We start from the raw sequence: 55778 nt of genomic DNA on the forward strand, positions 1-55778 counted from the left end.
CCTGGCCTCCGCCACGGACGAGGAAGTAGTCACCCTCCTCTCCCCCGTTCTCCGCCTCTACCTACTCCCCTAGAGCCCCAACCAGCCCGTCCGCGACAGACAGCACATCAGCAGCCCGATCAGTCCCAGCTCCCCCGCGTTCACCTCAAGCTCCAGCTCCCAGCACGCCGCCGGGCGAGCCAGTCCCCGCTTCCCGCACTCCCCCAACTCCCCGCGTTTCCCCTAGTGCCTAGCTCCCCGCCCGCCACCGAGCGAAGCGGTCCGCGATCTCGGTGGCCTGGTCGAGCATGGTCTTGGCGCTGATGCGGACCTCCTCCAACTCCAGGTCCCGGTCCACCATCGCCGCTGATCGGCCGTCCGGGCCCCGCCACCGGCTCTGCGTCTTCTTCTCCAGCGACACCGCCTTGCGCAGTTGGGCGACCGCTCGGTGGTCACCTCGGGCCAGGTCGCGCCGGATCGGGATGAGCAGGACGAGGAACCGGTGGGCGGTTGTGCTGACGTCGAGGCGGGCCATTTCCAGGGCGTCTCGGGTGGGGGCGGCGAAGGTGGTGTCCATGTCGAAGGCGCCGAGGACCCGCTGGAGCGCGTCGGCGGCGGTGCCACCTGCGTCGAGGTCGGCGATGGCCGATTCCCAGGTCTCGATGGCGGCTCGCAGGTGGTCGAGGAACTGTTCGGGTGCCGGGTGGCCGCGCAGGGCGGTGGGGGCCAGTTCCTCGATCGGGGCTAAGTCGGCGGGCATCGGGGACCTCCGGTGGTGGGGGTGATCACGCTAGGACCTGGCACGCACCGGGTGAAGACCTTGACGCGGGAAACTCATCGCGCGCAGAATTAAACACATGGCCAATTCTGTTGTCACCGTCTCCGGGCTGCGGGTCGTCCGCGGTGGCCGGGACGTGCTGCGCGGCGTGGGGTTCGAGATCCCGCGCGGCTCGGTCACCGGGCTCCTCGGCCCCAGTGGCTGCGGCAAGACCACCCTGATGCGCGCGATCGTGGGCGTGCAACTGATCGCCGAGGGCACCGTCGAGGTGCTGGGCAGGCCCGCGGGCCACCCGGACCTGCGCTCCCGCATCGGCTACGCCACCCAGAACCCCGCCGTCTACGCGGACCTGACCGTCGCCGAGTGCCTGCGCTACTTCGCCGCCGTCCTCGGCGCCCCCGCGGCCGACGTCGACCGGGTGCTCGCCGAGGTGGACCTCGCCGACCGGGGCGGCCAGCTGGTCGGCAGCCTCTCCGGTGGGCAGCGCGGGCGCGCGAGCCTGGCGGTGGCCCTGCTCGGCTCCCCCGAATTGCTGGTGCTCGACGAGCCGACGGTGGGTCTGGACCCGGTGCTGCGCGAGGACCTGTGGGACCTGTTCCACCGGCTCGCCGCCGCCGGGACGGCGTTGGTGGTCTCCAGCCACGTCATGGACGAGGCCGCGCGCTGCGACCGGCTGCTGTTCCTGCGCGAGGGCGTGGTCCTGGCCGACGACACCCCCGACGGTCTGCGGGCCGAGACCGGGCAGGCGGACCTGGAGCAGGCGTTCCTGCGGTTGGCGAGGGCGGCGGCATGAGGGCGACCGTGACGGCGCGGCGGGTGCTGACCCAACTGCGCCACGACCCGCGCACCATCGTGATGCTGCTGCTGGTGCCGACCCTGCTGATCACCCTGCTGCGGTTCGTCTTCAACGACGAGCACGCCTTCAGCCGCACGGCGCCCGCGCTGCTCGGCGTCTTCCCGTTCGTGATCATGTTCCTGGTCGCGTCGGTGACCACGCTGCGCGAGCGCACCACCGCCACCCTCGAGCGGCTGATGACCCTGCCGATGGGCAAGCTGGACCTGATCCTGGGCTACGCCATCGCGTTCGGCCTCATCGCCGCGGCACAGGTCGGGGTCGCGACGGCGGTCAGCGTGCTGTGGCTGGGGCTCGACGTGGTCGGTTCGGTGTGGACACTGCTGCTGATCGCCGTGCTCGACGCGCTGCTCGGCATGGCACTGGGCCTGTTCGTCAGCGCGTTCGCGACCAGCGAGTTCCAGGCGATCCAGTTCATGCCACTGTTCGTGCTGCCCCAGTTCCTGCTGTGCGGGTTGCTGCAGCCGCGCGAACGGATGGGCTGGTTGCTGAACTGGCTCTCGGACGTGATGCCGCTGTCCTACGCGGTCGACGCGCTCAGCCACGTCACCCGCTCCGCCGAGTTCACCGGGGCGCTGGCGGTGGACCTGGCCGTGGTGACCGGGTGCGTGCTCGCGGCGCTGGCGCTCGGCGCGGCGACGCTGCGCCACAGGAGCGCCTGAACGGCAGCCCTGAACGGCAATAAGGTAGGCCGATCAGCGGATTCCGGTGTGTCCGGTTCGCCGCCTACCGTCGGGTGTTGTCCTCTCGGGGAAGGCGGCTCCCATGCGGTTGCTGGCGGCGCTGTGCGCTGGGCTGTTCATCGTCCTCACCGCGCCGACGGCGTCGGCGGGGCAGGTCCTGGTCGGCGGCGACCGGGTGGTGATCGGCGGCAAGGTCTGCGTGATCGGGTTCAACGCCCGCACCACCGCGGGCGCCCGCAAGATCATCACCACCGGTGCGTGCGCGGGCACCACGAGCCCGGTCGGCGTGGTCGACGCGCCACCGGACTCGACGTCGACACCGTTGGTGCGCACCGGTCCCGCGTCGACGACCGTGGTGAAGGGCGCGACCGAGGCCGCGATCGGCGCGCAGGTGTGCCGCTACGGCCCGACCACCGGGTGGCGCTGCGGAACCGTGCAGGCCAAGAACCAGACGGTCAACTACCCCGGCGGGACGGTCACCGGTCTCACCAGGACGAGCATGTGCGTCGAGCCGGGTGACGCGGGTGCCCCGGTGCTGGCGGGCGGCCAGGCGCAGGGCGTGGTCGTCGGCGGCTCCGGCAACTGCTCTGCCGGTGGCACCAGCTACTTCATGCCGATCCGCCAGGTGCTGAGCGCCTATGGTCTGGTCCTCTACACCGGGTGATCGCCTACGATCCGGTCCCGAGTGGAGACACGAGATCATTCGGGGGCAGTCATGGGTCGTCCAGGTAGGTTAGCCGCGCTCGCGGTCGGGGTGCTGGCGTTGGTGTCCGGCTGCACCCAAGTGGTCGCACCACCGCCGCACCGCGCCAAACCGGTGCCGAACTACAAGCCAGCGCCGGTGGACGTGAAGAAGATCCTCGGTGACCTCCCGACGTTGGACCCGTGCTCGCTGATCGACCCGGCGGACTTCGGCGGCGGGAAGATCATCGGCTCCGGGTCGTGGGACGAGTGCCCGCTGACGCTGCCGACCGGGACCGGCCAGGTGACGGTGACCGTCGGCGCGATCGACAAGGTCGAGGCGTTCGCCGCGGTGTCCACGCCGGAGGAGAAGGACGGCTTCACCACGTCGGTCTACTCCAGCCCGATGGCCCCGTGCGGCAGGCTGCTGCACCTCGGCGACGGCACCGCGTTGTCGGTGCACGTGCTGCGGCCGGGCGAGGGCAGCGGAACCGTGGTGTGCCCGCAGATCGCCACCGGTTTCGACAAGATGTTGCAGCGCTTGCGGAAGAACCCGAAGGTGGTCAAGCACAGCACTTTCGCGCCCGGCTCGATGGCGGCGTTGGATCCGTGCGTGGTCATACCGCCCGCGGCGGTCGCCGCGTTCCCGACCCGGAAGTCCTGGCCCGCCAAGCACACCTGCGAGTGGTCGGACTCCGCGCAGAGCACGGCACGCGTGATCTTCGGGCTCACCTCGCCGTCGCTGCACACCCCGTTCCCGATGATCACGGTGGCGGGCAGGCAAACCGAGAAGTTCGACATCCCCAGCGGCAACGACTCGATCTGCATCCTGTCGACGAACGGGCGCCCGGCCGGGCGGACCGACGGCCAGGTGGAGAGCGCCTCGCTCGCGCTCACCCTGCGCGGCACCCGCGACACCGCCGCCACCTGCGCCCAGGCCGTCCAGATGGCCGAGCAGATGTGGCCGGTGGTGCCGCCCGCGTAACCCGGGCAGGCGGCACCACCGGTGATCAGGCGACCGGACCGGAGACCGACTTCACCTTCTGCGACCCGTCGGCGGTGGCCAACGACTTGGCGTACTTCACGGTGGAGGTCGGGCTGAGCCGATCGGCCACGTAGTACCAGTCGGTCTGCACGCGCTGCGGGTTGACGTCGACGACCGAGTAGCCGTGCGAGTCCAGTTCCACGTAGCGCACGTGCAGGTTGCCGACCTGCAGCGCGGCCTCCGCGGCGACCGACAGGGTGCGCGGGTCGACCTTGAGCAGGTCGTCGATGTTGTCGCTGGTGACCGAGGTGGTGACGAACTCGGTGGCCACGGAGTTGCCGTTCCACCAGTAGCTCGACCGGTCGATCGGCACGTCGGCGCCCCAGGAGGAGTGGATGTCGCCGGTGAGGAACACGGTGTTCTTGACCCGGTTGTCGCGCAGGTGCCCGAGCAACTCCTGGCGGTCGGCGGTGTAGCCGTCCCAGGCGTCGGCGTTGGCGGCGACGCTGCCGACCGGCAGGCCGAGCAGCGAACCGAGCGACTCCAGGAACTTCGACTCGACGGTGCCCAGCGAGATCGGGGTGATCATCACCGAGTTGCCGACCAGCTTCCACTTGGCGTCGGTGCCCGAGAGCCCGCTCTTGAGCCAGGCCATCTGCGGGTCGCCGGTGATGGTGCGGTTCGGGTCGCCGGGGTCGCCGTTGGACGGGGTGGTCTGCTTGGAGCGGTAGCTGCGCAGGTCCAAAAGGGACAGTTCGGCGAGGCGGCCCCAGCGGAAACGGCGGTAGATCTCGCCGCCCGCGCCTTGGCGGACCGGCATCCACTCGAAGTACGCCTGCCGGGCGGCGGCTTTGCGCGCGTTCCAGTCGCCCTCGTTGGGCTGGTGGTTCTCCGCGCCACCGGACCAGGTGTCGTTGGCGTACTCGTGGTCGTCCCAGGTGATGAACCAGGGCTGGGCCGCGTGCAGCGCCTGCAGGTCCGGGTCGGTCTTGTACTGGGCGTGCCTGCGGCGGTAGTCCGACAGGGTCAGCATCTCGTTGGCAGGCACGTGCGGGCGGATCGTCACGCCACGCGCACCGTAGCCGCCCGCTTGGTACTCGTAGAGGTAGTCGCCGACGTGCAGCACGCCGTCGAGGTCGGCGCGGGCGGCGAGGTGGCGGTAGGCGGAGAAGTAGCCCGCCTGCCAGTTGGAGCAGGACACCAGGCCCAGGCGCAGCTTGCTGACGTCGGCGTTGGCGGCGGGCGCGGTGCGGGTGCGGCCGGTGGCCGAGCGCACGCCGTCGAGGCTGAACCGGAAGTAGTAGGCGGTGCCAGGGGCCAGGCCCGCGGCGGCGACCTTGACGGTGTGGTCGCGGTCGGGGCCGGTGGTGGCCGCGCCGGACTGGACGACTCCGGTGAAGGCGGCGTCGGTGGCCACCTCCCAGCGGACCTCGACGGTCGGGCCGAGGCCCGAGCCGGGGGTGGCCTCGGGGGTGGGGGTGACGCGGGTCCAGAGCAGGACGCCGTCGGGCAGCGGGTCACCGGAGGCGACGCCGTGGGCGAACTGGGGGACGGCGGCGGCGGACGCGGTGCCTGCGAGGGCGGCGGGGATGAACAGGGCGCCTCCGGCGATCGCGGAGGACTTGAGGAAGACGCGGCGGTTCGGAGACGTGGTGGGCTCAGTGGGAGTCACGCCTGCCAGTGATACACCGGCAAGGCAAGTGTCACACCTACCGCCGGGGTGAACATCATCGGAACTCGCCCTTGACTCGCGCGGCCCCTGCCTGCATTCTTAACTCGTTGGTTTCAGAACGAGATGGTTATGGAGGCGGATCGGGGATGGTTGACCAGCTCAGCGCGGTCTTCGCCGCCCTCGCCGACCCGACGCGCCGGGCGATCCTGGCGCGGTTGCGCGACGGCGAGGCGACGGTGGCCGAACTGGCCGAGCCGTTCGCGATGTCGCAGCCCGCGGTGTCCAAGCACCTCAAGGTGCTCGAACAGGCCGGGCTGATCACCAGGACCCGGCGGGCGACCGCCCGGTTGAGCCACCTGCGGGCCGAGCCGCTGCGCGCGGCCCGCGAGTGGCTCGGCGACTACCGCGCGTACTGGCGCGAGAGCCACGACCGCCTCGACGACTTGCTCACCGAACTGCAGGAGAAGGACACATGAGCGACACCGTGATCACCGCCGAGCCCGGCAGCCCCTACGTCGAGATCACCCGCGAGTTCGACGCCCCCGCCGAGCTGGTCTTCCGCGCCTACACCGACCCGGACCTGGTCGCGCGGTGGCTCGGCCCGCGCAGGCTGACCATGAAGGTCGACCACTGGGACCTGCGCCACGGCGGCGGCTACCGCTACACCCACATCGACCCCGCGGGCGGCGAGTACCACTTCCGCGGCACCTTCCACGGCACCCCGTCGGTGGCCGACGGGTTCGTCCAGACCTTCGAGTTCGAGGGCGCGCCCGGGCAGGTGGCCCTGGAGCGGGTGACCTTCACCGAGGTCGACGGCAAGACCACCGTCCACGGCCTCAGCGTCGGCTTCTCGGTCGAGAGCCGCGACGAGTTCCTGGCCAGCGGCATGGAGCACGGGGTCCGCGACTCCTACGAGCGGCTCGCCGAACTGCTGGTCACGCTCGGCTAACCTTGGTCGGCATGGACGCGTGGACCGCCCTCGGCGAGGGCAAGTACCTGCTGGTGACCACGTTCAAGCGCGACGGAACCCCGGTCCCCACCCCGGTCTGGGTCGCCCCCGACGGCCCAGACCTGGTCTTCTGGACCGTCCGCGACTCCTGGAAGGTCAAACGCCTCCGCCACACCCCCCGAGTCGAGGTAGGCCCCTGCGACCTGCGCGGCACCCCACTCGGCGAGTCGAGGCCCGCCACAGCCCGCCTCCTCGACGACCCCGAGTCCGAGCGGGTCCGCCGCCTCATCCAACGCAAGTACGGCATCCTCGGCTGGCTCACCGTCGGCGGCAGCCGCCTCCGCCGAGGCACCAAAGGCACCGTCGGCGTAGCTCTCACCCCCGCCTCCTAACCGCCCGTCCGAGCGAACCTCCACCTCGACACCCGCACCTCCCCAGGTCGCGGTTGTCCACAACCCCCCTACCCATCCACAGCTTTCCGCCACCCCCTTCGCGCACCCCCACACCGACTAGACTGGCACCGGGGACGCCCCCCAAGAGGTGTGGTGGGGGCTGGGCCCACACGGGGAGGGTCTCCGGCGACTGGAGGCCAGCGCAGCGGAGCTCAACCTGGCCTGCGACTTCCGCTACGTGTGCGCAACGAAGACCGCGATCCTTCAACGTCACCCGGTTGGCCGCTCCCAGCAAGCTCGTTCGGATGGCACGCTCCGAGAAAGCAGCCCGTAGAACCCCTGGTTCTGCGGGCTGCTTGATTTATGGCCTCTTCCCACCCGTACCCGGCATCAGCCCACCGGCGATTCCCGTGACAACGGAGGTCGCCCCCGTGCCCACGAGCGTGCTCACCTGGATCCAGCAGAACGTCCTGCCCGCCTGGGTGGTCGTGATCGCCGCCCTGGCCGCCGTCCTGCTGTGGGCGCTGACCTCACTGTCGCGGCTGGTCCACACGCACCGCGCCCGCCACCAGGCGCTGCGCGGCAACCAGGAAGAACGCGCCGCGGCCCGCTGGCTCCTCGAACACGATGCCAGACAGGCGAAGCGCAGACCCAGAGGCGGCTAGCCGCCGAGTTGTCCACAGCCCGCCCGCCGCACACCCGATCCTGTCGGCCAGTCCCAGTAAGCTGTATATCGGGGGCTGCTCAGATCAATTCGATCTTGCCAACAACACCGCACCCCGCCCAAAACCCTTTCGGCACAAAAGAATCCGCCGCCGAGCGACCTGGCGGCCGCGCCAACCGACCCGATCCCCCGCCCGCTCCCCTCGACAACCCGACACCCGAGTTGTCCACAGCCCACCCGCAGCACGACCGTTCCCGTCGGCCATTCCCGGTAAGCTGTATATCGGGGGCTACTCAGGCCGACATGATCTTGCCGAGAGCCCTCACCGCACCGCAGCCAGAGCCTCCGGCAGCGTGAAGTTCCCGTTGTACAAGGCCTTGCCGATGATCGCACCCTCCACACCGGACACCCGCGATAGCGCGATCAGGTCGTCCACACTGGACACACCGCCCGACGCGACGACCGGGGCCGGGGTTTCGCCGCACACCGACCGAAGCAGGTCGACGTTCGGGCCCTGCAGCGTGCCGTCCTTGCTGACGTCGGTCACCACGTAGCGGGCGCAGCCGTCGCGGTCGAGTCGCGCGAGGACCTCCCACAGGTCGCCGCCGTCCTTGGTCCAGCCGCGGGTGGCGACGCGGTGTTGGCCGTCGACGATGCGGACGTCGAGGCCGACGGCGATGCGGTCGCCGTGGGCGGCGATCGCGCGGGCGCACCACTCGGGGTTCTCCAGGACCGCGGTGCCGAGGTTGACCCGCGCGCACCCGGTCGCCAGCGCGGCCTCGAGCCCGGCGTCGTCGCGGATGCCGCCGGACAGCTCGACCTTCACGTCCAGCGTGCCGACGACCTCGGCCACCAGCGCCCGGTTGTCACCCCGCCCGAACGCGGCGTCGAGGTCGACCAGGTGCACCCACTCGGCGCCGCCGTCCTGCCAGGCGAGGGCGGCTTGCAACGGGGAGCCGTACTCGGTCTCGGTCCCGGCCTCCCCCTGGGTCAGGCGGACGGCTTGTCCGTTGGAGACGTCGACGGCGGGCAGCAACTGGAAGCTCACCCGGGCAGCCTAACCGGTGACGTCGGCGAGCCAGTTCTCCAGCAGCTGCGCGCCCGCGTCACCGGACTTCTCGGGGTGGAACTGGGTCGCCGATAGCGGCCCGTTCTCCGCCGCGGCGACGAAATCGGTGCCGTGCGTGGCCCACGTCACCAGCGGCGCGGGCATCGGCGGCTCGGGGTTGAGCTCCCACGTGCGGGCGGCGTAGGAGTGCACGAAGTAGAACCGCGTGTCCGGCGCCATGCCGTTGAACAGCACGGACTTCTCCGGCGCCCGAACGGTGTTCCACCCCATGTGCGGCACGACATCGGCCTCGAGCCGGTCGATCACCCCGGGCCACTCCGCGCACCCCTCGGTCCGCACGCCGTGCTCGATGCCCTGCGCGAACAGGATCTGCATGCCGACGCAGATGCCCAGCACCGGGCGCCCACCCGCGAGCCTGCGGCCGATGATCCGCTCACCGCGCACCGCCAGCAGCCCCGCCATGCACGCCGCGTACGCCCCGACCCCGGGGACCACGAGCGCGTCGCACTCGAGCGCGGTCTGGAAGTCTCCGGTCACCTCGACCTCGGCGCCCACCCGGCGCAGCGCGCGCTCGGCCGATCGGAGGTTCCCGGACCCGTAATCCAACACGACGACTGATGCCACGCAGGTCAGCGTAGTCGCCGCCCGCCGTGACAAAACCGTGACATCCGACCGCGGTTGAGCGGCGCCGCCACCGGGTAACCCCTTGACGTCTGGTGGGTTCTGGGGATGGAGGCACCCATGGCGGGGTTGGACAGGAGGCCGGTTCGCTGGTCGTTAGCCGCGGTGCTCACCGTGGCCGCGGGCGTGAATGTCTACCTCTCGTTGGCTGAGGGTGTTTGGTGGCCCCTCGCCCTGGCGGCGATCTGGATCGGCTTCGCCGCAGCGCTCTTCCTCCCCGCACCGGAGCCGGTAGAGATCCCCGCCCCGCGCACCGCCCGCGAAGCCCTCGCCCTCGAAGGCTGGAACCTGCCCACCAGCCTCGCGACCCGCTAGGCCGCCCGCCCGACGGACGAGCGGCGCACCGGTCGCCTCAGTCGGCCACCCACACCACGTGCGGCGTGACCTCCGCACGCCCGCCGAACAACGGCAACGCGTGCTCCGCCGACCGAACGCTGAGCCGCGTCGACCCGTCCTCGCTAACCACCGCCGCGTGGTCGTCGAACTCCATGCCCCACGCGGCGATCCGCAGGTCCACCCGCTCGCCCAGTTCCTGCACGACCGCGAACAGCCGCGGCGCCTGGTCCCGCACGATCTCCCGGGTGATCTCCCCGAACTCCGCCTCGCCGACAACGCCACTACCAGCCACGACTACCATCAGTGCCTCCTCGAGTACCCACGCGGCACGATCGCCGCGGGTCGAGGTCTAGAGTGTATCTGGACGTCCAGTTTAGGAAGTGGACGTCCATTGATTCACTCGATCGTGCGACCCCGGAGGTTGATCGGTTTGAGTCAGGACAACGCCACCGTCCGGCGCTGGCACCTGTCGAACAGGCTGCGTGAGCTGCGCGAACACGCGGGCCTCACCCACGACCAGGTCATCGAGCGACTCAAGGGCACCGGCAAGTGGTCCCGCCCCAAGCTCTCCCGCATCGAGAACCGCGAACAAGGCGTGAAGACCCGCGAAGTCGAACAACTCCTCGACGTCTACCAGGTCACGGACCCGGCACTACGCGAGGAGTTGGTCGACCTGGCCAACACCGCCCACCAGCGCGGCTGGATGCTCGACATCCGCAAGAGCCTCCCGCAGGACTTCCACGCGGTCTTGAACTGGGAAGCCGCGCTGGTGGGGCGACGGCAGTTCGAAACGCTGCTGGTTCCCGGGCTGCTGCAGACAGCCGACTACGCCAGAAGCCTGATCACCGGGATCCACCCCTCATTGTCCGAAGAAGAGGTGGAGAACCGAGTCGCCGCTCGGATGGCCCGGCAACAGATCCTCAACCGGTCGAATCCCGCCCAACTCCACGCGATCCTGGACATGGGCGTGCTGGAACGCCCCGTCGGCTCGGCGCGGATCATGCGAAACCAACTCCGCCGGTTGGTCGAAGCCGCAGAGGCATCTCACATCACCGTTCAGGTGCTGCCAAAGTCAGCAGGCGCCAGCCCAGCGCTGGAAGGACCGTTCTCCATCCTCACCCTCCCAGACCCCGTGCCCGACACGGGATACGCAGAAGGTCCGCTGCGGGCTGTGTACATCGAGGACCGAGAGGAAGTCCGGGCCTACACCCTCCGCTTCGGTAGGCTCATGGCCGAGTCCCTCTCTGCGGCCGAGTCGGCAAGAGTCATAACCGATGCCGCCCAACACATCCAGGAGGCGTAGATGACCAACCAGCCCCGATGGCGCAAGAGCTCCTACTCCGGCGGCGGCGGCCAAGGCGGCGGCGACTGCGTCGAGCTAGCCCACTTCCCCACCACCGCCGCGATCCGCGACAGCAAAGCCCCCCACACCCCACCCCTCCACGTCTCCCCCACCACCCTCACCGCCTTCATCACCACCCTCAAGTAGCGTGGCAAGGAGCCAAACCATGCCAACCCACTGGCGCAAAAGCAGCTTCTCCGGCGGCGGTGGCGACATCGGCGGCGGCAACTGCGTCGAGGTGGCCAGCTTCGGCGCAACAACCGCTATCCGCGACAGCAAGGCCCCACACCAGCCGCCGCTGCGCTTCCCGACCCCCGACATGGCGGCTTGCCTTTCCTTCATCCAGGCGGACAATTTCAGCCGTGACTAGCATTCACTGGCGCAAGAGCTCCTACTCCGGCGGCGGCGGCCAAGGCGGCGGCAACTGTGTGGAACTAGCCCACTTCCCCACCACAGTCGCCATCCGCGACAGCAAAGCCCCCCACAACCACCTCCACATCTCCCCCACCACTCTCACCGCCCTGATCACCACCCCCAAGTAGCCCCAGACGGAGCCATACATGCCAACCCACTGGCGCAAAAGCAGCTTCTCCGGCGGCGGCGGCCAAGGCGGCGGCGAGTGCGTCGAACTGGCCCACTTCCCCGCAACAATCGCCATCCGCGACAGCAAGACCCCCAACACCCCACCCCTCCACTTCCCCACTCCCACCCTCACAGCCTGGCTTTCCACCCTCCCCACAACCACTTTCACCCGCCCCTAACCCCGCCGCCGCGCAGTCCCCACCGCGCGGCGGCCCACTTCAAGGCGAACCCGCTCCGCCGAACAGCCCATTCCCGCACACCCCGCCCATCTCCCTGATACGACCGCCGGTGTAGCACCCCTGCCTCGACGGGTGAACACGCGAAGATCACCTATGCGCACCCCACGGGGCCGCTGCTTTCCTTGTGCCGCAAGGAATCAGCCCCCGTGATCGGAGACTCCGTGCCCCGACGTGCCATGCGCCGCGCAGCACTCAGCCTGACGACGCTGCTGTCCCTGTTCGCCATCCTCACCCCACAAGCGGGCGCCACCACCCAGGACGTCGACCCCTGCGCCGGCCGTTCCAAGGGATATCCCCTGCTCACCATCCCCGCCTCGGACACCGACGGGCTCGCCATGGACGTGAGCCTCAAGTGCGGGGAGCAACTGGGCCCCGGCTACCGGTGGGGCCTGCGGCACATCGTCGCCAACCACGCGAGGCTGCTTGCCCCGACGGACTGGGCCGACCTCCAGCGATGCGTGGAACTATTGGCGACGAACTGGGACGGGGCATTGGACTCCGGCACCCAGATCCTGCTCCACCGCACCGCCCGCGACGGCATCGTCTGGCAGATGTGGGTCTGGGACACCTCGTCCCAACGCGGAGTCGCCACGATCTTCGCCACCGACGCCCAACACTCCGACCGCCCCTGGGACAGTTGCCTCTAACCCCCCTCACCTACGGCAACCGAGCCTCAACCCTCTCCGCCGCCCCCATCGCCACTCCACACAACCCCGCCGAATCCCCACCAATAGCCCGAACATCCACCCGCGACGACACCGTCACCTCTAGCGCGACGATGCACCCCGAGTCCGAGTCACCCAGGGCTTTGACGCCGTTGTGCTTGCCTATCCGCACGGGAGACTTCTCCTGGCTGGTGACCAGGTCGCCGACCGCGAGTTCCTTGAAGAAGGTCACGCTGATCGAGTAGCTGTCGGCGATGACGGGCTTCTCGACCCGCCACAGGCACGAACTCCTGCTCGCCGTATCAGTGGCCTTGCCCTCGTCTGTGATCCCCAGGGCCTGGGCATCCGAGCCCGACAGCAATGCACACGCCTTGATCACGTCCGGCTGCGGAGTGCTCGGGTCACCGGACACGGTAGGCCGGGAGGTGGAGGTCGACGCCTCGATTGCGGTCCCCGGCGTGTTAGCGGTACACCCGGCCGCCAGAATCACCGCGCCCGACACCCAACCAAGCCACAAACGCCTCAACCGATACCCCGTCACCCATCCCCCAGCCTGCGCGCGGACTGCTCGTCTGATGCCTCATAGCTTGCCATCGCCTGGAGAATGGCCTGCTCGGCGTCGAGCAACGACTCCCTCAGCTTCAGCACTTGGGTCAAGAAACCCTGGTCATCGCTGGCGACCTTCTGGAGGTAGGGCTTCATCACCTGGGCGTTGGCCGAGGTGCCCAGCTTCGCCTCCTGGCGCAGGAGCTCCAGGTTGACGCGCTCGCTGTCGATCCACGCCACCAGTTCACGGATAGGCTTCAGCAGGGCCTGGCCGCCGTGGTTGTTGACGGCGAAGGAGCCCTGGGCGGCAAGCGCCGCGAAGGCGGCCATGCTCGCCCCGATCACAGGGAGGGCTTCCGGCGGAGGCGACTCACTCACGGCAACGACCGTAACCAGGTTGCCCCAGTCACATCGCGCGAACGAGCCCGGATACTCCGAACGTGGAGACCGGCAACACAAATGGGGTGTCGGGAGGTGAGGGGGCGTGCTGTACTAGCGCCACATGGAAGACAAGATGATGATTCGCCTCTCGAAGAGGCTTTCGAAGGTTCTCCGGCACGATCCCGGCAGTATCGGTGTCACCCTCGACCCAGCCGGTTGGATCGCCGTTGATGAGCTGCTCAAGGCTCTGGCCGAGCACGGCACCAGGATGTCCCGGGCGACGCTGGAGCGAGTGGTGGCTGAGAACAACAAGTCCCGCTTCGCGTTCGACGACACCGGCTCCCGCATCCGCGCCAGTCAGGGGCACACCGTCGCGGTTGAGCTTGGGTTGCCTGAGGCGACTCCTCCCCCGGTGCTCTACCACGGCACCGTCGCCGCGGCTTTGGGCGGGATCCGGGCTGAGGGGTTGCGGCCGATGAAGCGGCACCACGTGCACCTGTCCGCCAATGTCGAGACGGCCATGAATGTGGGGGCGCGGCGGGGGAAGCCGGTGGTGCTCGGGGTTGACGCGGCGGGGATGGGTGCGGCGGGGTACGTGTTCCTCATCAGTGCCAACGGCGTGTGGTTGACCGAGCGGGTGCCGGTGGAGTACCTCGACCTACCTGGAGCTGCCGGGTAGTGTCGACGGGGTGTCCACACTGCCCGAGTCACTGACCATCGGCGAGGTCGCCGAGCGCAGCGGGGTCCCGCACACGGCGCTGCGGTTCTACGAGGAGCGGGGGCTGATCTTCGCCGAGCGGACCGCGGGCAACCAGCGGCGGTACCCGCGCGCCGTCCTGCGCAGGCTGGCGTTCATCCGCACCGCGCAGCGGGTCGGGCTGAGCCTGGAGGAGATCCACGACGCGCTGGACACGTTGCCGGAGCGGCGGACGCCGACGAAGGTGGACTGGGCGCGGCTGTCGAAGTCGTGGCGCAGCGAACTGGAGGCGCGGATCGACTCGCTGCAGCGGCTGCGCGACAACCTCACCTCGTGCGTGGGCTGCGGCTGCCTGTCGCTCAAGTCGTGCCACCTGGTCAACACCGACGACCGCTTGGCGGCCTTCGGACCCGGCGCGCCGAGGTTGAAGGCCGCCAGTGAAGGCGGAATAGACTAGTACCAGGCGATGGCCCCGCCGAGGGCCAATAGCGCCAGGACCGCCAGCACCGCGGCGGCCGCCCGGGAGTTGTTCTTCCAGGTCGTGTAGACGCCGCCGACGAGGATGCCCGCCAGGGCGATGAGGGCCACGACCACCACTTCGCGCGGCACTACAGCACACCCTTGGTGGACGGGACGCCGCCGATGCGCGGGTCTGGCTCCGCGGCGGCGCGCAGTGCCCTGGCGAACGCCTTGTACTCGGCTTCGGTGATGTGGTGCGGGTCCCGGCCGTGGATGACCCGCAGGTGCAGGGCGATCTGGGCGTGGAAGGCGATGGACTCGAACACGTGCCGGTTGAGCACGGTCGGGTAGTTGCCGCCGACGGTGAAGCCGACCATGACGTCCGGTTCGCCGGTGTGCACGCAGTAGGGGCGCCCGGAGACGTCCACCGCGGCGTGCGCGAGGGTCTCGTCCATCGGGATCCAGGCGTCGCCGAAGCGGCGGATGCCCTTCTTCTCGCCGAAGGCCGCGCGCAGCGCCTGGCCGAGCACGATGGCGACGTCCTCGACGGTGTGGTGCGCGTCGATGTGGGTGTCGCCGGTGGCGCGCACGACCAGGTCCAGCGCGCCGTGCGTGCCCAGCGCGGTGAGCATGTGGTCGTAGAACGGCACCCCGGTGTCGATCTCCACCTCGCCGGTGCCGTCGAGGTCGACCTCGACCAGGACCGAGGACTCCTTGGTGACCCGCTCGACGCGGCCGACGCGGTTGCTCATCGCACGATCTCCTTGCTGGCGGCCAAGAACGCGTCGTTCTCGGCCGGGGTTCCCACCGTCACCCGCAGGTGGCCGGGGATGCCGACGTCGCGGACCAGCACGCCCTGGTCCAAATAGGACTGCCAGGCCGCGCGCGGGTCGGCGAACGGTCCGAAGAGGATGAAGTTGGCATCGCTTGGCACGACGGCGAAACCGAGTCCCGCGAGCTCACCGGCCACCCGGTCCCGCTGGGCGGCAAGGGCGTGCACCGAGGCAAGCGTTCCCGAGGCGTGCCGCAGTGCCGCGCGCGCGGCGGCCTGGGTCAGCGACGACAGGTGGTACGGCAGGCGCACCAACAACAACGCGTCGACCACGGCGGGGGCGGCGGCCAGGTAGCCGAGTCGGCCGCCCGCGAACGCGAACGCCTTGCTCATGGTGCGGCTGACGATGACCCGGGTGGGGAACTCGTCGATCAGGTGCACCGCGCTCTCCTGCGGGGAGAACTCGGCGTACGCCTCGTCGACGACCACGATCCCGGACGTCGCCTCGACCAGCTTCCGCAGGTCCCCCAACGGGATCGACTGCCCGGTCGGGTTGTTGGGACTCGTCACGAACACCACGTCCGGTGCCCGCTCGGCCAGCACGGCGACAGCGGCGTCCACGTCAAGCGAGAAGTCCGCGCGACGCGGTGTCGGCGCCCATTCGGTCCGGGTGCCCGCGGCGATGATCGGGTGCATCGAGTACGACGGCTCGAACCCCAGCGCGGTGCGGCCGGGACCGCCGAAGGCCTGCAGGATCTGCTGCAGGATCTCGTTGGACCCGTTGGCGGCCCACAGGTTCGCGACCGTGAGCGGCGCGCCCGTCGCCCCGGTCAGGTACGTGGCCAGGTCGGTGCGCAGGTCCACCGCGTCGCGGTCCGGGTACCGGTGCAGCGTTCCCGCGATCTCGGCGACCGCGGCGGTGAGGTCGGCAATCAGCTCCGGCGGCGGCGGGTACGGGTTCTCGTTCGTGTTGAGCTGGACCGGAACATCCAACTGCGGTGCCCCATAAGGGGAACGTCCGCGCAAGTCCTCGCGCAGCGGCAGGTCTGACAGAGCCGCGCGCTCTCCGGGGGCGCTCATGCGTCGTCCCGGAAGCGTGCCGTGACGGCCTGGCCGTGCGCGGGGAGGTCTTCGGCGTTGGCCAGCGCGACGACGTGCCCGGCGACCTCGCGCAGCGCGTCCTCGCTGTAGTCGACGACGTGGATGCCGCGCAGGAACGTCTGCACCGACAGCCCCGAGGAGTGCCGCGCGCAGCCACCCGTTGGCAGCACGTGGTTCGAGCCCGCGCAGTAGTCCCCGAGCGAGACCGGGGCGTACGCGCCGACGAAGATCGCTCCGGCGTTGCGCACCCTGGCGGCGACCTCCCGCGCGTTCGCGGTCTGGATCTCGAGGTGCTCGGCGGCGTAGGCGTCCACGACCCGCAGCCCGTCGTCCACAGAGGACACCAGGACGGTGCCCGACTGGGGACCGGTGAGCGCGGTCGCGACCCGGTCGCTGTGCTTGGTCGCCTTGACCTGGCGGACGAGTTCGGCGTCAACCGCGTCGGCCAGCTCGACCGAGTCGGTGACCAGGACGCTGGCCGCGAGCGGGTCGTGCTCGGCCTGGCTGATCAGGTCGGCGGCCACGTGCACCGGGTCGGCACCGGCGTCGGCGAGGATGGCGATCTCGGTCGGCCCGGCCTCGGAGTCGATGCCGATGAGACCGCGCAGCAGGCGCTTGGCCGCGGTGACGTAGATGTTGCCGGGGCCGGTGATCGTGTCGACCGGGGCGAGCTCGGCGCCGTCGGTGTCGGTGCCGCCGTAGGCCAGCAGCGCCATCGCCTGCGCCCCGCCGACCGCCCACACCTCGTCGACGCCCAGCAGCGCGGCGGCGGCCAGGATCGTCGGGTGCGGTCTGCCGCCGAAGTCCGCCTGCGGCGGCGAGCACACGACCAGCGACTCGACCCCCGCGGCCTGGGCGGGCACCACGTTCATGACCACGCTCGACGGGTACACCGCCAGCCCGCCGGGGGCGTAGAGGCCGACCCTGGCGACTGGGACCCAGCGCTCGGTGACGGTGCCGCCGGGCACGACCTGGGTGGTGACATCGGCGCGCCGCTGGTCGCTGTGCACGACCCTGGCCCGCGCGATCGACTCCTCCAGCGCGGCGCGCACGGCCGGGTCGAGCTCGGCCAGCGCGGCGGTCAGCTCGCCGACCGGGACCCGCACCCCCGCGGGCCGGACGCCGTCGAACCGCTCGGTGTACTCGAGGACGGCCTCGACACCCCGGGCCCGCACGTCGTCGACGATCGGCCGCACCCGATGCAGCACCTGGTCCACGTCGACCTCGGCCCGGGGCAGCGCGGTGCGCAGCGCGGCGGGCGACGGGACGGCGGAACGCAGGTCGGTACGGGAGAGCATGGGGTCCTTCCATCGACGGGACCCATCAAGAATATGCGCTCCCGGTATCCGCGGGGACTTCGGTACCGCAGGTCACAGCCTCGCGACGGCGTCCACCGTGCGGTCGACCTGCCCGTCGGCGACGAAGTAGTGCGGTGAGGCGCGAACGACCTGCTCAAGGCCGCGCCGGGTCATGTCGTAGCGCGTGGAGGTCACCCGGCTGACGGTCACGGTGACGTCGCGCTCGGCGAGGGCGGCCTTGACCGCGTCAGGGGCCACGCCGTCGACGGTGAAGCTGACGATGCCCGCCGGGCTGGTGCCGAGGTCGTGCACGGTGACCCTGGGCAGGGCGGCCAGGCCGGTGCGGAGCCGGTCGGCGCGGGCGGTGACGGTCGCGGCGATGCGGTCGAGCCCCAGGTCGAGCGCGTAGCGGAGGGCGGCGAGCAGGCCGAGCCGCTCGGCGACCGAGTTCTCCCACAGCTCGAACACCCGGGCGTCGGCGCGGACGGTGATCTCGTCCGGGGCGGTCCAGGTGGCGCCTTGCAGGTCGATGAGCCGGGGCTCGAGCCGGTCGAGGACCGATCGGCGGACGGCGAGCAGGCCGGTGCCGCGGGGGCCGCGCAGCCACTTGCGGCCGGTGCCGGTGATCATGTCGGCGCCGGTGCCCGCGAAGGTGACCGGCATCTGCCCGATCGACTGGCAGGCGTCGAGCAGGACCAGGGCCCCGGCGTCCTTGGCGACGGCGGCGGCGTCCGCGACCGGGCTGACCAGGCCGCCGTTGGTGGGCACGTGCACCAGGGAGACGAGCTTGACCCGCTCGTCGAGGGTGTCGCGCAGGGCGTGGAGGTCGATGCGGCCGTCGGCTCCGGAGGGCACCAGCTCGACGGTCGCGCCCGCCCGCTTGGCCAGGTTGAGCAGGGCGATGGCGTTGCCGCCGTACTCGACCTCGGTGGTGAGGATCCGGTCGCCCGCGGCGAGCGGCACCGCGTCGAGCAGGGCCAGCCAGGACCGGCTGGCGCTGTCGGTGAAGGCGACCTCGTCGGGGGCGCACCCGAAGAGCTCGGCGGCGAGCCCGTAGCCCGCCTCGAACTCGTCCAGCCGCTCGGCGAAGGCGCGGTAGCCGCCGACCTCGGCCTCGCGGCGCAGGTGGGCGACCACCTCGTCCACCACCGGTCGCGGCGGGAGCGACGAGCCCGCGCTGTCGAGGAAGACCTGGTTGATGGCGGCGGGGGTGTCCGCCTGCGCCAGTTCGACCGGGATCAGTTCGGCGTCCACGCTTGCAGGTTCCACCACGGCCCCCAGGTGTAGTCAGCGCCGGTGGCGTCCACCACCGACGTGTAACCGGTCCAGTTGTCGCGCAGTACGTAGGTGTGGGTCGGTACTGCCAAGACAACCATGGTTGGCGTAGTGGCGTAAGCACGCTGAAGGGCGCGGAACGCGACCGCGCGCTGTGCCGGGTCCGTAGTGGCGCGCGCGGCATCCAACGCTGCTGCGGCTTCTCCGCCCGCGGGGTGCAGCAGCGGGAAGAGGGCGGCATCGGGGTCGAACGGGTCGCCGTAAGAGATCAGGCCGGGTGAGCCCTTGGCGGCAGGGTCCGCGGTGGCCTTGATGCCAAGAGCCGCGGCAGCCTTGGTCAACGCCGATGCCAGCTCACGGTCGATCACGTCGGACATCGAGTAGGCCAAGGTGAACTCGGCCCTCTCCCCCGCCTTGACTCTTATGCCGTCCGCACCAGGAACCCATCCAGCGGCGTCCAGGACGCTCTTAGCCCGAGCGAGGTCATGGTCGATGTGCGCGCCAGGCTCGATGAACTCGGCCAACACCGGCGGCACCGGTAGCGACAACGGTGTGCCCTTACCGACGAGAGCCTCGTCGACGATCTGCTGCCGATCGACCGCGAGGTTAAGAGCCAGCCGCACAGCCGGGTCGGCGGTCACACCCTTGTCGTCGAACGCGACCGCGCGAACATCCGCGCTGCGCTGCTCAACGACGGTAAGCCCATTGGCCTGACGGAACTCCTGAGTCAACCGCGCCGGTAGCTCCACCCCGTCAAGCTTGCCGTCACGCATGCGCTCGGCGCGGGACTCGTCTTCTTGGATGAACTCGATCGTCACGTTCGTAATGGCAGGCCTGCCGCCGTAGTAGGCCTTGTTCGCGGTCAGAGTCAGCCGTGCACCCGACTGCCAGTCGACGAGTTGGTAGGGGCCGGTGCCGATGGGCTTGGTTGCTGTGCTGGTCGGTGCTGGGATGCCCATGACGAGTAGGTCCAGGAAACCGGCGTAAGGCTGGGTGAGGTCGAACCGCACGGTGCGCGGGTCAACCACGTTGACCTTGTCGACCATCCAGAAGCGGCTCCGCAGATCGCTACCCGGGTCAATCACGCGCCTATAGACCGCAGCCACAGCCGCTGCGTCGAGCGCGGCACCATCGGTGAAGGAGACGTCATCGCGCAGCCGCACCGTCCACGACCTGCCGTCCGCGCTCGGCTCAGGCAGCACAGCCGCCAACGCGGGCCGCACCGTGCCACTAGGCGTGTGCTCCACAAGCCCGTCGAAGATCTTCGCCGCGCCATAGAGGGCGTAACCGGCCGCCGGATCCAGCGACTTCGGCTCGTGCGCCACCCCGATCACCAGCGAAGTCCCCGCCGGATCCCCTGATGCGGGCGGAGCGGGATCGGGGGTGCAGGCCACCACACCGGTGGCAAGTGCCCCGGCGACGATGACGAGACCCACTCGGCGAGGCAGGATCGACACAGGCACCGACACTAGTCCACCCCGAGGGAGCCCCCGTGCGCGTAGCGCTGTGCCAGATCAGCTCGACCCCCGACCCGGCGGCCAACCTCGACCAGGTCCGCACCCAGGTCGCCGCGGCGGCCGCCCGGGGCGCCCGCGTCGTCCTGTTCCCCGAGGCGACGATGGTCAACTTCGCGGTGCCGCTGGCCCCGGTCGCCGAACCCCTGGACGGCCCCTGGGCCACCGCCGTCCGCCAGATCGCCGACGAGGCGGGCGTGGTCGTCGTGGCGGGCATGTTCACCCCGTCCCCCGACGGCCGGGTGTTCAACACCCTGCTGGCCACCGGCCAGGGCCACCACCTCGGCTACGACAAGATCCACCTCTTCGACGCCTTCGGCTTCCAGGAATCCCGCACCGTCGCCCCCGGCACCGACGTCGTCACCTTCGACCTCGACGGCACCACCTTCGGCCTGGCCACCTGCTACGACATCCGCTTCCCCGAACTCTTCCGCGCCCTGGCCGACAAGGGCGCCACCGCGACGTTGCTGGGCGCCTCGTGGGGGGCCGGACCGGGCAAGCGGGAGCAGTGGGAGCTGCTGGTCCGCGCCCGCGCCCTGGACTCCACCTCCTGGCTCCTGGCAGCCGGACAGGCGGATCCGGGACAGGTGGAGGGAACCGCCCCCCTCGGCATCGGCTACAGCACCGTGGCCAACCCCCGAGGCGAGATCACCGACCAACTCACCGGCGACACCGGAGTGATCCTGGTCGACATAGACCCAGCCGAAGCCACCACCACCCGAGCCGCCATCCCCGTCCTGGCCAACCGCCGCCTCTGACCCGGCTAGGCCGGGAGTCCAACCCTCTCGGCCAGCATCGGGGTCCAGTGCCGGTAGACACCTCCGCCCAGCTCGATGGGCGGGGCTCCAGCGTCGGCGGGCTTGAGCACCGCCCTCCCATCGGCGAACGCGCGCAGAGTCGCCCCGGAGGGGAGAACCCTCGCGGCCCGGTCACTGTCAGCTGTGCGGACCTGCCAACTCTCGCCGCCGAGGGTGAGCACCCGCGGATCGCTCTCGCCCTCGCACCTGGCCGTCAGGACGAGAACCACCAGCTCGTCGCCGTTCCACCACACATCCGCGACTCCGGTGTGCCCGGGATCGATCTCCGGCAACCCCGGGATCGCCCGCGCGGACCCGGTGTCGATGTCGAGCACGGTCGGATGGCTGCTGCTGTCATCGCACCCCCATTGCGCCCCGTCGTTGAACGCGACCAAGTCCTTTGCCTCGTTGACACTGATGTCACTGAACGGCATGGTCCCCGCACTCTCGTAGCGCCACGCGGTTCTTCCGTCCTCGCCGAACCCAACAGCGACGTCGGGCCCGCCTTGGGACCCGGGCGCGGGCGAGTACTTGACGACCGTCGTGTGCTCGGTCGCCGCGATGACCTCGGGCGGGAACAAGCGCTCGATCTCCTCCGGCGTCCAGTGCGGCAAATCCGCCGGGTAGTCCAACGAGACCGGCATGGTGCCCCGCTCCACGAGGTCACGCACGCCGTACCTGTGCACGACCCGACTGCTGATGGTGCGCACCTCGTCCCCGGTGAGCGCGGCGCCCGCACAGCCCGGACAGGGAACACGGCGGAGGTCCCCGCTCTCCGGCTGCCACGAGACCAGCTCAGCGACAGCCGGAACCTCGGGATCAGGGGCAACGACACCCACGGCCACCCGCCCGTCCGTCGACCACGCGAACCCACCCATCGGCATACCCCCGAGTGGACGCTCGCCCCGCTCATCAAGCCCGAAGGCAACATCACCCCGCACCCACACGACCGGATGAACCCGCAACGGCCCTGGCTCGGGCTGCCGCACCACACCCGAACAGGAAGCGGTCATCAACGCCAAGGCGAACCCCACGCTCCTCAGCACAACGAATCCTCCGCCACAGCCTGCGGGTTCGGCAGCTCACAAAGGGAGTAGTCGTTGTCGAGCTGGTGCACGTGCTGGTAGCTCAGCAACCCCGACGCCGTCTTGCTGGGCCCGGCGACAGCAAACGGTTTGCCCCCATCGTCGATCGTCTGGTGACGGGTTTCCCCGCCGATCTGGTAGGTGACGGTGAGGTCGAACCGGAAGAGGTCCCGCTGCGACCGTGCACGGAGGACGATCACCTGCTGCTCGTTGTCCTTCAACGAGATGGTGTTCGCGTCGAAGTAGGGCGTGCCCCCCTTCTTGTCGAACGGGTTGTCCCCCACCACCAACCGGAGGACCGGACGCGGCTCGTCGAGGTCCACCAACATCCGCAGGGCCGCGTCACCTCCCTGGGCGGGCATGAGCAGGAGGGTGCCTGCGGGCGGTGGCTCTCGGCTCACAATGCGCGGAGCCACGTCCACCACGCGGATCAGCTGGTTGCGCCTGCCTTCGAGCGTGATCCGGAGTGTCAGGTTCCAGATCTGCACACCACCCAGGTCCCGTACGTCCGCCAAGAACCGGGTATCGGTCGGCACGTTGGGCTGGTCGAGGCGAGCGCGCATGCTCCCGTCGAGCTCGACCCCCGCCGGGGTCGCCATCGTCGCCCCCTCGTCATCCAGGTGGACTTGGTCGACGACCGCACGGATCTCGGTGCCTGTCCGGAACTCGTCGAGCTGCTCGGGAGCTCCGGCGACCTGGATGGCGTAGTGCACCACAACTGCCGTGGCCGCCGACACCACTATGGTGAGGACGATGTTCAGGGGCTTGGTGAACCACTTCCGCCAAGACTTGACCGGGCCTGCCTGCTCGACGCCGGGATCTGGCCGCGTCCTCCCCACGACTCGCACAGGTCGGCTCCGCATATCGATCCTTCCGCCAGTGACCGGGGATCGATACCGTAGACCGTACGGCCAGCGCCTACGGCTCCCTTGCCAAGCAGCCGCCGCATTCTCGCCACCACCACCAGACCCGCTAACAGGACACGACCTAGCCGGTGCGTAGGTCCATGCCCAGGTCGAGTGCGGGTGCGGAGTGGGTCAGGCCGCCGACTGCTAGGTAGTCGACGCCGGTGGCGGCGTAGGTGGGGGCTGTGGGGAGGGTTAGGCCGCCGGAGGCTTCTAGGTGGGTTTGGGTTCCGGTGGCTCTGCGAACGGCTTCCACGCAGTTGGGGATGGTGAAGTTGTCCAGGAGGACCAACTCGGCTTCGGCGGCCAGGGCTTCGTCGAGTTGGTCGAGGGTGTCGACTTCGACCTCCACGGACAGGTGGGGGGCGTGGGCTCGGGCTGCCGCGAGGGCGGCGGTGACCGAGCCTGCGGCGACGACGTGGTTGTCTTTGATGAGGATGGCGTCGCCGAGGCCTAGGCGGTGGTTGATGCCGCCGCCGCAGCGGACCGCGTATTTCTCCAGCAGGCGCAGGCCCGGGAGGGTTTTGCGGGAGTCTCGGATCTGGGCGCCGGTGTCGGCCACCGCCGAGACCCAGGCGGACGTGGTGGTGGCGATGCCGGAGAGGTGGCAGAGGAAGTTCAGGGCGGTGCGTTCCGCAGTGAGCAGTTGGCGGGTGTTGCCGCGCACCACCAGGACCGGCTTACCCGGCACGACCGCGGAGCCATCCTCCACACAGGACTCGACAACCAGGTCCAATACCACCCGCCGCAGGACCTCCAGGGCCACCGGCACGCCTGCGACCACGCCCGGACGGCGCGGGGTGAACTCGGCGACTGCGACCGCTGAGGCCGCGACGGTGGCTTCGGTCGTGGCGTCCGGGCCGTAGCGCAGGTCTTCTTCCAGCGCCGTCGTGACCGCGCGGGCCATGTCGTCCTTGTCGATCACGCGACACCCCGCAGGGCGGTCACGCCACCGAGCACCGGCTGGCCAGAGGGCGTCAGCCGGACCCACTGGCTGCGGCGCCACGCGTCGTCTCGCTGCGGGAAGTCGGTGCGCACGTGGCAGCCGCGCGATTCCCGGCGGGCCGCGGCCGAGGCGATCAGCGCCCGGCCGACCAGGGTCAGCGCCGCGTCCTCGACCGCGACCCTGGAGTCGAGCACTCGCTCCACAGTGGACACGTCGAGCACCGAACCGACCACCGCCAACCCCTCGGCCTCCCGACCGATGGCCGCGTACCGGCTCATCACCCGCTGCAGCGAATCCCGCTCCGCCACCGGCGCGACCGGCAACTCCCCCACCACAGCCGCCCGTGGATCGGCCAGTCGACCGACCGCCAGGTCCGCCGCGACAGCCTCCGCCGCCCGCGCCCCCACGACCAGTCCCTCCAGCAAGCTGTTGGACGCCAACCGGTTCGCCCCGTGCAAGCCCGTGCTGGCGACCTCACCGGCCGCGTACAGACCCACCACCGGGGTCCGACCATCCACATCGGACACAACGCCGCCACACGCGAAATGCGCCGCGGGCGCGACCGGGATCGGCTGGACCACCGGGTCCACCCCCGCCGCAACGCACGCCGCGTACACCGTGGGGAACCGGGTCCGGAACGTCGCCGCGTCCAAGTGGGTCGCGTCGAGGAACACGTGGTCGTCGACCCCGCCGCGCTCCAGCGCCATGTGCCGGGTGATCGCGGCGGCCACGACGTCGCGCGGCGCCAGGTCCGCCAGCGGGTGCACCCCCGCCATCACCCGCGCCCCGGTCGCGTCGACCAGCACGGCCCCCTCGCCGCGCACCGCCTCCGTCACCAGCGGGCACCGCCCCCGCGCGCCCTGTCCGGTGTAGAGCACCGTCGGGTGGAACTGCACGAACTCCACGTCCGCGACCGGCGCCCCCGCGCGCAGCGCCAACGCCAGCCCGTCCCCCGTCGCGACCTCCGGGTTCGACGTCGCCTGGTAGAGCTGCCCCAGCCCACCGGTCGCCAGCAGCACGGCGGAGGCCGTCAGCACGCCCGGCACCCCCGCGCCGTCGAGCACGTGCAGCCCCGCCACCGCCCCAGACGGTGTCTTCAGCGCCTGCACCGCGACGTGGTTCTCCAGTACCGGGACCCGGCCGTCGCGCGCGGCACCCAGCAGCGCCCGTTCCACCTCGGCGCCCGTCGCGTCGCCGCCCGCGTGCACCACGCGGAACGCGCTGTGCCCGCCCTCTCGGGTGCGCGCCAGCCGACCGTCGGCGCCGGAGTCGAAGACCGCGCCCAACTCCAGCAGCCGGGTCACCGCCGCGGGACCGCCGAACACGATCTCCCGGACCGCGTCCTCGTCGCACAGCCCGGCGCCCGCGACCAGCGTGTCCGCCACGTGCCGCTCGACCGAGTCGCCCTCGTCGTGCTCACCGGGCAGCACCACGGCGACGCCGCCCTGGGCCCACCTGGTGTTGCCGTCCTCGGCCGTCGCCTTGGTCACCACCAGCACCCGCAGCCCCAACGACTGCGCGCGCAACGCCGCCGTCAGCCCGGCGACCCCGGTGCCGACCACGACCAGGTCGGCGCGCGCCTCCCAGCAGGGGCTCATTCCCCACCGCCCGGCTGACCGATCTCGATCATCCGCTGCACCGCGCCGCGCGCCCTGGCCGCGGTGTCGGGGTCCACGTGCACCTCGTCGCGGTTCTCCCGCAGCGACCGCAGCAGCGCGGCCGGGGTGATCATCTTCATGTACCGGCACGAGGCCCGGTCGTTGACCGCGGCGAACTCGATGTCCGGTGCGGCCTTGCGCAGCTGGTGGATCATGCCGATCTCGGTCGCCACCAGCACCGAGGTGGCCTTGGTCGCGCGCGCCTGGGTCACCATGTCGCCGGTGGACAGGATCTTGACCCGCTCCGGGGCGACGATGCCCTCGCCCGCGAGGTAGAGCGCCGAGGTGGCGCACCCGCACTCGGGGTGGATGAACAGGTCGGCGTCCGGGTTGGCCGCCGCCCGCTCGGCCAGCTCCGGGCCGTTGATGCCCGCGTGCACGTGGCACTCCCCGGCCCAGATGTGCATGTTCTCCCGGCCGGTCTCGCGCTTGACGTGCGCGCCGAGGAACTGGTCCGGCAGGAACAGCACCTCCCGGTCGGCCGGGATGGAGGCCACCACGTCGACGGCGTTGGACGAGGTGCAGCAGATGTCGGTCTCGGCCTTCACCTCGGCGGTGGTGTTCACGTAGGACACCACCACGGCACCGGGGTGCTCGGCCTTCCAGGCGCGCAGCTCGGCGCCGGTGATCGAGTCGGCCAGCGAGCAGCCCGCGCGCTCGTCGGGGATGAGCACGGTCTTCTCGGGACTGAGGATCTTCGCGGTCTCGGCCATGAAGTGCACGCCGCAGAAGATGATGGTCGACGCCGAGCTGGAGGCGGCGATGCGGCTCAGCGCCAGGGAATCACCCGTGTGGTCGGCGATGTCCTGGATCTCCGGCAGCTGGTAGTTGTGCGCGAGCAGGACGGCGTCCCGCTGCCGCGCGAGCTCGCGCACCTCGTCCCGCCACGCGGCGTCCGCCTCCACCCCGTGGTAGGGGGTCAGGTCGATCGTGTCCGCGGTCATGGGGTCCTCCTGTCGTGTCCGATTTCCGATCCCGAGGTTTTCGCCTTAGGATCGAAAACATGACCGATGCTACCACCGCGGACCCACCGCTCGTCCACGAAGTACTGGCCGCGGTGCTGCAGGTGAGGCAGGGATCACTGCGCGTGCTGCTGTGGGAGCGGGCCATGGAACCGCACGCGCACCGCTGGTCGCTGCCCGGTGGCAGGCTGCGCGCCGACGAGGACGTGGAGGCCTCGATCCGCAGGCAGCTTGCCGAGAAGGTCGACGTCCGGCAGGTCTCGCACGTCGAGCAGCTCGCCGTCTTCAGCGCCCCGGACCGGGTCCCCGGGCCCAGGGTCGTCGCCACTGCGTTCCTGTGCCTTGTCCCCTCCCACATGGACCCCGAACTGCCGGAGGACACCGCGTGGCACCCGGTGTCCACCCTGCCGGAGACCGCATTCGACCACGGCGCCATCGTCCTGCGCGCCCGCAACCGGCTGCGCGCGAAGCTGTCCTACACCAACATCGGCTTCGCCCTCGCGCCCCCGGTGTTCACCATCTCGGCGCTGCGGGGGCTCTACTCGGCCGCGCTGGGCTACCGGGTGTCGGCGACGAACCTGCAGCGGGTGCTGTCCCGGCGGGGTCTGCTGGAGCCGACCGGGGAGACCGCCAAGCCCGGCCGGGCCGGCGGCAGGCCCGCGGCGCAATTCCGGTTCGCCGACAGCACAATGGCGGTGACCGACCCGTTCGCGGTGCTCAAACCCCCCGCGCCGGAGCGGGGGCGGTGACCGGGAGCGCACCCACCACCACGATCGGACAGCGGGCGGTTGCGCTTCGTCGTAGCGTTGTCGCGTGGCCGATTCGCTTCCGCTGTTCCCGCTTCGGGCGGTGCTGCTTCCCGGGGCGAACCTGCCTTTGCACATCTTCGAGCCGCGCTACCGGCAGCTGACCGTCGACCTGGTCACCGGAGCGCTGCCCGAGCGCACCTTCGGCGTCGTCGCACTGCGACCGTCGACCGACCACGAGGTCACCGACCTGTCCCAGCTGCGCGGCATCGGCTGCTCGGCGGCGCTGCGGCAGGCCAAGCGGCTGCCGGACGGGCGCTTCGACATCATCACCACCGGCGACCGCCGGTTCCGGCTGCTCGACATCGACGCCACCGCCGCGCCGTACCTGATGGGCACGGTGGAGTGGGTCCCCGACACCGAGCAGCCCACCGCCGCGGTCGAGTCGGTGTCCATGCTGGTCGACGCCGCCCGCGCCGCGCACCGCCGGTACTGCAACGCGGCCTGGCGCAGCGACGACTGGACCGAGCCGGACGCCGACACCGAGACCTACAAGCTGGCGCACGCGCTGGCCGCGGACTGCCTGCTGAGCCTGGAGGACCGCCAGCGGCTGCTGGAGGAAACCCGGCCGCTGCACCGGTTGCGGATGGTCGGTCAGCTGCTCAACCGGGAGGCGGGCATCCTCTCGGCACTGCACGCCGTCCCGGCGCCACCGTCGGAGTTCAACACCCCGCTCTGCCTCAACTGAGCGGGCGCGGGGCTAGCCCAAGCGCCTGCCCAGGTCGTCGCTGCCGTTCCACGCGGCGGCCAGGCCGTAGCTCAACGCCGTACCCAGCGGCCAGGCGAGGATGGCCCACGCCGACTCCAGGCGGGGCGCCAGGGTCAGCACGTCCCCGACCTTCGGCGCCCCGGGCAGCTCGAACCGGCCCTGCGCCCACGACAGCCCCACCTGGTAGGCCAACCACGCCGCCAGCACCGACCCGAGGACCCCGGCGACGAGCAGCACCGGCCCCCGGCGTTCCCGCACGAGCCACAGCGCGGCACCGGTCACGATCCCGGCCGCCAAGCCGAGCAACATGAACAGCACGAGGTCGTCGAAGCGGTGGTAGCTCTCCGTGCGCAGCGCGGCCGGGGTGCCGTCCTCCACGATCTGCACCAGCAGACCGGGCGCCAACCGCGACCACAGGAAGCCCACCGCGAGCCCGAGCAGCGAGATCGTCGACAGCACGCTGACCGCGGGCAACAGGTCGCGCTTGACGGCCACCGGCGCCCGCCGCTGGTCCGGCGGTACCGGGTACGGCGGTAGTGCGTCCCGCGCGTCCTCTGTCCGCACCGGCTGCTCCGCCACCCGTCGACCTCCACTCGCGACACCACCCGCGGACCGGGTCCGGTCCGCCCGCGAGACTAGCCCGTCGCCACCGCACTGGTCGTTTCGCCGTGCCTGGAGCAGCGGGCGGACCAGCCGACCGGGGTGATCTGCACGACCATCCGGCGGGCGCACTCCGGGCAGAACCGGGGCGGTTCGAGCGCGGCGCGCGCACCCCGGCAGCCGGGGTGCTCCCCCTCGGCCTCGGGGAGACCGCAGTGCACGCAGAACATGGGGCGTACTCCAAGGTCGGGAAGCCGCTGGCTGGTACCAGCAGCTCGATGGGGTGGAATCGTTTCGTGTGGGGGGACGACACCCGTAGCCTGACCGGCTGCTGGCTGGGCCGTCCCTTTGGCCCCCAGCTTTTCAGGCCCAGCACGGGTGTCGTAGGGGCCCCACACGAAACGAGTTCACCCCATCGAGCACCGGGCCCAGCGTCAGAGCGAGTCGCTGAGGGCCTTGATGGGCATCTTCAGGTCGGCCAGCATGTCGAGGTCGCGCTGGGCGGGCCTGCCGAGGTTGGTCAGGTAGTTGCCGACGATGATCGCGTTGATGCCGCCGAGCATGCCCTGCTCGGCGCCCAGGTCACCGAGGGTGAGCTCGCGGCCGCCCGCGAAGCGCAGCATGGTGCGCGGCAGCGCCAGCCGGAACGCCGCGACCAGCTTGAGCGCCTCGCGGCCCTCGATCGGCTCGTAGTCCTCGTAGGGGGTGCCCGGCTGCGGGATGAGGAAGTTCATCGGGACCTCGTGCGGGTCCAGCTCCGCCAGCTGCACCGCGAACTCGGCGCGCTGCTCCTCGGTCTCGCCCATGCCCAGGATGCCGCCGCTGCAGACCTCCATGCCCGCCTCGCGGACCATCCGCAGCGTGTCCCAGCGCTCCTCCCAGGAGTGCGTGGTGACCACGTTCGGGAAGTGCGAGCGGGCGGTCTCCAGGTTGTGGTTGTAGCGGTGCACGCCCATGCCGACCAGCTCGTCGACCTGCTCCTGGGTCAGCATGCCCAGCGAGCAGGCGATCTGGATGTCGTTGCCGGACTCGCGGATCGCCTTGATGCCGTCGCGCACCTGCGAGAGCAGCCTGGCGTCGGGGCCGCGCACGGCGGCGACGATGCAGAACTCGGTGGCGCCGGTGAGCGCGGTCTGCCTGGCCGCCTCGACCAGGCCGGGGATGTCGAGCCACGCGGAGCGGACCGGGGTGGGGAAGCGACCCGACTGCGAGCAGAAGTGGCAGTCCTCGGGGCAGCCGCCGGTCTTGAGGCTGATGATGCCCTCGACCTCGACCTCCGGGCCGCACCAGCGCATCCGCACCTCGTGCGCCAGCGCCAGCAGGTCCTCGAACCGGTCGTCGGCCAACCGCAGCACGTCGAGCACCTGCTCCTGCGACAGGCCGACGCCGCGCTCGAGCACCTGCTCGCGGGCGACAGCGAGCACGTCGACCTCGGCGGTGCTGTCGTGGGTGCGCTCAGCGGCGGCGGTCACGGATGTCCTCCTCGTGCGGGGGTTTGGCCTGGCCTGCGGGTGGTGTCCCGAGCGCACAGTCTGCCCCATGGGGTTGGTCGGGATGAGCGATGAATGTCACGCCGGGTGCGTGTCGGCGAAGTCCTTGGCGTCGAACGCGCCGCCCAGCACCGGACCCAGCGAGGCCCTGGCGACCTGCTCGAACGCCGCCGGGTCCAACTCCCCCGCGCGCTCGGGGAAGGCGCCGATCAGCGGGGCCTGGGCGACCACAGGCAGGTCCTCGATGTTGCAGCGGGCAGCGAGGTCGGGCGCGTCCGGCCAGTCCCCGATGACCACCCCGGTGCAGACGACCCCGCGGCGGCGCAACGCCTCGGCGGTCAGCGCGGTGGCGTTGAGGGTGCCGAGCCCGGCCTGGGCGACGATGACGACCGGCGCCCCCAGCGCCCAAGCGACATCGGCCAGCGTCCCGCCATCGGGGTCGAACCGGACCAGCAAACCGCCGGCACCCTCGACGAGCACCAGGTCGTGACCGTTGTCGAGCTCCACAGCGGCACCGGCGACCTCCGACGGCCGCACCGGCGGCATGCCGACCCGGCGGGCGGCGGTGTCGGGGGCCAGCGGGTCGGGGAAGCGGCGCAACTCGCGGGTGGTGATCCCGGCGACCCGGGCCCCGACCTCGTCGACATCACCCGGCTCGGCCGCACCGACCCCGGTCTGCGCCGGTTTGAGCACGGCCACCCGCTGGCCGTTGGCCGCGGCGAGCGCGGCGATCCCGGCGGTGACGACGGTCTTGCCGACGCCGGTGCCGGTCCCGGTGATCACGAGGACACTCACGGGCACACAGGCTAGCGGCCGGTGCCGCGCGCGGAACCCCGACCGGGCCCGTACTGGGGTTAGGGTCGGGAACGTGACCAACGAACCCGTGGTGATCTACAGCGCCGACTGGTGCGGTGACTGCAGGCGCGCCAAGTCCTGGCTCACCGCCAACGCCGTCCCCTACACCGAGATCAACGTCGAACACGACGACGCGGCCCGCGACCACGCCATCGACCTGGCGGGCGGTAGGCAGGAGATCCCGGTGCTGGTGCTCCCGGATGGCGCGGTCCTGGTGGAACCGACCAACGCGCAACTGGCCCAAGCACTGGCCTAACCCGCCACGGCGAACCAGTGGTGGTCGTGGCCGCGCCGACGAAGCCGCGTCGGGCAACGAGCTCGACGGACGCGCCCAACCTCCGGCACCCAGCACCCGCGCCCCGCCACGGCAGCCGTAGTCACAATTCGGCGGACGCCCACCACTGCGACGCCTTCCGGCAGCGGCCCAGCGAGCACGCCTGCGATGATCGCGGCGAGCCGGTGGTGGTCGCGCCGACGAAGCTGCGTCGGGCAACGAGATCGTGAAGGCTCGCAGGCGCCGCTAGGCACAGCCGCTGCGATCACGGCGATGTCCCCGGCGGCGCCGATGAACGATGGCATCGGGCGGACTAGACCGCCGAATCGCCGAGGTGGCGCGGCCCGACGAGCCGGCGGACGCCCAGCACGCTCGCAACCTCAGCCCGCAGCAGCAGCGTCGCACCGCATCCACGTCCCCCACAAGCCCGATAGGCGCCCCCTCGCTCAACCCGCTGCGGCGGCGGCGAGGACACCCGTAGTGATCGTGGCGATGTCCTCGGTGGTGCTGATGAACGGCGGCATCGTGTAGACGAGGTCGCGGAAAGGGCGTAGCCACACGCCTGCCTCGACCGCGGCGGCTGTCGCGGCGGTCATGTCGACGGGGTGGTCGAGTTGGACTACGCCGATGGCGCCGAGGACTCGGACGTCGTGGACGCCGGGGAGGGTGCGGGCGGGGGCCAGGCCTCGGGTGAGTTCGGCTTCGATCCGCTTGACCGTGGCCCGCCAGTCGCCCGCGAGGAGGAGGTCGATCGAGGCCAGGGCAACGGCGGAGGCCAGGGGGTTGCCCATGAAGGTGGGGCCGTGGGCCAGGACCGGGACCTCGCCGCGGGAGATGCCGTCGGCGACGCGGGGGGTGCACAGGGTGGCGGCCATGCTGAGGTAGCCGCCGGTGAGGGCCTTGCCGACGCAGAGGATGTCGGGGCTGATGCCCGCGTGGTCGGCGGCGAAGAGCTCTCCGGTGCGGCCGAAACCGGTGGCGATCTCGTCGAAGATCAGCAGGACGTCGTTGGCGAGGGTCAGCTCGCGCAGGACGTGCAGGTACCGCGGGTCGTGGAAGCGCATCCCACCCGCGCCCTGGACCACCGGCTCGACGATGACCGCGGCCAGCTCGTCGGCGTGGGTCTCGATGAGCTCGGCGAGCTGGGCGACGTAGTCGTGGTCGAACGCGGCGGGTGGTTCGTCGGCGAAGACCTGGACGGGCAGGACCCCGCGCCACAGGCTGTGCATGCCGCCGTCGGGGTCGCACACGCTCATCGGGTTGAAGGTGTCGCCGTGGTAGCCGCCGCGCCAGGTGAGCAGCTTGGTCTTGCGGGTGTCACCGAGCGAGCGCCAGTGCTGCAGCGCCATCTTGATCGCGACCTCGACGCCGACCGACCCGGAGTCGCACAGGAACACGTGCCGCAGCGGCTCCGGGGTGATCTCCACCAGCCGGGCGGCCAGCCGCACCGCCGGTTCGTGGGTGAGGCCGCCGAACATGACGTGGCTCATCCGGCCGAGCTGCTCGGTCACCGCCGCGTCGAGCACCGGGTGCCGGTACCCGTGGATCGCCGCCCACCACGACGACATCCCGTCCACCAGCTCCCGCCCGTCGGCCAGGGTCAGCCGGACCCCCGCCGCCGACTCGACCACCAGCGGCCGCTGGGTACCCGGCATCGGCCCGTACGGGTGCCACACGTGCGCGCGGTCGAGGTCGAGCAGCTCTTCGGCAGTCACGGCGGCGAGGCTAGTGGCTCGACCCAGAAGGTTGGTGGGGTATCGGCCTGTCCACGGCGTTCCTGGCAAGGCGCCGGAACGGCCTCGTACTGGGCGTACTCGGTCGTTTCGGCAACGCCGCCAGGGACGTCGTGGGCAGGTCGAGACCCTGTCAACCATCTGGGTCGCGCCACTAGCTCGCGCCCGCGAGCTCCTTGCGCCGGGCGACCAACCGCGCGATCTCGCGCCCGTGGTCGGTCGGCACGATCCACTCCCCCGGCGGCACCGTGATCCGCACCGCGGGACCGGGCGTGACCGTCACCCGCAGCTCGCCCACCCCGGGCACCGGCAGCGTCGCCCGCCGCGCCACCATCACCTGCTCGACGGCGCCGACCCCGCTCAACGCGACCATCGGCCGCACCAGGCGGAACCGGCCGCGGCCACCGGCCAACGTGATCCGGTCGTGCGCGACGAGCAGCTCGAGCCCCGGCGCTCCTCTGGCCCGCCACGGGATCTCGACCGGCGAGTCGGCCAGGTCCGGGGTGTAGGGCCGAAGCACGCTGTCACGGGCCCGGCGCGCGATCAACCACCCGCCGAGTCCGAAGAGGACAGCCGAAGGGGACAGCCACGGGCTCACCGCGCCGAGGTACGCGCCGCCGAGGGCGCCGAGCACCGCACCGGCGGTCGGCCACCGGCGCGGCCGGAAGCGGCGGGTGCGGAAGTAGGCGGCGCCGAGGACGAGCAGCAGAGCGGGGACCACGAGGCCGGGCAACCACCCGCCGAGGACCACCGTCACGGCGGCCCCGACCACCGGCGCACCGGCGGCCACCAGCGCCAAGTGCGGCCGAACCCGCCGAAGCCGGGCGGCCACCACCCCACCTGTCACCTGCTCATCACGCCCCCGCACCCGGCCACGGTACCCAACCGGCACCGGGAAACACGGTATTGACCACCGGTGTCAACCCCCGGGCGTCACTACTCCACCCGGGTGACACCCACGTCGATCGCGACACGCCGCGCCGCGGCCCGGTGATACGAGTGTCGACGAACAGCACCCGACCCCTGGATGGCGTTGATGGTCGAAGCACGCACCGGCTCGGACGAGCGCCGGTGAAGCAGCGCAAGGCGATCCCGTCGGGTCGGGCGTGGACGAGCGCGTCGTGGTGGCTGTCGATGAACGGCGTCGTGGCCGCGTTCAGCGCGCTCATCGCGGTGGCCGCCCTGGTGGTCGCGATCATCGCCATCCCGGGCTCGCCGGACGACCCCGAGCACTCCGACCTCATCCGCACCCCCGACCTGGGCCTGTCGTTCTGGCAGGACGACCGCGCGGCGACCATGAAGGACGTCAGCGTGGACGTCGAGGGCCTGGTGGGCCGGGTCCGGGTCACCATGAAGTCCGCGCCGTTCGAGATCCGCTTCCCCGAACTGGGCCCCGACGACGGGCTCTACATCGAGGTCAAGAAGGACGACTCCAGCTTCTCCATCAAGGACGGCACGAGCACCCAGGGCGAACCCTATGACGCCCCGTTCCGCTCCGGCCGCGGCCACGTCGACACCGGACGCGGCAGCGCCACCCTGTTCATGTCCGACGGTGGCACCTTCAACGCCATCGGCGACAAGCGCGCGGAGGAGGCGGACAACAAGAAGTCCAGTGTGTACTACTCCCGTTTGGACGATCCGAAACCCACGCGGCTGACCGAGTTCCCGACCGGCGTGTACGAGCCGAGCAAGGAGTCGCTGGTCCCGTTCCAGGACGTCCACGAGGACTTGTACTTGGTCGTGTGGCGCGACGGAGACCACAACGGGCTGATCGACGGCGGGGAGTACGAGTACATCACCCTCGACTTCTCCTAGAGGCGGTTTCGCCTTCGACGACCGGGGCCTCGGAGCCGTGGTGGTGCGGTGTGCTCGATGGGGCGGGTCGGCTCGCGCTCCGGACCCGTCGTGGAGCGGAGTGCTTGATGGGGCGCGGTCGGCTCGCCTGCGGCATTGCGACACGGTCCGTGTGGTGCGGTGTGCTCGATGGGGCGAACTTGTTTTGCGCGGGGCCCCTGCGCCAGCCGTGGCAGGACCGCAAAAGCCGGGGCCGAAGAGCATGGCCCTGCAGCGAGGCAAGGCTACGACTGCCGCTCCCCCACGCAAAACAAGTCCGCCCCATCGAGCATCTGGCACCGGAAGTTCCGAGTGTCCAGTGGTCGGGTTGGCGGGGTTGACTCGGTGGGTTGGGCTGGCGGGGCTGGCTCGGGGTCCACCGACAACCTGGCAACCGGCTTAGTGCTACTGGGTGGGTCCTAGGCGCACCGGGAGGGAGTCCAGGGCTCGGACGATGGTGCTCTCGCGCCAGCGCAGCGGGGTGTCGGTCAGGGTCAGGGCGGGGAACCTGGTCAGCAGGGCGCCGATGGCCACCTCGGCCTCCATCCGGGCCAGGGGTGCGCCGACGCAGTAGTGGATGCCGTGGCCGAAGGCCAGGTGGGAGTTGAGGTCGCGGTCGAGGTCGAGTGCGTCGGGGGTGGTGAAGACGGTCTCGTCGCGGTTGGCTGAGGCCAGGGCGACCACCACGAACTCGTCCGCCGGGATCTCCACCCCCGCGACCTCGATCGGCTCGGTCGTGTACCGCAGGGTGGCCGTGTTGACCGGGCTCTCGAAGCGCAGGAACTCTTCCACCGCGCGCGGCAGCAGGTCTGGGTTCGCGCGCAGCGCGGCCGCCTGCTCCGGGGCCCGCAGCAGCGCCAGCACGCCGTTGGCGATGAGGTTCACGGTGGTCTCGTGACCGGCCAGCAGCAGCAGGAACGTCATCGACAGCAGTTCGTTCTCGCTGAGCCGGTCGCCGTCCTCGCGGGCCTCGACCAGGGCCGTGAGCAGGTCGTCGGCGGGCGCGGACCGTTTGGACTCGATCAGCTCCATCACGTACTTGCCGACCGACACCCCGGCCTCGGTGATCTCCACCGGCGTCGACGAGGTGGACAGCAGCACCCGCGTCCAGCGGCCGAAGGCCTCGCGGTCGGCTTCCGGGACGCCCAGCAGCTCGCAGATCACGGTCATCGGCACGGGGAAGGCCAGCGCCGGGACGAGGTCGACCTCGTCGGCGTCGGCGATGGCGTCCAGCAGCGCCGCGGTGATCTCCTCGACCCGGGGCCGCAGGTGGCCGACGCCGCGTACGGTGAACGCCTTGTTCACCAGCTTGCGCAGCCGGGTGTGGTCGGGCGGGTCCATGTTGAGCATGTGCGCCTGCAGTTCCTCGCCGAACTCCGGGCGCGGGCTACCCGGTTCGCGGTTGCGCTCCAGCAGCGCCCCGGCGCGCACGTAGTCCTTGCTGACCCTGGGGTCCGACAGCACCGCCTTGGCGTCGGCGTACCGGGTGACCAGCCAGCCCAGCACCCCGCGCGGCAGCACGACGCGGCGCACCGGTCCGGTGCGGCGCAGCTCGGCGTAGAGCTGGTGCGGGTCCTGGAAGAAGTCCGGGCCGATGCGTACGACGTCGTGGTCAACGGTCACGTGTCCCCCTCGGTGAGCGCTTGCCACCCACCGTACCCGCGATCACACCCAGGGTCAGGAAAGGCAACCCGGACCGAGCAGCGCCTTCAGGTCCCCCATCAGCGACGGCGACGGGGTGACCCGCAGCGCGTCGTCGAGGCGCAGCAGCGTCTGCCGCGGGCCGTTGATCAGCTTGAGGTGCACCTCGGTGGTCCCCGGGTACGCCCCCAGCACGTCCTTGAGCTGGGCGACCAGCGGCGGCGTGCACTTGGTCGCGGCCATGCTCAGCCGGAACGGTGCGCCCGCGGCGTTGGACAGGTCCGGCACCGCCAGGTCGTTGGCGATCAGCGAGATCCGGTCCTCCCGCTTGGCCACCCTGGCCTTGACCAGCACGATCGCGTCCTCCAGCACCCCCATGCCGACCACCGCGTAGGTCTTGGGGAAGAACAGCGCCTCGATGCCACCGGCCAGGTCCTCCAGCTGCGCCGAGGCCCAGGACTCGCCGTTGCGGTTCACCCGCCGGTTCACCGAGGCGAGGATGCCGCCGATCACCACCTGGGCGCCGTCGGGGATGTTGCCCTCGAGGATGGCCGCGATGGTGGTGTCGGACTGGGAGCTCAGGATGTGCTCGACGCCGTTGAGCGGGTGGCCGGAGACGTAGAGGCCGAGCATCTCCCGCTCCAGGGCGAGCTGGTGCTTGGTCTCCCACACGTCGTCGGGCACCCGCACGTCGAACACGCTGGAGACGCTCTCGTCGGCCCCGCCCGCCGCGCCGAACAGGTCGAACTGGCCGACCGCCTCCGCCTTCTTGGTCTCCATGATGGCGTCGATGGCGTCGGTGTGGATGAGGAACAGGCCCTTGCGCGGGTGCTTGAGCGAGTCGAACGCGCCCGCCTTGATCAGCGATTCGACGACCTTCTTGTTGCAGCCGGAGGCGTCGACCTTGCGCAGGTAGTCGGAGAAGTCGGCGAACTCGCCCTTCTCGGTGCGCGCCTTGATGATCGCGTCGACCACGTTCGCGCCGACGTTGCGGATGGCGCCGAGGCCGAAGCGGATGTCGTCGCCGACCGGGGCGAACTCCTTCTCCGACTCGTTGACGTCCGGCGGCAGCACCGTGATGCCCATCTTGCGGCACTCGGACAGGTAGACCGCGGCCTTGTCCTTGTCGTCGCGGACGCTGGTGAGCAGCCCGGCCATGTACTCGGCGGGGTAGTTCGCCTTGAGGTAGGCCGTCCAGTACGACACCAGGCCGTACGCGGCGGAGTGCGCCTTGTTGAAGGCGTAGTCGGCGAACGGGACCAGGATGTCCCAGAGGGTCTTGATCGCGTCCTTCGGGTAGCCGTTGCGCTCCATGCCGCCCGCGAAGTTGACGAACTCCGCGTCCAGGACCTCTTTCTTCTTCTTGCCCATGGCCCGGCGCAGCAGGTCCGCTTGGCCGAGCGTGTAGCCCGCCAGCTTCTGCGCGATCGCCATGACCTGCTCCTGGTACACGATCAGGCCGTAGGTCGTGCCGAGGATGTCTTCGAGCGCCTCCGCCAGCGACGGGTGGATCGGGGTGATCTCCTGCTGGTTGTTCTTGCGCAGCGCGTAGTTGGTGTGCGACTTGGCACCCATCGGGCCCGGCCGGTAGAGCGCGCCGACCGCGGAGATGTCCTCGAAGTTGTCGGGGCGCATGAGGCGCAGCAGGTCGCGCATGGGGCCGCCGTCGAGCTGGAACACCCCGAGCGTGTCACCGCGGGAGAGCAGTTCGTAGGTGTTCTTGTCGTCGAGGCCCAGCGTCTCCAGGTCGGGCACCGGTTTGCCGTTGCGCTCGATGTTGCGCAGGGCGTCGTCGATCACCGTCAGGTTGCGCAGGCCGAGGAAGTCCATCTTCAGCAGCCCGAGCGACTCGCAGGTCGGGTAGTCGAACTGGGTGATGATGGACCCGTCCTGCGGCCGCTTCCACAGCGGGATGGTCTCCATCAGCGGCTCGGCCGACAGGATCACCGCGCAGGCGTGCACGCCCGCGTTGCGGATCAGGCCCTCGAGCCCGCGACCGGTGTCGATGATCTCCTTGACCTGCGGGTCGCTGTTGTAGAGCTCGCGGATCTCGGTGGCCTCGGCGTAGCGCTTGTGGCTGGGGTCGAACAGGCCGTTGAGCGGGATGTCCTTGGCCATCACCGCGGGCGGGTAGGCCTTGGAGATCTTGTCGGCGATGGCGTAGCCGGGCTGGCCGTAGAGCACCCGCGCGGAGTCCTTGATCGCCGCCTTGGCCTTGATCGTGCCGAAGGTGATCACCTGGGCGACCTTGTCGGCGCCCCACTTCTCGGTGGTGTAGCGGATGACGTCGCCGCGGCGGCGCTCGTCGAAGTCGATGTCGATGTCGGGCGGGCTGACCCGGTCCGGGTTGAGGAACCGCTCGAAGATCAGCCCGTGCGCCAGCGGGTCGAGGTCGGTGATGCCCATGGCGTAGGCGATCAGCGCGCCCGCGGCCGAACCGCGGCCGGGCCCGACCCGGATGCCGTTGTTCTTGGCCCACTGGATCAGGTCGGCGACCACCAGGAAGTACGCCGGGAAGCCCATCTGCAGGATGACGCCGATCTCGAACTCGACCTGCTTGGTGTGCACCTCGTCGACGCCCCCGGGGAAGCGTCGGCGCATCCCCTCCCACACCTGCTCGCGGAAGTACTCGTCCTCGGTCTTGCCGTCGGGGATCGGGAAGCGCGGCATGAGGTTGCGGAACTCGAACATGCCGGCGGTGTCGACCTTCTCGGCCACGACCAGCGTGTTGCGGCAGCCCTCCTGCCACGCGTCCGACGAGTCGACCGCGCGCATCTCGTCTGGCGACTTGAGGTAGTAGCCGTCGCCGTCGAAGCGGAACCGGTTCGGGTCCTGCAGGGTGCTGGCGGTCTGCACGCACAGCAGCGCGTCGTGCGCGGAGCTGTCGGACTTGTAGGTGTAGTGCGAGTCGTTGGTCACCACGAACGGGATGTCGAGCTTGCGGCCGATGTCGACCAGCCCGCCGCGCACCCGCGACTCGATCGACAGGCCGTGGTCCATCAGCTCGACCGAGAAGTACTCCTTGCCGTAGATGTCGCGCCACGCGGCGGCGGCCTCCATGGCCTCCTTCTCGTGGCCGAGCCGCAGCCGGGTCTGCACGTCGCCGGAGGGGCACCCCGTGGTCGCCATCAGGCCCTCGGAGTGCTCGGCGATCAGCTCGCGGTCCATCCTCGGCCACTTGCCGAGCTGACCCTCCATCGAGGCCAGGCTCGAGAGCTTCATCAGGTTGGCCAGGCCGGTGGCGTTGCGCGCCCAGATCGTCTGGTGGGTGAAGGCACCGGACCCGGACAGGTCGTCGGACTTCTGGCTCGGGTCGCCCCAGCGGACCCGCTCCTTGCTGAACCGCGACTCCGGCGCGATGTAGGCCTCGATGCCCAGCACCGGCGTGATGCCCGCGGCCGTCGCCTGCCGGAAGAAGTCGTAGATGCCGTTGGTGTGGCCGTGGTCGGTGATGGCCACCGAGGTCATGCCGAGCCGCTCGCACTCGGCGAACATGTCCTTGAGCTTGGCCGCTCCGTCGAGCATCGAGTACTCGGTGTGCACGTGAAGGTGAGCGAAGGAGTCAGCCACCCGGTCACCCTAGCGACCCGCACCGCCAACCCGGCGCGTTGGGTGCGCGACGCGCCGGAAGTTCTTGCTACCACTGGGAAAACGCCCGGAGCGGGTGACCGTGGGCGGTTCAGGCGGGCACAGTGGGGACATGCGCCTGCGCCCGGTGTCACCCGACGTGGTGGCCGATGAGCTGACCGCGATGGTCCACACCCGAACCGGGTCCGGGTGGGCCAGGGTCGCCGTCGACGGCGCGCCGCCGACCGCGCCCGGCGAGCTCGCCGACGCCGTCGGGCAGCGGCTGCGGGTGCTGGGCCACCCGGTGCTGCGGGTGGCCGCAGCGGACTTCCTGCGCCCGGCCTCGTTGCGGTTTGAACGCGGCAAGCAGGACCCGGACGCCCGCTACGAACTCTGGCTCGACGAGGGCGGCCTCCGGCGCGAGGTCCTCGCCCCGCTCGGCGCGGGCGGGACGGGCAAGGTCCTGCCCGCGCTGTGGAACGCCACCACGGACCGGGCCACCCGCGCCGAGTACGTCGACCTGCCACCCGGCGGGGTCGTGCTGATCGACGGCGAGTTGTTGTTGGGCCGCGGACTGCCGTTGGACGTGACCGCGCACCTGTGGTTGTCGCCCCCCGCCCTGACCCGGCGCCTCCCGCCGGACGAGCACTGGGCCCTGCCCGCCTTCGCCCGCTACGACGCCGAGGTCCGCCCCCTGCACACCGCCGACCTCGGCATCCGGGTGGACGACCCCCGCCACCCCGCGGTCCTCGACGACGCACCGCGCTGAACCGGGCCCTGGGTCGAGCACCGCGAGGTGTCGGTCCCCGCGAGTAGGCTTGATTCGGGGGCTGCTCAGCGCGGCCGGCCTGCGGCGATGCGGTCCGGCGGACGCTCGCACCCCCTGATCGACCTGACGCCCGGACCGGCGGCTTCGGTGCCCGGCGGCGACCGCCGCGGGTGAGCGGGTGATCACCGAGGGCAAGATCACGTGTCGGCCCACGGCTTCCGGGGCGGGGCCAGGGGCGACCGGGTAGCGTCCGTGGGCGTGACGGATCCGGTTGACGCCCGCCTGCTCGGTGTTGTGGCCGAGATGGGCAGGGCCGCGGTGCACGAGGTCGCCGCGCGGTTGGGCATGGACCCCAGGGAGGCAGCCGCGCGGTTGGTGGCGCTGTCCGGCTCGGGGCTCCCCCTGCTGGTCGGCGTCGAGTGCGACCCCAACGGCCTGCGGGCCGCGCTGGCGCGGATGTCCGCGCCCATGGGCTACCCGCCCCAACCCGGCTACGCGCAGCCGTACCCGCAAGCCGCACCGCAACCGGTGGCACCGCAAGCCGCCGCACCGCAACCCATGGCGCCGCAGTACCTGCCGCCGCAGGACCCCTACGCCTACCAGCAGCCGCCGAGCGGACCGATCCGCACCGGCCCGCCGAGCCAGCCGTTCCCGGTGCCGACGGGTCCGCCGAGCCAGCCGTTCCCCGCGGTCAGCGAGCCGATCAGCACGTGGGGCCCGCCGCAGAGTTCCAGTTGGGCGCGCGGCGACCAGCCCGCGGGCGGTGGCCCCATGGACCGCACGCAACCCGCGGTGCGGGCGTCGCGGCAGGGCAAGATCGGGGCGTCGCTGGAGACCTCCGGCCTGGAGGGCGAGCGCCTGGCGATCCAACTCGTCGAGGTCGTCGACCCCGCCGACTACCTGTTCACCGCCGCGGGCTACCGGTTGCAGCCGGGCGAGCGGTCGATCGTGGTGCACACCGAGTTGACCAACCGCGGCACGGTGCCGTTCGCGACGCTGCCGGACCTGTACCTGGTGCTGGTCAGCCCGGACGGCCAGTCCATCACCAAGGCCCCGGTGTCGCTGTCGTCGCGGCCGCCGCACCGGATCGGGGTGCAGCCCGGCGAGATCGCCAGCGGCCACACGGTGTACGTGGTGCCGGAGCAGACGGTGATCAGCTCGGTGCGCTGGAGCCCGCGCCCGGACGAGGAAGCGCTGACGCTGACGTGGACGGTCGACTAGCTCACCAGTAGTACTCGTGCCGGTTGTCCTCCCTGATCGACACCACCAGCGCGATGCCAGCGCCGATGCTGGCGAGCACGGCGAGTCCGACCACGACGTTGCCGCCGCTGTTGCCGAAGATCAAAGACGCGAGCCACCCGAGGATGAACACCGCCGTCAGGTAGAGGTCGACCACGACCAGCAGCAGCGCCACGACCAGCCGCAGCAGGAACCAGAGGAACCCCAGCGGCGGCCACGACGCCATGGTCGAGTCGTCGTAAGCCCACCGGAACAGGTCGAACGGGTGGTAGAAGGCGTTGGCCCACCAGCCGCGCGCGAGCTGGGTGGACTCCTCCGTCGGCCGGAACCGCACCTCCGACACCGTGGCGTCGGTGATGTCGATCGTCACCTCGTGGTCGGCCACCCGCACCACCGACCGCCCGTCGAGCACCGCCTCGAACTCATCGCCCCCGGTGCGCAGGTCGAAGACCTGATCGGTCCCGTTGAGCCGGTTGCGGTCGCGGAACCGCACCCGGATCCGGTCCTCCTGGATCGGCTCGCCGATCTTGAGCCCGATCGACACCTCGCCGAGCGGGGTCACCAGCGACACCTCGCCCTTGAACTCGACCTTGTGCTCGCTGACCGTGACGCTCGCGGTCACCGGCAAGAAGTCCGGCGTGCTCACCGACACCTCGGCGTTCCCACACCCCGCCGCCATCGCCAGGACGGCCAGCAGAACCGCGATCTTCTTCATACCCGGCAGGTCGCACCCGCGGAACCGGCGGTAACACCCACCCCCGATCCGTCGGCGAGTCGTGATCAACCGGCTAGTAGTCGGCTTCCAGGACCGCCAGTGCGGCCGCCAGGTCCGGTGGGTAGTCGCTGGTGAACTCCACCCACCGGCCGTCCGCCGGGTGGTGGAAGCCGAGCGACCGGGCGTGCAGCCACTGCCTGGTCAGCCCGAGCCTCTTGGCCAGCACCGGGTCGGACCCGTAGGTGAGGTCTCCGACGCAGGGGTGTTTGAGGGCGGAGAAGTGGACGCGGATCTGGTGGGTGCGACCGGTCTCCAGTTTGACGTCCATCAGCGACGCGGCGCGGAACGCCTCGATCGTCTCGTAGTGCGTGATGCTCGGCTTTCCGCCCGCCACGACCGCCCACCGGTAGTCGTGCCGCGGGTGGCGGTCGATGGGGGCGTCGATGGTGCCCACGCTCGGATCCGGGTGGCCCTGCACGAGGGCGTGGTAGCGCTTCTCGACAGTCCTCTCCTTGAACGCGCGCTTGAGGACCGTGTACGCGTGCTCGCTCTTGGCCACCACCATCACACCGGTGGTGCCGACGTCGAGGCGGTGCACGACCCCTTGGCGTTCGGCCGCGCCCGAGGTCGACACGCGCACGCCTGCCGCGGCGAGCCCGCCGATCACCGTCGGTCCGCTCCAGCCGGGGCTGGGGTGGGCGGCGACGCCGACCGGTTTGTCCACCACGACGACGTCGTCGTCCTGGTGCAGGATCACCATGCCCTCGACCTCGATGGCCTTGACCTCGATCGGCCGCTCCGGCTCGGGCAGGGTCACCTCCAGCCAGGACCCGGCCAGCAACCGGTCCGACTTCCCGGCGGGGTGGCCGTCGACCAGCACGTCGCCCGCTTCGGCGAGGGCGGCGACGACCGTGCGGGACAGGCCGAGCAGCTTGGACAGTCCCGCGTCGACGCGCATGCCGTCGAGGCCGTCGGGGACCGGGAGGGTGCGGGAATCGCTCACGCCTTCTCCCCCTTCGGCTTCTTGGTGACGATGCTGCCGTCGTAGTCGCGGCCGAGCAGGGCCATCAGCACGATCAGCGCGCCGCCGACGGAGATGCCCGCGTCGGCGACGTTGAACAGCGGGAAGTAGTCGCCGTTGGGGGCGAACACCGACACGAAGTCGACCACGTGGCCGTGGAACACCGAGGGGGCGCGGAAGATCCGGTCGGTCAGGTTGCCCATCGCCCCGGCCAGGACCAGGCCAAGGCCCAGCGCCCAGCCGACCGAGCGCAGCTTGGGCATGATCCAGATGATGGCCACCACCACCCCGGCCGCGATCAGGGTGAACAGCCAGGTCATGCCGGTCGCCATGGAGAACGCGGCGCCGGGGTTGCGCACCAGCTGCAGGTAGACCGCGCCGCCGAGCAGCCGGATCGGCGCCTCGCCCTCCAGCGTGGCGGTGACGATGATCTTGGTGACCAGGTCGGCCGCGTAGACCAGCAGCGCCGCGACGACCAGGATCAGGCCGCGCCTGCGCGGCAGCGGGGGGGCCTGGTCCGGCTCGGGTTCGACCTCGGTCACCGGGCGGTCGTCCACCGGGCGGTCGTCGTCACGTTCAGCGCTCACCGGCCCATTGTCCACCGGGGTGTCGCCCCACCACTCGGGCGGGCTATTCGGCCAGGAAAGCGGGCAGCCCGCGCTGGTCGTCCACCGGCGCCCACCGGCCCTCGACCAGCGCGTACGGCACCGCGGGACCGTCGGCGACCAGGGTGCGCAACGCGGCGACGACCCGGTCGACGTGCTCGGCGCGGGTGCCGAGGCCGAGGCTGATCCGCACCGCGCGCTCCTCCTGCGCGCCCGCGCGGTCCAGCAGCCTGCGGGTCGCGATGTGCGCGCAGAACGCGCCGTCGCGCACCCCGATGCCGTGCTCGGCCGACAGCACGGCCGCGACCAAGCCCGCCTCGACGCCGTCAATGGTGAAGCTGACGACGCCGACCCGGTCGTGCTCGGCGCCGAACAGGCTCAGCGACCGAAGACCGGGCACGGTCGCGAGACCGGCGCGCAACCGGCGCAGCAAGGCGCGTTCGTGGGCGATGACCGCGTCCCAGTCCTTCGCCAAGGTCTCGCACGCCACCGCGAGGGCGTGGGCGCCGACGACATTGGGCGACCCGGCTTCGTGCCGCTCGGGCACGGCAGCCCACGCGACACCGAGCTGATCGCCCCGGTCCACGACCTGAGCGGTAGCGCCGCCGCCGACCAGGTACGGCTCGGCGGCCTTAAGCCAGTCCGCGCGGCCAATAAGCGCTCCGGAGCCAAACGGGGCGTAGAGCTTGTGTCCGGAGAGGACGACGTAGTCGACGTCGAGTGCACGGATGTCTATAGGCCGATGCGGAGCCAACTGCGCCGCGTCGAGAACGATCCGGGCACCGTGCGAGCGGGCGACCGCGCTAAGAGCCTTGATCGGCCATACCTCACCGGTGACGTTGGACGCGGCGGTCAACACAACCAACCGCGGCCCGACCGGCGTCGACCGCAGCGCTTCGTCCAGAACGGCGACCGCGTCGATAGCGACAGCAGGGGTCTGCACGCGCAGCACGTTCGGTCCGCGCCACGGCAGCAGCGCGGCGTGGTGCTCGGTGTCGAACAGGACGACCGAAGTCGCCCTGGGCAGGGCCTTCGCCAAGAGGTTGAGGCTGTCGGTGGTGTTGCGGGTGAACACCACGGTGTCGGTGTCGTGGGCACCGACGAACCGGCGCAGCACGCGGCGCGCACGCTCATAGACCTTGGTGCTGACCTGGGAAGCGAACCCGGCCCCGCGGTGCACGCTGGCGTACCAGGGCAGCAATTCGTCGACCGCGTCGCGAACCGCGTCAAGACAGGGCGCGCTAGCAGCGTGGTCGAGGTTGGCGTAAGGCACCGTGCGGCCGTCGACCAGCGGAACCCGCAAGCGCGCTCCGGCCACGGCGGGCACGGTGGGCGTGGGCAGGGGCGCCTGCTCGACACGGGCGGTGGGTACAGCGAGCGTCATGGCCGACCTCCAGGTCCGAGGACCCGGGGTACGTCAGCGGGTCCGCGCTTGTCCGCCCGCACTTCGCGGGAGGACCAGGTATTCACCCGGGGCACCCCACCGCGGAGGAGGGTTGCCGGCCAGCAAACCGGGGTTTGACGCTGGCGCTCATTACCTTGTCGACGACTGTATCGGACGCCGGGCCGCTCGCTCGAGGGGGTGAGGCGCGGGTCACCCCTCGCCGGTTTCGCCCCGCCACCGCGCGTAGCGGCCCGCGCGGTCGACGGCGCGGATGCGTTGCTCGGTGGCGGGCTTGGCCTGCTGGGTGGCCACGATCAGGACTTGGTCGCCCTCTTGCAGGCGGGTGGTGGACACCGGGGTGAAGCCTTGGCCACCCCTCGCCACGAGGCTGACGGTCGCCCCGGCGGGCAAGCGCAGCTCGGACAGGTAGACGCCGTGCAGCTTGGACCCCTCGGGGATGGTCAACTGCAGCAGCTCGGCGTCGAGTTCGTCGAGCGTGGCCACGTCCACCTCGACCTCCTTGGTGCGGGCACCGCCGTCGAGTCCTAGCACCCGCGCCAGTGCGCCGAGTGTCGTGCCCTGCACGAGGGTCAGCACGATCACGAGGACGAAGACCGCGTCCACCAACCGCTGCGCGCCCGGCACGTTCTGCGAGAGCGGGATCATCGCGAGCACGATCGGAACCGCACCGCGCAAACCGGCCCACGAGAGGAAGACCTGTTCTCGCCAGGGCATGCGGAACGGCAGCATGGAGATCACGACCGACAGCGGCCGCGCGATCAGCGTGATGACCGCGCCCGCGACCAGACCGGGCACGATCGCGTCGAGCAACCGCGACGGCGACGCGAAGAGTCCCAAGAGGACGAAGAGGCCGATCTGGGCCAGCCAGCCCAGCCCTTCGGCGAAGGAGAGGGTGTCCGAGCGGTGGGGCAACCTGGCGTTGCCCAGCACCAGAGCGGCGAGGTAGGTCGCGAGCAGCCCTGACGCGTGGACGCTCTGGCCCGCGGCGAAGGCCAACACGCACACGGCCACCGTGGCCAGCGGGTACAGGCCGGTCGCCGGTAGCGCCGCCCTCCGCAAGCCGTGCGAACCGATCCAACCGAGAACGAGGCCTATAGCGGCACCGGCGGAGAGCTCGTAGGCGGCGGTGAGCGACAGCAGCCAGTCGACGTCATCCGCGGAGGCGAGAACCACGACGGCGATGTAGCTGGGCGCGTCGTTGATGCCGCTCTCGAGCTCCAAGGAGCCGACCAGCCTGCGCGACACGGAAAGCCTGCGCAGCACGCTGAACACCGCGGCGGCGTCCGTTGACGCGAGGACGGCGCCCCAGAGCAGGGCGAGCCGCCAGTCGAAGCCGAGTATCCAGTGCAGCCCGGCGCCGGTGACGACGATGGTGATCACCACCGCCACTGTGGACAGTGCGATCCCCGGCAGCAGCGCGGACTTGACCTCGCGCCAGCGGGTGGTGAGCCCGCCCTCGGCGAGGATGAGCACCAGCGCGGCCAGCCCCAGCGACTGGGTCAGCTCCGCGTTCGAGAACTCGATGCCCAGCCCCGCCTCGCCGATGACCAGCCCGAGTCCGAGGTAGAGCAACAACGACGGCAAGCCGAGCCGGACCGAGGCCCGTACCGCGAAGACCGCGACCAGCAGCACGGCCGCACCGATCCCCAACGCGAAGGTCAGCTCCCGCACGCCACCTCCAGTTCCCGTCCGTATCGCGAGCATTGTCCCTTGCCGCCCGCGGCCACCCGACCCCCACCCGAAGGTGAGGCGTTGATCACGAAGTGGCTCCCAGCAGCCGCTGCAGCACCTCGTCCGCTCCAGCGGGCTCCGGGTCGATCGCCACGACCTTGTCCCGCCCCCACTCCCCCGCCACGATCACCACGTCCCGGCGCGGCACCCCGAATGCCGCCGCAAGCGCCCGCAGCACCGCGTCGTTGGCCTTCCCCTCGACCGCCCCCGCCCGCACGGCGACCACCAGCGCCCCGTCCTCGCCCCACCGACCACCGACCGATTCGCGCCGCGCACCCGGCTTGACCCGCACCCCGAACCGGAACCCCGTCACCCGTCCACCTCCGCGGACCGGGTCGGCGGCGGGTCGGCGAGCAGGACGCCCATGACGTCGGCCAGGTAGGCGCGCTTGGCGGCGGGCGTGCTGGGGACGACATCGGGGTTGGTCCGGTGCAGCTTGGCCTGCCCGAGGTACACGGCGTACGCGGTGACCGCGCGGCGGCGGGCCTGGGACTTGGTGAAGCCGAGCTCGGTGAAGAGGGTGACGACGTAGTCCATCCGCCGCTGACCGACCCTGGCGACGGCGGCGGCCACCAGCGGATCACCCAGGCTGGCGTGCAGCGCCAACTCGACGTCGATCCCGCGCTCGGGGTGCAGCACGGCGCCGATCAGCCTGCGCAGCCGCTCGGCCGGGGTCGCGCCCTGCTCGGCGTGCGCGATGACCCGCTCGGTGTGCTCCTGCTCCCACCGCGCCAGGGTCGCCTCGACCAGCGCGTCCCTGGTCGGGAAGTGCCAGTACACGCTGCCCTTGGTCACCCCGGCCCGCGCCGCCAACGGCTCGACGGCGACCGCGGCCAGCCCGCCCTCGGCCAGCGCCGCGAGCGCGGCGGCGGTCCAGTCGTCCCTGGTTCGGCGCGGCACGACCATACGTTAGCGTACGGTAAACCATACGGAACCGTATGGAAGGAGTGCTCGTGATCCACAACCGCCACCAGCGCGCCCTGCCCGTCCCCGTCGCCGACGCGGGGCACCTGATCGACGCCATGGCCAGCCCCGACGGCATCTGGCCCGCCCGCTGGCCCGCCCTGTCCCTGGACCGCCCCCTGGCCGTCGGCGCCACCGGCGGCCACGGCCCCATCCACTACACCTGCACCGACTACATCCCCGGCCGCCGGGTCGAACTCGCCTTCGCCCCCGGAGCCCCCCTGGCGGGCGAGCACGCCCTCACCCTCCTGCCCGGCCAAACCCCCAACACCTCGATCCTCCGCCACGACATCACCGCCCGACCCCAAGGTGCCGGACACGTCCTCTGGCCCCTGGTGATCCGCTGGCTCCACGACGCCCTCCTGGAAGACATGCTCGACAACGCCGAACGCGCCGTGGGCCACCCGCCCGCCCACAAAGCCCGCTGGTCCCCCTGGGTCCGCCTCCTCCGCCGCCTCAGATCCCGCTGATCCGCCGGGTCCGCTCCTCCGCGAGCTTCACTCGATCGTGGACCAACCGCGCGGCCCGCCGCGACGAAAACGGCGCACCGCACCCACCCCCGAATGGCCCAGTACGCACTGCTGCATCACTCGTAAGGCCCCCCGCCGCGGCCACGCAAAGTTGCACTGTGCACTTGCGTTTGCACGGGATTACGATGGTGCGATCGACTCGCCGGATCGGCCACCGAAGGGGGTTCCTGCTCGCTCCCGGTGCCGCACCGGGACGGCCGAGCGGGCAGCCACATGACCTCTCACCGCTGGAGCGTGGAGTCCCCCGACCGGTTCGGCGTGCGGAGCCTGTGGGCCGCTGCGCAGGCTCGAGCGCGGGAGTCGGACTTGGACATCCTCACCGTGACGGCGGTGGCTGGGGTGGCGGCGCTCGCCGCGGTGCTGCGGATCGGGGCGCTCGATTCTGTCCCGCGGCCGGGCGAAGGGCGCAACGTCGCGCAGGTGTTCGGGGTCGACTCGATGGGCATGCTGCTGGACGCGAACGCGTCTCCGCTCGCGTGGCTGCAGGCCGGTGGGTACACGGCTCTGACCGACGCGTTCGTAAGGCACACAACGGCTATAGGCGCTGCCCGTGAACCAATGGTCCTCACCGCCGCCATCACCGCGGTGCTTCTGTGGTTCCTATCGCGCCGGATGGGCCTATCGCGGTTAACCGGGGCCATAGCGGTTGCGGTGGTTGCCGTGTCTCCCATGGCTTTAGGGCTTCAGATTGGCGTTAGGCCGGAGAACATCGCCATGCCCTGGGCGCTGGCGGGAATCATCTTGCTGTGGACGCCACGTAAGCACCGCAGGCTCGCGCCGGATCTGTGGGCCACAGTCTTCCTCGTGATCGCTGTGATCACCGCACCGGTCGCACTGCTGCTGATCGTCACCGCGGCTTGGCTCCTGTGGCGTCGCGGCCGCAGACGACTGTCGCTCATGCTGTCGTCGCTGTTCGTCCTTGGCACCGGGATCGGCATGGGTGCGGCGGCGGCGTTGGCGGGACTTCGCATCGCGGCAGAAGGCCCGTCAGCATCGACGTGGGTCGCCGCCGATCCCGCGTTCGCGGCGGCGGGTGTTCTAGCAACTGCTCTAGCCCTCTTCTCCTACCGCCTGCGGCCATTGGCGGTCGGAGTCCTAGCCCTTATCGCCATCGCCGTGATCCCGGGCGGTCCTGGTACCGCAGCGCTGATCCTCGCAGTTCCCCCTGCCGCGCTTCTTATCGCGGGCGCCATAGAGCGCTCATCCCGCCCCATCCGCATTCCGGCGACTGTCCTGGCTGTCGCTCTTGCAGCCGCCGCGGTCCCCAACTGGATAGACGGCCTACGCATGGTCACCACGACCGGCGTCAACCCCAAGCCCATGGCGGACGCTTCCCGCTGGCTGCAAGAGAACCTGCCCACCACTCCGGTCGTCACCGACAGCATCACCTGGGTAGAACTCCTTCGCGCAGGCCGCACACCAACGGCTGCCACGCGACCCGGTGACTGCACCGCGGCCTGCGCTCCCCAGTCCTGGCTCGTAGTCACACCGGGAATGCGCTTACTCCTCCCGAACCGCCCAGACCTTGCCGAAGCCGCTGCCACCGGCGAGGTCGTCGCGGTGTTCGGAACCGGGTACGACCGAGTAGAGATCCACCGCCCCGCCCTCGCTGGCGCGCCGGACACCGAAGAGCGCCAAGCGCGGATGGACGCGGGCATGAAGATCGCCGACTCCCCCCGCGTCGCCGCGCCTAACACAGTCGACCAAGCGCTTAGGACTGGCCGTACCGATCCACGGCTCTTAACGACCCTGTCTGCGTTAGCCCAAACGCGCCCGGTACGCGTAACCGCACTACCACCCGTCGCCGGGGAAGACGCCGCCAACCAGCCTCGACGCCAGGCGTTGCTGACCGCCGCCGAGGAGCCCGCTGACGCGATCGCGCAGTTCTTCACCAGCCAGAACGGCGTGTTGCGCCCAGAGTCGGTCACCACCACCTCGGAAGGCGTGCTGATCCGCTACCCCGCGGGCACCCCGGCGGGCTTGCTTATCCCGTTCGGTTAGATGGCGCCGAGGAACTTGCCCGTCACCGACACCGCAGGAGCCGCGGCACCCGCGTTCTCGACGAGCACGGCGAACGCGACATCACCGCGGTATCCGGCGAACCACCCGTGCGCCTGCGACCCGTCCCCGAACTGCGCGGTCCCCGTCTTCCCGTGCACGGCGCCGTATCCGCGCAACGCCTCACCACGACCGGCGGTCACGACCTCGCGCATCATCGCCCGCAGGTCGCCGATCACCGCCGCGGACGGCGCTTTGTAGCCGGTCTTCACCGTGGTCTTGACCGTGGTGAACAACTCGGGCGTCACCGCGCTGCCCTTGGCCACCGTCGCCGCCATCAGCGCGAGCCCGAACGGACTGGCCTGCACCGTGCCCTGACCGATGCTGTTCTCCGCCTGCTGCGCGGTCCCGCTCGCCGCGTCGATCCGGCCGGTCTCGGTGGTCAGACCCGGCACCTCGAAGTCGGCGGCGAGCCCGAACTGGGCGGCGGCCTTGGGCAACGCGTCCAGCGGCAGTTCGGCGGCCAGCGCGGCGAAGGTGGTGTTGCAGGACTTCGCAAAAGCCACGTGCAGGGGCACGTCACCGAGGTCGAAGTCCGCGTTGCGGATCGTGCGGGTCCCGACCATCTTCGTCCCCGGGCAGGGCACCACCGTGTTGACCGTGGCCTTGCCCGATCCCAGCAACGCAGCGGCCGTCGCGACCTTGAAGGTGGACCCCGGCGGATAGAGGCCGTTGAGCGCTTTGGGCGCGGTACCGGCCGTTCCGTTCTGCGCGACCGCGAGGATCCCCCCGGTGGACGGCTGGATCGCGACCAGATAGGCGGGCGCGGACACCGAGTCGACGGCGGCCTGCGCCGCGTTCTGCACCTTCACGCTGACCGTCGTGCGCAACGGCTCCGCGGGCTTGGTGACCGTGCCGAACAGGTTCTCGATCTCCTTGCCGGCAGCGTCGACCAACGCGATCCGGCTAAGACCCGCCGCGTCCTGCGGGGTCGCTGTCCGTGAGAGCGCGCCGATCAGCATCGGTGCCAGCTTGGGGTCCGTCGCCCTAGCGGTCGGTCCCTGCCAGGTCATCACAGGCGCGCCATCGCGATCGAGGACCGCGTTGGCCTGCCCTGCGGCGCCTATAAGCGCGAGCTGGGTGCCGGGCACCAGGCGTGGGTGCACCAGCGTAGGCACCCAGTGCACGACCCAACGCGGTCCCGAGCGGACCAGCCCGAACTCGCTCGGGTAGTTCCAGGTCTGCCCGCCTGCGAGCTGCCAGCTGAGTTTGAAGCTCGCCTTTGGCTGCGTATCCGTGTCCTCCGGCAGCACGTTCATGGTCGCTAGGACCACCTCGGGCCGCAAGGCCGAGTTGACGGCGGTAAGGACGCTCTCGGACCCCGCGGGGTCGTCGGTCAACTGCGCCGCGACGCTGTACTGCTGCGTGGAGAACGCTCGTAAGAACTCGCCCGCCACCTGGGCGGCCGAAGGCTGAGAAGGTACGGCCGAGGTGTCCTCCACGGCATCCTTGCCAGCACCGGCCTTCGCGGGCGCCGATTCCCCGGGTACCAGGACGAACACCGCTAAACCGATGATGACGACAGCGAGGACCCCGCCGATCACGAGGATCCATCGTCTGCGCGTTTCCGACACGCCCTACCCCCAGTGCGCCCCGCGTCCGTGTGCGTGTCACACGGTCGGAGCACACGATGCCAGGCCGTGGCCTCCCGCTACCAGACAACCTGCGGAAAGCCACGGCACTGCCACCGCACCATCACACCTTGCGCACATCCACGCGCACAGCGAGACCATCACCGACAGTGCCCTCGGCCGCGCTCGCCGCACCGGTGTCGACCACGTCGGCGAGGGTCTCCCCCGCGACGAAGTCCCGGTGCACCGCGAGCACCGCGTCGAGCTCCGGCGCCGAGGACGTGTCCACGGTCAGCACGATCCGGTCCGACACCTCCAGCCCGGCGTCGCGGCGGGCCTGCTGCACGATCCGGACCAGGTCCCTGGCCACACCCTCCGCCGCCAACTCCGCGGTGACCGCGGTGTCGAGCACGACCAGACCCGAACTCGCCGGGAGCTCAGCCGTCGCGCCCGCGTCGGTGGCCACCAACCGCCGCTCGTACTCGCCCTCGCGCAGCTCGATGCCCGCCGCCACGACCGCGCCTGCCTCGGTGGTCGACCACTCGCCCGCCTTGACCGCGCGGATCACCTTCTGCACGTCCGGGCCCAGCCGCGGCCCGCAGGCACGCGCGTTGACGGCCAGCTCGAAGTGCCCGTGCGCGGCGACGTCGGTGGTCAGCTCGACCGCCTTGACGTTGACCTCGTCGCGGATCAGCTCGGTGAACGGCTCCAGCACCGCGGCGTCCTCGGCGGCCACCAGCAGCCGCGCCAGCGGCAACCGGACCCGCAGCTTGTTCGCCTTGCGCAGCGCCAACGCCGCCGAGCAGACCTGGCGGACCCGGTCCATCCCGGCCACCAGCGCGTCGTCACCGGGCAGGTCGGCCGCGGCGGGCCAGTCGGCCAGGTGCACCGAGCGGCCCGCGGTCAGCCCGCGCCACACGACCTCCGCGGTGAACGGCAGCAGCGGCGCGGTCAGCCTGGCCACGACCTCCAGCACGGTGTGCAGGGTGTCGATCGCGTCGGTGTCGCCCGCCCAGAACCGGTCCCGGGAGCGGCGGACGTACCAGTTGGTCAGCACCTCCAGGTACTCGCGGACGGTCTGGCAGGCACCGGAGATGTCGTAGTCGTCCAGCGCCGCGGTGACCGACTCGACCAGCTGCCGGGTCTTGGCCAGCGCGTAGCGGTCCAGCACGTGCGTCGAGTCGGTGCGCCACGTCCCCTCCTTGCCCTCGGCGTTGGCGTAGAGGGCGAGGAAGTAGTACGAGTTCCACAGCGGCAACACGGCCTGCCGGACCGCGTCGCGGATACCGCGTTCCGTGACGACCAGGTCGCCGCCGCGCAGGATCGGGCTGGCCATGAGGAACCAGCGCATCGCGTCGGACCCGTCGCGGTCGAACACCTCGTTGACGTCCGGGTAGTTCTTGCGCGACTTGGACATCTTCTGCCCGTCGTCGCCCAGCACGATCCCGTGCGCGACGCAGTTGGTGAACGCTGGCCGGTCGAACAGCGCCGTGGCCAGCACGTGCATCGTGTAGAACCAGCCGCGGGTCTGCCCGTTGTACTCGACGATGAAGTCACCCGGGTAGTGGTCCTCGAACCACTCGCGGTTCTCGAACGGGTAGTGCACCTGGGCGAAGGACATCGCGCCGGACTCGAACCAGCAGTCCAGCACCTCCGGCACCCGGCGCATGGTCGACGCCCCGGTCGGGTCGTCCGGGTTGGGCCGGGTCAGCTCGTCGATCGAGGGCCGGTGCAGGTCGGTCGGGCGCACGCCGAAGTCGCGCTCCAGTTCGTCGAGCGAGCCGTAGACGTCCACCCTGGGGTGGTCGGGGTCGTCGGACACCCACACCGGGATCGGCGAGCCCCAGAACCGGTTGCGGGAGATGTTCCAGTCCCGCGCGTTCTCCAGCCACTTGCCGAACTGGCCGTCCTTGATGTGCCCCGGCACCCAGTTGATCTGCTGGTTCAGCTCGACCATCCGGTCCTTGAACTGGGTGACCGCGACGAACCACGACGACACCGCGCGCTGGATCAGCGGGTTGTCGCAGCGCCAGCAGTGCGGGTAGGGGTGGTCGTAGGTCTCGTGGCGCAGCAGCAGACCCGCGTCCTTGAGGTCGCGGATGATCTGCTTGTTCGCCTCGAAGACGTGCTGCCCCTCGTAGGGCGCCACCTCCCCGGTGAACCGACCGTGCGGGTCGACCGGGATGACGACCTCGATGCCCGCGGCGTCGGTGACGACCTTGTCCTCTTCACCGAACGCGGGGGCGATGTGGACGATGCCCGTACCGTCCTCAGTCGTGACGTAGTCCGCCGCGAGCACCTGGTGCGCGTTGGTGCGCCCTACGAAGAAGTCGAACGGCGGCAGGTAGCGCGTGCCGAGCAGGTCGCTTCCCTTGTAGCGCGCGACAACGGGAACCTCTTCGCCCAACTCGCGCGCGTAGGCGCCGACTCGCGCCTCTGCGAGCAGGTAGCGCTGCCCGTTGGACTCCACCACGACGTAGTCGACATCCGGGTGCACTGCGGCGGCGAGGTTCGACGGCAGCGTCCACGGGGTCGTCGTCCACACCAACGCCTGCACGCCATCGAGGTCGGTACCCGGCGCCTGCAGCCTCAGGCCAACAGTGACCGCGGGGTCCTGCCGGTCGCGGTAGGTGTCGTCCATCTTCGTCTCGGTGTTGGACAGCGGCGTCTCACAACGCCAGCAGTACCAGAGCACCCGGAATCCCTCGTAGACCAAG

At 70.7% G+C, this 55778-nt stretch carries 62 protein-coding genes and 1 riboswitch (2 of these 63 only partly in view); of the genes, 27 read left to right on the top strand and 35 right to left on the bottom strand.

The annotated features are described in order from the left end of the window. Positions 1-73, top strand: the 3' end of a protein-coding gene (locus tag JOD54_RS29485) for a TetR/AcrR family transcriptional regulator (protein ID WP_204455223.1). Its footprint begins 500 nt before the window's first position; the window shows 73 of its 573 coding nt (coding positions 501-573); its start codon lies off the left edge, out of view; its stop codon occupies positions 71-73. Between the two features lie 156 nt (positions 74-229). Here JOD54_RS29485 and JOD54_RS29490 read toward each other — a convergent pair whose 3' ends face one another. Further along, positions 230-739 (bottom strand): hypothetical protein, encoded by a 510-nt coding sequence (locus JOD54_RS29490; RefSeq protein WP_204455224.1) that lies wholly within the window; start codon positions 737-739, stop codon positions 230-232. 97 nt (positions 740-836) lie between these two features. Here JOD54_RS29490 and JOD54_RS29495 point away from each other — a divergent pair, with 97 nt between their 5' ends. The 4 genes from JOD54_RS29495 to JOD54_RS29510 all read left to right on the top strand — a co-directional run bounded on the left by JOD54_RS29495 (position 837) and on the right by JOD54_RS29510 (position 3959). Beyond that, positions 837-1550, top strand: coding sequence for an ABC transporter ATP-binding protein (locus JOD54_RS29495; RefSeq protein ID WP_204455225.1), 714 nt, complete (start codon positions 837-839; stop codon positions 1548-1550). Then, on the top strand, positions 1547-2272 hold the full coding sequence (locus JOD54_RS29500) for an ABC transporter permease (protein WP_204455226.1): 726 nt from the start codon (positions 1547-1549) through the stop codon (positions 2270-2272). The genes JOD54_RS29495 and JOD54_RS29500 overlap by 4 nt, the downstream gene beginning before the upstream one ends. A 103-nt stretch (positions 2273-2375) precedes the next feature. Beyond that, entirely contained in the window at positions 2376-2957 is a 582-nt protein-coding gene (locus tag JOD54_RS29505; RefSeq protein WP_204455227.1) for a S1 family peptidase, read from the top strand. A gap of 51 nt (positions 2958-3008) precedes the next feature. Further along, positions 3009-3959 (top strand): hypothetical protein, encoded by a 951-nt coding sequence (locus tag JOD54_RS29510; RefSeq protein WP_204455228.1) that lies wholly within the window; start codon positions 3009-3011, stop codon positions 3957-3959. 25 nt (positions 3960-3984) lie between these two features. Here JOD54_RS29510 and JOD54_RS29515 read toward each other — a convergent pair whose 3' ends face one another. After that, on the bottom strand, positions 3985-5631 hold the full coding sequence (locus JOD54_RS29515; RefSeq protein WP_204455229.1) for an alkaline phosphatase D family protein: 1647 nt from the start codon (positions 5629-5631) through the stop codon (positions 3985-3987). Between the two features lie 146 nt (positions 5632-5777). Between JOD54_RS29515 and JOD54_RS29520 the strand changes: the two genes are divergently transcribed. The 4 genes from JOD54_RS29520 (at position 5778) to JOD54_RS29535 (ending at position 7637) form a co-directional block, all read left to right on the top strand. After that, complete coding sequence (locus JOD54_RS29520) at positions 5778-6107, top strand: ArsR/SmtB family transcription factor (protein ID WP_204455230.1); 330 nt, start codon at positions 5778-5780, stop codon at positions 6105-6107. Further along, a complete protein-coding gene (locus tag JOD54_RS29525) occupies positions 6104-6580 on the top strand; it encodes an SRPBCC family protein (protein ID WP_204455231.1) in 477 nt (158 codons plus the stop codon). The genes JOD54_RS29520 and JOD54_RS29525 overlap by 4 nt, the downstream gene beginning before the upstream one ends. An 11-nt stretch (positions 6581-6591) precedes the next feature. Next, entirely contained in the window at positions 6592-6972 is a 381-nt protein-coding gene (locus JOD54_RS29530; protein WP_204455232.1) for a PPOX class F420-dependent oxidoreductase, read from the top strand. A gap of 431 nt (positions 6973-7403) precedes the next feature. Next, positions 7404-7637 (top strand): hypothetical protein, encoded by a 234-nt coding sequence (locus tag JOD54_RS29535; protein WP_204455233.1) that lies wholly within the window; start codon positions 7404-7406, stop codon positions 7635-7637. A gap of 321 nt (positions 7638-7958) precedes the next feature. Here the strand turns inward: JOD54_RS29535 and priA are convergent, their stop codons facing one another. Together priA and hisH are read right to left on the bottom strand one after the other, a co-directional pair. Further along, on the bottom strand, positions 7959-8684 hold the full coding sequence (gene priA, locus JOD54_RS29540) for a bifunctional 1-(5-phosphoribosyl)-5-((5-phosphoribosylamino)methylideneamino)imidazole-4-carboxamide isomerase/phosphoribosylanthranilate isomerase PriA (protein WP_204455234.1): 726 nt from the start codon (positions 8682-8684) through the stop codon (positions 7959-7961). Positions 8685-8693: 9 nt separating this feature from the next. After that, positions 8694-9329 carry an imidazole glycerol phosphate synthase subunit HisH gene (gene hisH, locus JOD54_RS29545; RefSeq protein WP_204455235.1) on the bottom strand — a complete coding sequence of 212 codons (636 nt, stop codon included), beginning with the start codon at positions 9327-9329 and terminating at the stop codon, positions 8694-8696. A 117-nt stretch (positions 9330-9446) separates the two neighbouring features. On the opposite strand from hisH, the gene JOD54_RS29550 reads away from it, so the two are divergent. Continuing rightward, a complete protein-coding gene (locus tag JOD54_RS29550) occupies positions 9447-9701 on the top strand; it encodes a hypothetical protein (protein WP_204455236.1) in 255 nt (84 codons plus the stop codon). 37 nt (positions 9702-9738) lie between these two features. Here JOD54_RS29550 and JOD54_RS29555 read toward each other — a convergent pair whose 3' ends face one another. Beyond that, the gene (locus tag JOD54_RS29555; protein ID WP_239573550.1) at positions 9739-10023 is read right to left on the bottom strand and encodes a hypothetical protein; all 285 of its coding nucleotides are present in this window, start codon (positions 10021-10023) and stop codon (positions 9739-9741) included. A gap of 129 nt (positions 10024-10152) precedes the next feature. On the opposite strand from JOD54_RS29555, the gene JOD54_RS29560 reads away from it, so the two are divergent. The 6 genes from JOD54_RS29560 (at position 10153) to JOD54_RS29585 (ending at position 12532) form a co-directional block, all read left to right on the top strand. After that, a complete protein-coding gene (locus JOD54_RS29560; RefSeq protein ID WP_204455237.1) occupies positions 10153-11025 on the top strand; it encodes a helix-turn-helix domain-containing protein in 873 nt (290 codons plus the stop codon). Beyond that, a complete protein-coding gene (locus JOD54_RS29565; protein WP_204455238.1) occupies positions 11026-11211 on the top strand; it encodes a DUF397 domain-containing protein in 186 nt (61 codons plus the stop codon). A 19-nt stretch (positions 11212-11230) separates the two neighbouring features. Beyond that, on the top strand, positions 11231-11434 hold the full coding sequence (locus tag JOD54_RS29570) for a DUF397 domain-containing protein (RefSeq protein WP_204455239.1): 204 nt from the start codon (positions 11231-11233) through the stop codon (positions 11432-11434). After that, on the top strand, positions 11427-11606 hold the full coding sequence (locus JOD54_RS29575; protein ID WP_372440357.1) for a DUF397 domain-containing protein: 180 nt from the start codon (positions 11427-11429) through the stop codon (positions 11604-11606). The genes JOD54_RS29570 and JOD54_RS29575 overlap by 8 nt, the downstream gene beginning before the upstream one ends. Before the next feature lie 18 nt (positions 11607-11624). Beyond that, a complete protein-coding gene (locus JOD54_RS29580; RefSeq protein WP_204455240.1) occupies positions 11625-11825 on the top strand; it encodes a DUF397 domain-containing protein in 201 nt (66 codons plus the stop codon). Between the two features lie 206 nt (positions 11826-12031). Next, complete coding sequence (locus JOD54_RS29585) at positions 12032-12532, top strand: hypothetical protein (RefSeq protein WP_204455241.1); 501 nt, start codon at positions 12032-12034, stop codon at positions 12530-12532. Positions 12533-12542: 10 nt separating this feature from the next. On the opposite strand, the gene JOD54_RS29590 is transcribed toward JOD54_RS29585, so the two are convergent. After that, complete coding sequence (locus tag JOD54_RS29590; RefSeq protein WP_307860382.1) at positions 12543-13091, bottom strand: DUF3558 family protein; 549 nt, start codon at positions 13089-13091, stop codon at positions 12543-12545. Then, positions 13088-13474, bottom strand: coding sequence for a hypothetical protein (locus tag JOD54_RS29595; protein ID WP_307860384.1), 387 nt, complete (start codon positions 13472-13474; stop codon positions 13088-13090). The genes JOD54_RS29590 and JOD54_RS29595 overlap by 4 nt, the downstream gene beginning before the upstream one ends. Before the next feature lie 124 nt (positions 13475-13598). Here JOD54_RS29595 and JOD54_RS29600 point away from each other — a divergent pair, with 124 nt between their 5' ends. Both JOD54_RS29600 and soxR read left to right on the top strand, forming a co-directional pair. Beyond that, positions 13599-14156 carry an RNA 2'-phosphotransferase gene (locus tag JOD54_RS29600; RefSeq protein WP_204455243.1) on the top strand — a complete coding sequence of 186 codons (558 nt, stop codon included), beginning with the start codon at positions 13599-13601 and terminating at the stop codon, positions 14154-14156. 10 nt (positions 14157-14166) lie between these two features. Next, a complete protein-coding gene (soxR, locus tag JOD54_RS29605; RefSeq protein ID WP_204455244.1) occupies positions 14167-14631 on the top strand; it encodes a redox-sensitive transcriptional activator SoxR in 465 nt (154 codons plus the stop codon). On the opposite strand, the gene JOD54_RS29610 is transcribed toward soxR, so the two are convergent. From JOD54_RS29610 to JOD54_RS29635, 6 genes are all read right to left on the bottom strand, one after another. Then, positions 14628-14783, bottom strand: a complete 156-nt coding sequence (locus JOD54_RS29610) for a CG2302 family histidine operon protein (protein WP_204455245.1) — start codon at positions 14781-14783, stop codon at positions 14628-14630. The two genes, soxR and JOD54_RS29610, sit on opposite strands and share 4 nt — an antisense overlap. Next, complete coding sequence (gene hisB, locus JOD54_RS29615) at positions 14783-15385, bottom strand: imidazoleglycerol-phosphate dehydratase HisB (RefSeq protein WP_204455246.1); 603 nt, start codon at positions 15383-15385, stop codon at positions 14783-14785. The genes JOD54_RS29610 and hisB overlap by 1 nt, the downstream gene beginning before the upstream one ends. Further along, positions 15382-16485 carry a histidinol-phosphate transaminase gene (locus JOD54_RS29620; RefSeq protein WP_204455247.1) on the bottom strand — a complete coding sequence of 368 codons (1104 nt, stop codon included), beginning with the start codon at positions 16483-16485 and terminating at the stop codon, positions 15382-15384. The genes hisB and JOD54_RS29620 overlap by 4 nt, the downstream gene beginning before the upstream one ends. Further along, complete coding sequence (gene hisD, locus JOD54_RS29625; RefSeq protein WP_204455248.1) at positions 16482-17804, bottom strand: histidinol dehydrogenase; 1323 nt, start codon at positions 17802-17804, stop codon at positions 16482-16484. The genes JOD54_RS29620 and hisD overlap by 4 nt, the downstream gene beginning before the upstream one ends. Positions 17805-17876: 72 nt before the next feature. Then, entirely contained in the window at positions 17877-19058 is a 1182-nt protein-coding gene (locus tag JOD54_RS29630) for an aminotransferase class V-fold PLP-dependent enzyme (protein ID WP_204455249.1), read from the bottom strand. Continuing rightward, positions 19043-20536: an ABC transporter substrate-binding protein gene (locus JOD54_RS29635; protein WP_204455250.1), complete on the bottom strand. Its 1494-nt coding sequence runs from the start codon at positions 20534-20536 to the stop codon at positions 19043-19045. Before JOD54_RS29635 ends, JOD54_RS29630 begins: the two co-directional genes overlap by 16 nt. Positions 20537-20571: 35 nt before the next feature. Here JOD54_RS29635 and JOD54_RS29640 point away from each other — a divergent pair, with 35 nt between their 5' ends. Further along, a complete protein-coding gene (locus tag JOD54_RS29640) occupies positions 20572-21351 on the top strand; it encodes a carbon-nitrogen hydrolase family protein (RefSeq protein ID WP_204455251.1) in 780 nt (259 codons plus the stop codon). Positions 21352-21356: 5 nt separating this feature from the next. Here JOD54_RS29640 and JOD54_RS29645 read toward each other — a convergent pair whose 3' ends face one another. From JOD54_RS29645 to nadA, 5 genes are all read right to left on the bottom strand, one after another. Next, the gene (locus JOD54_RS29645; protein WP_204455252.1) at positions 21357-22268 is read right to left on the bottom strand and encodes a hypothetical protein; all 912 of its coding nucleotides are present in this window, start codon (positions 22266-22268) and stop codon (positions 21357-21359) included. 161 nt (positions 22269-22429) lie between these two features. Beyond that, the gene (locus JOD54_RS29650; protein ID WP_204455253.1) at positions 22430-23323 is read right to left on the bottom strand and encodes a hypothetical protein; all 894 of its coding nucleotides are present in this window, start codon (positions 23321-23323) and stop codon (positions 22430-22432) included. 139 nt (positions 23324-23462) lie between these two features. Then, positions 23463-24287, bottom strand: coding sequence for a carboxylating nicotinate-nucleotide diphosphorylase (nadC, locus tag JOD54_RS29655; protein WP_204456795.1), 825 nt, complete (start codon positions 24285-24287; stop codon positions 23463-23465). 14 nt (positions 24288-24301) lie between these two features. Continuing rightward, on the bottom strand, positions 24302-25924 hold the full coding sequence (locus JOD54_RS29660) for an L-aspartate oxidase (RefSeq protein ID WP_204455254.1): 1623 nt from the start codon (positions 25922-25924) through the stop codon (positions 24302-24304). Beyond that, on the bottom strand, positions 25921-26928 hold the full coding sequence (gene nadA / locus JOD54_RS29665; protein WP_204455255.1) for a quinolinate synthase NadA: 1008 nt from the start codon (positions 26926-26928) through the stop codon (positions 25921-25923). Before nadA ends, JOD54_RS29660 begins: the two co-directional genes overlap by 4 nt. 59 nt (positions 26929-26987) lie before the next feature. On the opposite strand from nadA, the gene JOD54_RS29670 reads away from it, so the two are divergent. Continuing rightward, positions 26988-27695 carry an NUDIX hydrolase gene (locus JOD54_RS29670; protein ID WP_275592692.1) on the top strand — a complete coding sequence of 236 codons (708 nt, stop codon included), beginning with the start codon at positions 26988-26990 and terminating at the stop codon, positions 27693-27695. Positions 27696-27759: 64 nt separating this feature from the next. Next, positions 27760-28440 carry an LON peptidase substrate-binding domain-containing protein gene (locus JOD54_RS29675; protein WP_204455256.1) on the top strand — a complete coding sequence of 227 codons (681 nt, stop codon included), beginning with the start codon at positions 27760-27762 and terminating at the stop codon, positions 28438-28440. Between the two features lie 12 nt (positions 28441-28452). On the opposite strand, the gene JOD54_RS29680 is transcribed toward JOD54_RS29675, so the two are convergent. The 4 genes from JOD54_RS29680 to bioD form a co-directional block, all read right to left on the bottom strand. Beyond that, entirely contained in the window at positions 28453-29040 is a 588-nt protein-coding gene (locus tag JOD54_RS29680) for a DUF2567 domain-containing protein (protein ID WP_307860386.1), read from the bottom strand. 56 nt (positions 29041-29096) lie between these two features. Continuing rightward, a complete protein-coding gene (bsaP, locus tag JOD54_RS29685; RefSeq protein WP_204455257.1) occupies positions 29097-29291 on the bottom strand; it encodes a biotin synthase auxiliary protein BsaP in 195 nt (64 codons plus the stop codon). Between the two features lie 204 nt (positions 29292-29495). Then, positions 29496-30533 carry a biotin synthase BioB gene (gene bioB, locus JOD54_RS29690; protein WP_204455258.1) on the bottom strand — a complete coding sequence of 346 codons (1038 nt, stop codon included), beginning with the start codon at positions 30531-30533 and terminating at the stop codon, positions 29496-29498. A gap of 96 nt (positions 30534-30629) precedes the next feature. Further along, positions 30630-31346, bottom strand: coding sequence for a dethiobiotin synthase (gene bioD, locus JOD54_RS29695; RefSeq protein WP_204455259.1), 717 nt, complete (start codon positions 31344-31346; stop codon positions 30630-30632). 73 nt (positions 31347-31419) lie between these two features. Here bioD and JOD54_RS34790 point away from each other — a divergent pair, with 73 nt between their 5' ends. Next, positions 31420-31662 (top strand): glutaredoxin family protein, encoded by a 243-nt coding sequence (locus JOD54_RS34790; protein ID WP_307860388.1) that lies wholly within the window; start codon positions 31420-31422, stop codon positions 31660-31662. A 464-nt stretch (positions 31663-32126) separates the two neighbouring features. Here the strand turns inward: JOD54_RS34790 and JOD54_RS29705 are convergent, their stop codons facing one another. Then, the gene (locus JOD54_RS29705) at positions 32127-33395 is read right to left on the bottom strand and encodes an adenosylmethionine--8-amino-7-oxononanoate transaminase (RefSeq protein WP_204455260.1); all 1269 of its coding nucleotides are present in this window, start codon (positions 33393-33395) and stop codon (positions 32127-32129) included. A gap of 172 nt (positions 33396-33567) precedes the next feature. Then, positions 33568-34281, bottom strand: coding sequence for a hypothetical protein (locus JOD54_RS29710; RefSeq protein WP_204455261.1), 714 nt, complete (start codon positions 34279-34281; stop codon positions 33568-33570). Positions 34282-34484: 203 nt separating this feature from the next. Here JOD54_RS29710 and JOD54_RS29715 point away from each other — a divergent pair, with 203 nt between their 5' ends. Then, positions 34485-35228 (top strand): hypothetical protein, encoded by a 744-nt coding sequence (locus JOD54_RS29715; protein WP_204455262.1) that lies wholly within the window; start codon positions 34485-34487, stop codon positions 35226-35228. Positions 35229-35651: 423 nt separating this feature from the next. Here JOD54_RS29715 and JOD54_RS29720 read toward each other — a convergent pair whose 3' ends face one another. Both JOD54_RS29720 and dnaE read right to left on the bottom strand, forming a co-directional pair. Beyond that, on the bottom strand, positions 35652-36869 hold the full coding sequence (locus JOD54_RS29720) for a cytochrome P450 family protein (RefSeq protein ID WP_204455263.1): 1218 nt from the start codon (positions 36867-36869) through the stop codon (positions 35652-35654). Between the two features lie 54 nt (positions 36870-36923). Continuing rightward, entirely contained in the window at positions 36924-40457 is a 3534-nt protein-coding gene (dnaE, locus tag JOD54_RS29725) for a DNA polymerase III subunit alpha (protein ID WP_204455264.1), read from the bottom strand. Between the two features lie 130 nt (positions 40458-40587). Between dnaE and JOD54_RS29730 the strand changes: the two genes are divergently transcribed. Next, the gene (locus JOD54_RS29730) at positions 40588-41223 is read left to right on the top strand and encodes a nucleoside/nucleotide kinase family protein (protein ID WP_204455265.1); all 636 of its coding nucleotides are present in this window, start codon (positions 40588-40590) and stop codon (positions 41221-41223) included. Positions 41224-41475: 252 nt separating this feature from the next. Beyond that, the gene (locus JOD54_RS29735; RefSeq protein ID WP_204455266.1) at positions 41476-42444 is read left to right on the top strand and encodes an Lrp/AsnC family transcriptional regulator; all 969 of its coding nucleotides are present in this window, start codon (positions 41476-41478) and stop codon (positions 42442-42444) included. Between the two features lies 1 nt (position 42445). Here JOD54_RS29735 and JOD54_RS29740 read toward each other — a convergent pair whose 3' ends face one another. From JOD54_RS29740 to JOD54_RS29770, 7 genes are all read right to left on the bottom strand, one after another. After that, a complete protein-coding gene (locus JOD54_RS29740; RefSeq protein ID WP_204455267.1) occupies positions 42446-43177 on the bottom strand; it encodes a hypothetical protein in 732 nt (243 codons plus the stop codon). A gap of 73 nt (positions 43178-43250) precedes the next feature. Further along, positions 43251-44135: an RluA family pseudouridine synthase gene (locus JOD54_RS29745; RefSeq protein WP_204456805.1), complete on the bottom strand. Its 885-nt coding sequence runs from the start codon at positions 44133-44135 to the stop codon at positions 43251-43253. A gap of 41 nt (positions 44136-44176) precedes the next feature. Next, positions 44177-44785 (bottom strand): signal peptidase II, encoded by a 609-nt coding sequence (gene lspA, locus JOD54_RS29750; RefSeq protein ID WP_372440359.1) that lies wholly within the window; start codon positions 44783-44785, stop codon positions 44177-44179. A 43-nt stretch (positions 44786-44828) separates the two neighbouring features. Further along, positions 44829-46187 (bottom strand): aminotransferase class V-fold PLP-dependent enzyme, encoded by a 1359-nt coding sequence (locus tag JOD54_RS29755; protein WP_204455268.1) that lies wholly within the window; start codon positions 46185-46187, stop codon positions 44829-44831. Positions 46188-46226: 39 nt separating this feature from the next. Continuing rightward, positions 46227-46342: riboswitch (SAM riboswitch) on the bottom strand. Between the two features lie 55 nt (positions 46343-46397). Beyond that, positions 46398-47879 carry a potassium/proton antiporter gene (locus JOD54_RS29760; protein WP_307860390.1) on the bottom strand — a complete coding sequence of 494 codons (1482 nt, stop codon included), beginning with the start codon at positions 47877-47879 and terminating at the stop codon, positions 46398-46400. Between the two features lie 85 nt (positions 47880-47964). Then, positions 47965-48252 carry a DUF167 domain-containing protein gene (locus tag JOD54_RS29765; RefSeq protein WP_307860392.1) on the bottom strand — a complete coding sequence of 96 codons (288 nt, stop codon included), beginning with the start codon at positions 48250-48252 and terminating at the stop codon, positions 47965-47967. Beyond that, entirely contained in the window at positions 48249-48839 is a 591-nt protein-coding gene (locus JOD54_RS29770) for a TetR/AcrR family transcriptional regulator (RefSeq protein WP_372440360.1), read from the bottom strand. Before JOD54_RS29770 ends, JOD54_RS29765 begins: the two co-directional genes overlap by 4 nt. 53 nt (positions 48840-48892) lie before the next feature. Here JOD54_RS29770 and JOD54_RS29775 point away from each other — a divergent pair, with 53 nt between their 5' ends. Both JOD54_RS29775 and JOD54_RS29780 read left to right on the top strand, forming a co-directional pair. Next, positions 48893-49372: an SRPBCC family protein gene (locus tag JOD54_RS29775; protein WP_204455271.1), complete on the top strand. Its 480-nt coding sequence runs from the start codon at positions 48893-48895 to the stop codon at positions 49370-49372. 273 nt (positions 49373-49645) lie between these two features. Then, positions 49646-51433 (top strand): hypothetical protein, encoded by a 1788-nt coding sequence (locus tag JOD54_RS29780; protein WP_204455272.1) that lies wholly within the window; start codon positions 49646-49648, stop codon positions 51431-51433. Here JOD54_RS29780 and JOD54_RS29785 read toward each other — a convergent pair. Further along, entirely contained in the window at positions 51430-53034 is a 1605-nt protein-coding gene (locus tag JOD54_RS29785; RefSeq protein WP_307860393.1) for a penicillin-binding transpeptidase domain-containing protein, read from the bottom strand. The two genes, JOD54_RS29780 and JOD54_RS29785, sit on opposite strands and share 4 nt — an antisense overlap. Positions 53035-53185: 151 nt before the next feature. Next, positions 53186-55778: the 3' portion of an isoleucine--tRNA ligase gene (gene ileS, locus JOD54_RS29790; protein ID WP_204455273.1), read on the bottom strand. Its footprint extends 545 nt past the window's final position; the window shows 2593 of its 3138 coding nt (coding positions 546-3138); its start codon lies beyond the right edge, outside the window; it ends in the stop codon at positions 53186-53188.

Origin of the sequence: Actinokineospora baliensis, from assembly GCF_016907695.1 — a bacterium.
GTDB lineage: Bacteria > Actinomycetota > Actinomycetes > Mycobacteriales > Pseudonocardiaceae > Actinokineospora > Actinokineospora baliensis.

Bases quoted from the DNA above. Each gene is read 5' to 3' on its own strand.
- JOD54_RS29490 (WP_204455224.1), bottom strand. From the start codon at position 739: ATGCCCGCCGACTTAGCCCCGATCGAGGAACTGGCCCCCACCGCCCTG.
- JOD54_RS29495 (WP_204455225.1), top strand. From the start codon at position 837: ATGGCCAATTCTGTTGTCACCGTCTCCGGGCTGCGGGTCGTCCGCGGT.
- JOD54_RS29500 (WP_204455226.1), top strand. From the start codon at position 1,547: ATGAGGGCGACCGTGACGGCGCGGCGGGTGCTGACCCAACTGCGCCAC.
- JOD54_RS29505 (WP_204455227.1), top strand. From the start codon at position 2,376: ATGCGGTTGCTGGCGGCGCTGTGCGCTGGGCTGTTCATCGTCCTCACC.
- JOD54_RS29510 (WP_204455228.1), top strand. From the start codon at position 3,009: ATGGGTCGTCCAGGTAGGTTAGCCGCGCTCGCGGTCGGGGTGCTGGCG.
- JOD54_RS29520 (WP_204455230.1), top strand. From the start codon at position 5,778: ATGGTTGACCAGCTCAGCGCGGTCTTCGCCGCCCTCGCCGACCCGACG.
- JOD54_RS29525 (WP_204455231.1), top strand. From the start codon at position 6,104: ATGAGCGACACCGTGATCACCGCCGAGCCCGGCAGCCCCTACGTCGAG.
- JOD54_RS29530 (WP_204455232.1), top strand. From the start codon at position 6,592: ATGGACGCGTGGACCGCCCTCGGCGAGGGCAAGTACCTGCTGGTGACC.
- JOD54_RS29550 (WP_204455236.1), top strand. From the start codon at position 9,447: ATGGCGGGGTTGGACAGGAGGCCGGTTCGCTGGTCGTTAGCCGCGGTG.
- JOD54_RS29555 (WP_239573550.1), bottom strand. From the start codon at position 10,023: ATGGTAGTCGTGGCTGGTAGTGGCGTTGTCGGCGAGGCGGAGTTCGGG.
- JOD54_RS29565 (WP_204455238.1), top strand. From the start codon at position 11,026: ATGACCAACCAGCCCCGATGGCGCAAGAGCTCCTACTCCGGCGGCGGC.
- JOD54_RS29570 (WP_204455239.1), top strand. From the start codon at position 11,231: ATGCCAACCCACTGGCGCAAAAGCAGCTTCTCCGGCGGCGGTGGCGAC.
- JOD54_RS29580 (WP_204455240.1), top strand. From the start codon at position 11,625: ATGCCAACCCACTGGCGCAAAAGCAGCTTCTCCGGCGGCGGCGGCCAA.
- JOD54_RS29600 (WP_204455243.1), top strand. From the start codon at position 13,599: ATGGAAGACAAGATGATGATTCGCCTCTCGAAGAGGCTTTCGAAGGTT.
- hisB (WP_204455246.1), bottom strand. From the start codon at position 15,385: ATGAGCAACCGCGTCGGCCGCGTCGAGCGGGTCACCAAGGAGTCCTCG.
- JOD54_RS29620 (WP_204455247.1), bottom strand. From the start codon at position 16,485: ATGAGCGCCCCCGGAGAGCGCGCGGCTCTGTCAGACCTGCCGCTGCGC.
- hisD (WP_204455248.1), bottom strand. From the start codon at position 17,804: ATGCTCTCCCGTACCGACCTGCGTTCCGCCGTCCCGTCGCCCGCCGCG.
- JOD54_RS29645 (WP_204455252.1), bottom strand. From the start codon at position 22,268: ATGGGTGGGTTCGCGTGGTCGACGGACGGGCGGGTGGCCGTGGGTGTC.
- nadC (WP_204456795.1), bottom strand. From the start codon at position 24,287: ATGGCCCGCGCGGTCACGACGGCGCTGGAAGAAGACCTGCGCTACGGC.
- JOD54_RS29660 (WP_204455254.1), bottom strand. From the start codon at position 25,924: ATGAGCCCCTGCTGGGAGGCGCGCGCCGACCTGGTCGTGGTCGGCACC.
- nadA (WP_204455255.1), bottom strand. From the start codon at position 26,928: ATGACCGCGGACACGATCGACCTGACCCCCTACCACGGGGTGGAGGCG.
- JOD54_RS29670 (WP_275592692.1), top strand. From the start codon at position 26,988: ATGACCGATGCTACCACCGCGGACCCACCGCTCGTCCACGAAGTACTG.
- bsaP (WP_204455257.1), bottom strand. From the start codon at position 29,291: ATGTTCTGCGTGCACTGCGGTCTCCCCGAGGCCGAGGGGGAGCACCCC.
- JOD54_RS29730 (WP_204455265.1), top strand. From the start codon at position 40,588: ATGCGCCTGCGCCCGGTGTCACCCGACGTGGTGGCCGATGAGCTGACC.
- JOD54_RS29740 (WP_204455267.1), bottom strand. From the start codon at position 43,177: ATGAAGAAGATCGCGGTTCTGCTGGCCGTCCTGGCGATGGCGGCGGGG.
- JOD54_RS29745 (WP_204456805.1), bottom strand. From the start codon at position 44,135: ATGCGCGTCGACGCGGGACTGTCCAAGCTGCTCGGCCTGTCCCGCACG.
- JOD54_RS29755 (WP_204455268.1), bottom strand. From the start codon at position 46,187: ATGACGCTCGCTGTACCCACCGCCCGTGTCGAGCAGGCGCCCCTGCCC.
- JOD54_RS29780 (WP_204455272.1), top strand. From the start codon at position 49,646: ATGACCTCTCACCGCTGGAGCGTGGAGTCCCCCGACCGGTTCGGCGTG.